A 57,671-nucleotide genomic window follows, 5' to 3' on the forward strand; every position below is an offset into this window, starting at 1 on the left:
GTACCTCCTCGCAATGACGAGGACGGTTTTCGCCCGTCATTGCGAGGCTTGGTGAGAACCGAAGATGGTTTATTACGTAATCTTCGGTTTCCATGTGTACATCGGAGAATGAGTCGATTTCAAGCCGTGGCAATCTCAAGATAGGTGTAGAGATTGCTTCGTCGCTCGCTCCTCGCAATGACGGGTTAATCTCGGCCATAGGCCTTATTTCGGCCGAAGGCCATATTTCAAAAGTATTTCAGCCACAGGCCCTATTTCCACTTTGTTTCAGCCGCAGGCTATATATCAACTATATCTCCCATCAACTACCCAAAACTAACCCCTATCTCCAACTCCATACCCGATTCTTTCGGCCCATGCTGGAAATATCAAAACTCCTGCAAGGCCACCATCTTCTGAAAAGCCCCCGAATGGGAGATCAGTTCGTCGAAGGAACCGCTGTGAATGATCTCTCCAGCCTGCATCACCAGGATGCGGTCGGCGTGTTTGACCGTGGAAAGACGGTGGGCGATCATGACGATCGTGTAGTTGCCCTTTAGGTTTTCGATATTATCCTGTATGGCCCGCTCGGTTTCGGAATCCAAGGCCGAAGTGGCCTCGTCCATTAGCAGAATATCCACTTCTTTGTACAGTTCCCGGGCGATGGAGATTCGCTGCTTCTGTCCTCCACTGACCAAGATGCCTCCGCTGCCCAAAGGAGAATCCATGCCCCGTTCCAGACTGGATACAAAGGTCCATACCGCCGCTTTTTCCAGTGCCTGCTGCACGCGGAGTCGGTTTTCGGGCGTATCGCGGTCCCAAAAGCTGACATTGTTAAAGACGGTGTCGCTGAATATGACCGGCTCCTGCGTGATATACCCGATACGGGATTGGTAACTGGCCCGATTCAGGTCGTGCATGGGTATGCCGTCTACGTAGATTTCTCCCTGATCCGGGAGGGCAAGACCGGCAATGAGGTTCATTAAGGTGGTTTTACCGGATCCACTTTCCCCTACCAGGGCCAGGGTTTGGTTGCGGGGCAGTTCAAGTTGGATGTCCCGAAGCACCGGTAGGTTTTGGTAGGCAAAGGATACCCCGTCAAAGCGGATGGATTGCTGGAATGCCGGCAGGGGTAGCTTGCCGTCCCGGTCCTGTCCCGCTTTGAGTTCTTCCAAAAACTCCATCAAATTAACCAAAGACCCCTGCATGGTCAAAAGGGCATTCCAATTGGACTGGAAGGAAATCAGGAAAGTGAGCGCCCTGTAGAAGAACAAGAGGCTGAGGATAATGGCAGAAAAGCTGCCTCCCAAGACCAATACCTCCAGCAGGATGACCCCCACCACGATGATCACTACTAGGGGTTCCTTCAGTGCTTCGATGGCAGAACCGATAAAGCCCATGGTGTGGTGGCTGTTTTCGATTTCCACGATTTTATCCTTCATCTTACGCCCATAGGCGCGTTGTTTGCCGGTAGCCTTGAGGTATTTGAAATAGGCTACCTGCTGAATAAGAAAGCCTTGAAAGAAATGGTTTAGGTTGGTGACCTGTCGCGAAAGGGACTTGGTCCGTTTGTAAAGCTTGGCATAGAGCGCATTGATAGCAAGGGCGCCCAATGCCACCAGGATGGAAAATTGCACATTGACCGAAAGTGCGAGGAGCATATAGACCAGCACCATGGCACCGGACTGAAGAACATTTCGGTAGGCGCCCCAGGCAGCCACTACCCGTTCCATTTCCCCGCTAACGGTATTTTGGATCCTGCCCGAATCGGAGAGCACAAAGGTTTTGTAGCTCAGGTCCGACAGGCGGTCGATGGTCTGAAAGCGCAGGCGCTGAATAAAGTAGCGGCGCATGCGTACCCGGTAGTAGGATTCCATAAAGCGAAACACACCTTTAGCTACAAAAAACAGGACCATTAGTAGTAGTACGGGTACCAAGGTAAAGGGAATCCCCAAGCCTTGCAGCCCCTCCACTAAAAAGGACAATCTGCCCAGTCCTTCGGTGGATCCTTCTCCGCCGTCGATCAGTTGGAGCAGGGGGATAAACATGGTCAGCCCCAATCCGTCCATCAACCCCACCCCCATGCTCAACGCAAAGGCCACAATCAGGCGGTGCTTTAAAAAGCCGTAGAAAAATCGGAAGTAAGTAAAGTATTTTTTGAAGAGGGAGGGGGGCATAAAGAGTATTAAATGTTTGAGGATCTAATGAAGCCACTTAATAAAGTACTTAATTTTTCAGCACCATCACTATTTAAATGATCGCTATCGTAAAAGTCTTTGGAAGTAAAGCTAGGGTTGGAAGACCAGTCTAAATACATTAGCCTATGAAAGTTCTTTTCCAGATTTATAGCGGTCTCGTGCAGCAAATCGATAGCTTGTTTTGGAATTTGCGCCCGGTATTCCTCAGAAAGCGGAAGCGTAATTACCAAAATATTAATGTTTGAGGCGTGAATCTCGGTTAACAGTTCATTGAAAGCCCGTAGGTTATCAGTATTTACATTCCCGAAGGCATGGCGCTTTGCCGCTATTATGCTTGTTTCCTTTAGATCTCTGCTATTTGCTGGCTCATATCCTTTTCCAAATCCTAAGGAATCGGTGGGGTGATCTTGAGTATGGAAGGCAAATCCCTCAAAAAGCCGCTTAAAATTAGATCTCATCGGCAACGATGTAAGTTCAAGTGTATGCTGCCAACTTAGACGATTTGTAAGGCCGTAATAGATTACATAGTTCTTATTTGTAAAACGTAGATCACCATGTAAATCGTAGGGCATCGAAAAAGGTAGAGGAACAATAACCCACTTGATATTGCGGAGGTCGTGTTTAAAGGTATTCCATAGTTCTAGATCATGCTGGGGCATTTGTGAAACATGTGAAAGATTAAAGGCTTTTAAGTCAAAAACAGCTGGCTGAATACCGAAATAGCTTTGTGAATTGCCCAAAATCAGCAGCTCTACTTTATTTCCGTAAGCTTGCATCCAACTCATTTTGTAAGAGTATGAATTGGGCAGGCTTCTTAATGAAACCTCCATTCCCACTAGGAATAAGAATATCGGAACGATAAACAAAGAAAAGTCAATAAGTCCTTTTTTCATCTAAAATTGAAAATAATAGAATTCTCTTTTGCTGCCCCCAATAAAAATTATTGAAAAGGTTAGCGCATAGTATACCATCCATCGTTGAGCACGACTTGTCCTTGAAAGGACTCCCTCTAAATTATTGAGATAATTCTTCCCTCTCCATTCAATGATTATCTGAATAATGGCAAAACCAGTCGCTAGCCAAACCTGAGCTGAGGTAAAAGGCAGAAAGCTGCTCCAATTTGTCACGGAGGCATAGAGGTACTGGAAGGAATGGCTTAGATTTTCCGCTCTGAAAAACACTTTAGAAAAACTGATTGCGAGAAAGACGGAAACCATTTTAGCAATTTCCTTCATTATAGCGGTTTTAGTGTAAGCCGGAGTTTGACCAGAAGCGTTTGACTGCGTTATTACAGGAAGCATGAAAATAAAATTGACCAGCCCCCACACAAAGAAATTCCAGCCAGCGCCATGCCATAGGGAGGATATCAAGAATACCAAGAATACGTTTCTAACTTGTTTCACCTTGCCTTGGCGGTTACCTCCCAGCGGAAAATAGACATAATCTCTGAACCAAGTATATAAGCTTATATGCCATCGTCGCCAGTATTCGATAACATTCGTTGAGAAAATTGGAGTTTCGAAATTACGTTTTAAGCTGAAGCCGAGTAGTGCAGCGGATCCGATGGCAATGTCACAATAGCCTGAAAAGTCAGCATATATCTGCATCTGTACCAAGACCAGACCATATAGCAGCTGCCAGGAATTGAGCTCCTGGTAATTCTTGAAGGTCCAGTCAACTATTGGAGCACAGTTATCGGCGACAACCATTTTTTTAAACAGTCCCCATAGAATTAACTTCAACCCAAAAGAAATACTTACATAGTCAAGTTTTCTGTTTCTTGCAAACTGCGGCAAGAGGTGAGAGGCTCTCTCAATTGGCCCAGCTACTAATTGGGGAAAGAACGCTACATAGGCAAAGAATGTAATGGGGTCTTTTGTGGCAGTTGATTTCCTTCGGTATATATCAATTGTGTAGCTCATCGATTGGAACGTATAAAAACTGATCCCAATCGGAAGGATGATTTGAAGGCTTCCCGGGTTGACCTGTAATCCAATATATGTTAATAACTCGGTAGCTGACTGAAGGAAGAAATTAAAATACTTGAAGAAGCCTAAGATACTAAGATTAGTGATGATGCTGGTCCATAGCAACCACTTTCGCTGTGTTCTTGATTTTACTTTCTCTAATCGTAACCCGCATAGGTAATCGATTAGAGAGCTTACTGCAATTAAGATTAAAAACCGCCAATCCCAGAATCCATAAAAAAAATAAGATGCAACAAGAAGTAATATATTTTGGGCATTTCGATATTTTCGAAAAATCAACCAATAGATTCCAAAAACGATTGGTAGAAAAATTAAGTATTCTAAGGAATTAAATAACATACATGCCTATTAAACAAATAAAGGATCTTTTTCCTTTTGTGCCTCCATAAGCTCACCCCTATGGTGTGTTCTGCATACCTTTCTGCATGAGCTATGGCTTGTTCCTTTAGAATATCCCGTTTATAAAGTATTCCCCATCCGGGTACCAAGAAGGGATTAGAAGAATACTCAACGTAGTGGTTCGGTTAGTTGGTCCAACTATCTAAACAATTAAATCGTACTTGATAGCTAAAGACATGTTTTGCTCCCAAACTCTCCTTCCATTGTGATAGGCCGGTATTGATCTTTCCGGTAGCCGGTATATGGGACACGCCAAAGTTGAAATAATCCCGGTGGCCATATACCTGCTCTACCAATACTCCCATCAGCAGATCCAAGCATCGAAGCGATTTTCCTACCTCAGTAGCTGTGGTATATTGCAGATGCGCACATCGTTTGGTGTCGAACACCACGGCCCCTCCCAGCATTTCTTCCCCCGCATACACGCCGTGCAGGCGTATCTGATTCGTAAATTTTGCCCGCAGGTGTGTTATCTCGGCCAAGGTGTGCGTAGGAGTGACCCCGTGCCTCCTTAGCAGGTTGGGGGTAAGGATTTGCTGCCAAAAATGGCTCCAATCTTCGCTTACTTTAACAGAAAGCCCTTTCGCCAGGGCCTTTTTCCGGCCCCAGACCTTGCCCCGATCCGTGATTGTATGGGGGAGGGGAGTAGCCTGATGAATGGGCCGGGCAGTGATTTTTCCCCCGGAATGCAGGCAGACTTCCACCAAATTCCGCTGTGGAAACGAGGCAAAGCAGTCAGGTACGGACCGAATTTCCAGCATTTGTACACCCAGGTGCTGATAGTGACGTAGGGTAGCGGCCACCACGTTTTTAAGTTCTTCGCTAGGCAGGTTTTCGGCTAGAATCCATCCCGCATAGGTTAGGCCACGGTGTGCATACACGGCATCTCCGTCCCGCTCGGCCGGAAATACCGCGACAGGCCTGTCGCCCAAATAGATCAGCAGTGACGCATCGACAAACCGTTGGCCGTGGTAGCCCATAAAATCCCTGTGGTGCAGAAAGGTTCCGTTGGTACTGCTTTCAACCAGCGTATTCCAAAGGGTATACATTCCAGCATGATAAGGAGCGGTGCGAACATTTTCTTTTGTTGTGGTTAGGGTCAATATCTAGTCATATTGTGCAAAAGAAGCTTGCCATTTCAGCGGTGTACCCTGCCACATACTGACGGCATGTGATGCCAAAAGTTCAGGGGATGCGTGCTCATCTACGTATCTGCCCAGGTACTGCTGCAGCTTATGCGGCACATGTACTAGGGCCGTTTCCTCGGCGATATGGACGATCTTATAGCGAGGTACAATATTGATAAAGGCGGCGGCCAAGCTGCTGGGCAGGATCATTCCCGAGCCATGTATGCCGATCACCAAATGGGAGTTTAGGAATGAAATTGTACCCCCCCCGTTTTGGCCGCGGGAATGTTCATGGTGCCCTCCCTCTTCCGCCAGAACCCGGAGATGTCTAGCGCTGCGCAACTAAGCGAATTGCCTGAATATCGAAGAGGTTTCATTTCGATGTTACCCTCGTTTTGCCATTGCGCTTCGCAGGTATGCCCCTTTTACCGTTAATGGGTTTTGGCGGTAATTGGTATGCCCTATTGGCTGCACCTTTGGCCAAAACAGAATTGGGGTGGGTTCCTATGCCCCGGGTTTGCACCCGGGGCTATACATATGCGACCGCCTTCGGGGTCGTTTTCCAGGAGATGTTAGACAATGAGAAGGGAGATATAAGACGTTAGACATAAGATTTAAGACTCGCAAAATTTACCATCCTACATCCTTTCCAAAACCCCGAATCCGAAGCAATCCTACTTTCCCGATCGTAACCTAATATTTCGCCGCAGGCATATATCTACGAATATCGCGAAGCTTATATCATTTTAGTATCGCCGAAGGCATATTTCAGAGACGTGAGACGTTAGACATAAGATTTAAGACTCGCAAAACTTACCATCCTACATCCTTTCCTAAACCACAAATCCGTAGCACTCCTAACCTCACAAACGTAACCCAATATATCGCCGAAGGCATATATCACGAAGTGTATATCGCGAAGCTTATATCCCTTAAAAATATCGCAAAGCTTATATCCTTTAAAAATATCGCGAAGCATATACCATTTCCATATCTCGCCGAAGGCATATTTCAGAGATGTTAGACGTTAGACATAAGATGTGAGATTTGCGGAATTTACGATCCTACATCCTTTCCTAAACCACAAATCCGAAGCAATCTCAACCTCACAAACGTAACCCAATATTTCGCCGAAGGCATATATCCACGTATATCGCGCAGCATATATCATTTTATATCCCTTTTTATGAATCCTAAACGACGCCAATTTCCTGAGAAAAAAGACCTAAGGTCTAATTTAAGCGACATTTGAATTAGGCAAGCCCATGGTTAGTCGGTTAAGCTTCTGTACTCTTTTGTTCTGCGAGAACAGCTTTAAATTGGGAAAGCGATAGTACGGATACCTTTGGGAACGGAGTATTTGCCAATACGCTAAAATCTTTGTCTTGCGTTACCAAATAGTTAGCACCTCCTGCTACCACACAATCACAAAACTTATTATCGTCCTTATCGCCTAGCAGATTCCACTTAAAATAAACTTCCGTCTTCTCCACATTTGACAATTCCAGCAAGGCCAGAAGCACTGCATCCGCAATATCCTTGTTCATGTGCTCCTCAATTATTTCTGCATATTCTGAGAGAATGTCGGTCGTCACACACAGGGTAAAGTGGCCGTCCACCAGACTCTTGAAAATCCAGTGATGAGCCGATTTTCTCGAAATTGAAACAAGTAAAATATTTGTGTCTAAAACAATTTTCACAAATTGGTGTCCTCGTAAGGTGTCCGGAGTTTAGTGTCCAGAATTTGGTCAGCCTTTTCGTCTGACCAACCTTTGGTACCCCAAAAGTCATCTGCCAGATCCATTGCCTTTTCGGCAAAATACTTTCCTAATAGCTCTTTGATGGCGATCAAGTCTTTTTCAGGGACTTCCTTCGCAAAAAGGCCTAGAAGCTCCCGTTGTAGGTTGCTTAATGGTGGCTGTGTTGTTTTAGGTGTCTCCATGGTGCAATTGGCTTTACAAAGTTTCTAACGATTTATATATTAGGAGGGTTTGATTGGACTGCAGGTGTCTGAGAGATGTTAGACGTTAGACATAAGATGTGAGATTTGCGGAATTTACGATCCTACATCCTTTCCTAAACCAAAAACTCGAAGCGACCTTACTTTCCGGAATGTAACCCAATATATCGCCGAAGGCATACCTAGAGATATAAGACGTTAGACATAAGATGTGAGATTCGCAAAATTTGCGACCCTACATCGTTACCAAAACCAAAAAATCGAACAGATACTAATCTCATTACCACAACCCAAATATTTCGCCGAAGGCATATATCCACCTATATCGCGAAGCTTATATCTTTTAAAAATATCGCGAAGCCTATATCGTTTTAGTATCGCCGAAGGCATATATCATTTCATACTCCATACACCAAAAACCCCTCTACCTCCTCCGGATCTTGTTCTGTCACGGTGACGGACACTTTGCGCTGTATCTTTTCGTAGGTTTTATTGGCCAGAAAGTCGAGATACTCCAGATCCAACGCACGTCCTACCAAGATCATTTCTATGGTGCCCGAATCAATGCCCCGGGCGTAGTCACCCACCACGTAGGCTTTCTCTACGGGGCCCATACGCAGTACAATCTGCTCTACCAGCTGATCCAGTCCCAGAAACTTACTCACCATGTTGCGCAGCTCCCGGTAAAAGGGGTGGGTTTCGTTGGCGCGGTAGAGCTTTGTTTTTCCGTTTTCGCCGGAGGTCAGCAGTCCGGCTTCACTTAGGCGGTTGAGTTCCACGCGCACCGAGTTGGTAGATTCCTGAAATTCCTCGGCCAGTCCGCGGAGGTACCCCACATTGCCTTCACTGGAGAAGAATTTCACCAGCAGCTTGATGCGGGTCTTGGAGGTAATCAGGGAATCTAACAAGGGAGGAAAGAGGAAAAGAACGATTCAAAATGCAAATGCCTGTATGGGAAGAGGTAAGCCGTTGCCGGCCTTGCACGGCTTCGCCCCGCGGGTCCCAGCCAAACCAAGTCGCATGAGTAACAAATTTACTCGTTGTATGCAGAATAGCAAGAAAGGGAGAAAAAATTTATGCTGTTGTCACTAAACCGTCCTGCGCAAACCGTCAGACGGTTTTATGAATACCGTTCAGATATGTACTTTCGTAGGTTAACCGTCAGACGGTTTTCAGCCCCAAGGCAGAAACAGCAATTATGCAGGAACCGTCAGACGGTTGATGACCATCTTTCAGGCATGTGCGTTCGAGTGTTCACCGTCAGACGGTTTGGCGTTTTATCACTCGACCACTGAAATGAAATTTCAGTGAGTTCGGCTAAATTTGAACCTTCATTGCTACGTACCAATGGTTTCTTTGAACATAAAAATCCTCTTGCCCATGCTAAAAAATCCTTGGTTTTACTTCACAACGTCGGGCCTTAGTTTCGCTAGTTTATTGATCTGCCTGATGCTGTTGGTCCGTGACCCGCAATGGCCCATGGTGCTCACCGCTATCAGTTTGGCGATCTCGACCGGATTGTTTTACCGACGGTTTAGGCAGTTACAGAACGAAGCGGACAAGGCCTAGCTTTTTGGTTTGGAAGCTTCTTCCTTACCGTGCAGGGGCAGGTCAAAGCTGAACACGGATCCCTGACCCACCACCGAGGCCACTGAAATCTTGGTTTTGTGGCCTTCTAAGATGTGTTTCACGATGGCCAGGCCCAGTCCGGTACCTCCCTGTTCCCGGGAGCGGCTTTTTTCTACCCGGTAAAAGCGTTCAAAGATGCGCTTCAGGTCGTCGGGAGGAATCCCTTTGCCTTCATCCTTTATTTTGATCCGGATGCGGTTTTTGAGAGTCTTGAGCTGCACGGTTACTTTTCCTTCGTCCCGGTTGTATTTGATGGCGTTGGAAACGAGGTTTTGGATCACCCGAAAAATTTTCTCTTTGTCAGCCATCGTGAGGTAGCGAGTGCCTGGTTCGACTTGAAGCTTGACCTGAATGTTCCGGCGGTTGGCCTTATCCTCCAGTTGCTCCAGCACTTCTTGTACGGTGTCTTTGAGGTCAAACTCGGTAAAGGTGAACTTAACCACGCCGCTTTCCATCTGATTGAGGGTAATTAGATCCAGTACCAGTAGTTCGAGGTTGTTCAGGCTTTTGGCAGCCCGGCGGAGGAACTTGTCCCGCACGTTCAAATCTTCGACGGCCCCGTCCAACAGCGTGTGTATATAGCCCTGCGCGGCAAAAATGGGCGTTTTAAGTTCGTGGGAGATGTCGGCGATAAATTCCCGACGGAAGGTTTCGTTTTGTTGCAGCACTTCGATTTCCCGGTTTTTGGCGGTCGCGAAGGCGTCGATGGTTCCCTGTAGGTTTTGTAGAGGGCTTAGGAATCTGCCCCCCCGCTTGGTGCGGATGAGCCCAGGGTTTTTTTTCTGAATTTTTTCCAATACCCGGTAGATATGGCTAATCTCTTCAAAAATAAAAAAATGCAAAATAATGTATATCAGTAGGTACGAGGCAACAAAGGTGACCGATGCTGCGACGGTAAGCAGGGTAGGGGTGGTTTCTTCCAGTAGGGAAAGGGAGGCCAGCACCAGGGTGGTGATGCCTAGTGCCAATAGCAGCGCGATGCCTTTGGAATGATTGAACATCCTGTTAGCTTACATCAAACTTGTATCCTACACCCTTGACGGTGGTAATGTAATCGTCTCCGATTTTTTCCCGTACCTTACGGATGTGCACATCCACCGTACGGGCGAGTACGAACACGTCCGAGCCCCATATGTTTTGGAGCAGCTCGTCCCGGCTAAAGACCGTGTTGGGGCTCTTGGCTAAAAAGTAGAGCAACTCAAACTCCTTTTTTGGAAGAATGATCGTTTTGCCAGCCTGAATCACCGTGTAGCTGCTCCGGTCAATCACCAAATCGCGCACCTGTATGCGGGAGACATCCTGCTCTTTTTTGATTTCGCGTCTAAACAGCGCAGAAATGCGGCTGAGCAAAGCCCTTGGTTTGATGGGTTTGTTGATGTAGTCATCTGCACCCACGTCAAAGGCAGCCACTTCGGAGTACTCTTCAGACCGTGCCGTAAGAAAAATGATAAAGGTGTTTTGCAACTCGGGGATTTCACGCAGTTGGCGGCAGGTTTCTACCCCGTCCTGTTGGGGCATCATGATGTCCAGCAGGATCACATCGGGGAGGAAACTCAGTGCTTTTTTTACTGCTAGAATGCCGTTATTAGCTGTTTCTACCTCGTACCCCTCTTTCTCCAAGTTGTAGGTGAGGATATCCGTGATGTCCTGTTCATCATCTACTACTAGGACTTTCTGTTTGCGTTTTTCGCTCATGGTTTGTCAGCTACCCGATGTGCCGGTTACGATTTTCCGCAAAGTTAATAAATCCGCAAAAAGAATCGCCCATCTTTTGGGTTTTACTGCCTTGGGGTGGTAACACCGTGCTTCTTGATATCCACCGTGTTAAGAAATTATTAAATCAGGGATTTCGTAGACCAACCGCTTCAGTGATCTCCATGTCTAGGGAACCGACTACCAGATTGGCCTTGATCCGGACGGGAATGCGGTTGGCATCATCGGTGATCCAGACTTTGATGGGCCGGTCCCCACTGAAGAGTTTGTTTTTGGGCATTTCTGGTGAGAAAATATGGGTGTTGTAGCTTCCGATTTTGGTACTGAGCCGCTGCATGCCCTCGTATGTTAAGTTTAGGTTATATATTTTCTTGTCAAAAAAACCGCGAATGGTAATGTTTTGCCCCTTCTTCAATCCGGTAAAATCCATGGTACGCATCAGGTAGTATCCACTGACGATGTCCTGAATCTGGGAGGGGATGCGGAAGGTGTTGGTTTCCACCACCTTTTCGTTTTCCCGATCGAAAAGTTTTACCTGGGCCTCGTTGCGTTCGTGGTGGAAGTCGATCACCTCGTGCTTTCGGTAGTTGCCTTCTTCGATGTGGCGGTAGGAACGGTAGGGGATGATCTTGGCTGTATCGAGGTAAGTGCCCCAGTTGTCCTGTACGTAAAAGAGGCGGAAAATGCTCAGGGTACGACCAAATACATCGATCTTATAGGTGGGCCGGTTTTGGATGTAGTGGATGTTGTCGTGGATGATCATCTTGGCTTCCGCAGCATTGAAGAGCAAAAATTTCACCTTGAAGGTGAGTTCCTCTCCCTGAGTAAAGGCCTGATTTTTCCGGACTGGCTGTGAGTCTGGAAATGCAAAGGAGAGAAAGATGAAAAATAGCGCTATTTTTGCCTTTAGCTGCATGTTACACGGTTTGATTCGGTAAGCTAACTTCAAATCCCATACCATCTTTGAAGCTTCCAAGGATCCGCAAGCGGCCAAAGATAGTAGAACGGATTCGGAAAACAATGGTTATGCTTTGTTGGTATTGAGCCGGTGAATGCGTACTTTCACATGATTATTTTAGACAAACTTTTACTCTTGAATGAACTATGAGTGGTAATCCTGAAAAACTGAAAGCCCTACAACTTACCCTGGACAAACTGGAAAAAACCTACGGCAAAGGCACCGTGATGAAGCTGAGCGACAACGTGGTTTTGGACATCCCGGCGATATCCACGGGTTCCCTAGGGTTGGACATGGCCTTGGGCATCGGAGGTATCCCCAGAGGCAGGGTCACAGAAATATACGGTCCCGAATCATCTGGTAAAACCACCCTTTCCATGCACTGCATTGCGGAGGCGCAAAAAGCCGGTGGAATGGCGGCTTTTATCGATGCAGAACACGCTTTTGACAAAGCGTATGCGGAGAAGCTAGGCATTGATACGGAAAATCTGCTGATATCCCAGCCGGACAACGGCGAGCAGGCGTTGGAAATTGCCGAGCACTTAATTCGGTCCGGAGCCATTGATATCATCGTGATCGATTCCGTAGCGGCCCTGGTGCCCAAAGGGGAACTGGAAGGGGAGATGGGAGATAGCAAAATGGGACTTCAAGCCCGGCTGATGTCCCAGGCCCTGCGTAAACTCACCGGTGCCATCAATAAGACGGGCTGTGCTTGTATCTTTATCAATCAGCTCCGGGATAAAATCGGTGTGATGTTTGGCAATCCGGAAACTACTACGGGTGGCAATGCCCTGAAATTTTACGCTTCGGTACGCCTGGACATTCGGCGCATCGGGCAGATCAAAGAGGGCCCAGATAATATTCTGGGCAACCGGACAAAGGTAAAGGTGGTGAAAAATAAGGTGTCGCCTCCGTTTAAGGTGGTAGAGTTTGACATCATGTATGGAGAGGGCATATCCAAGGTGGGTGAAATCATCGACTTGGGAGTGGAATTTGAGATCATCAAGAAAGCGGGGTCTTGGTTTTCCTACGAAGGCAACAAGCTGGGTCAGGGCCGCGATGCGGTAAAAACACTGATACTGGATAATCCAGAGCTGATGGAGGAGTTGGAAGCCAAGATCAAGGAAAAGGCTGGGTTGAAGTTGGCGGAAGGCAAGAAGGGCGCTAAATCCCAAGAGTAACTCGTGCTTCAAATTAGCCATTGTTCCAGCAAAAAAAAGACTGTCTCGAAAGGGCAGTTTTTTTTTGTCATCTCATTTGACACATCTGAAAATTTTGGTGTAAAACACCTAATTTCACTTAAAAAATAAAGTGGTATGGTTATCCAGCTAGTACTCGTTGTGCTTGGGTTTTTGTCGCTCATCTATGGAGCAAATTGGATGGTGGATGGTGCCTCTGCTATTGCCAAAAAGTACCGGGTTTCGGACCTGGCCATTGGACTGACGATTGTGGCATTCGGCACGTCTGCACCGGAATTGGTAGTGAATATAATCGCTTCTTTCAACGGCTACTCGGATATTGTGCTTGGTAATATCATTGGCAGCAATAATTTCAATTTATTTATTATCCTTGGGTTGGCAGCATTGATTTATCCGGTGAAAGTGCAGTCCTCAACCGCCTGGAAAGAAATCCCTATTTCACTTTTCGTAGCGATACTGCTAATTTTCTTACTCAATGATTTTAAGTTTGGTGGGTCCAGCTATGCGAGCCGGTTGGATGGGGCGCTTATGTTGGTTTTATTCGTATTTTTTCTCTATTACGTGTTTAATCAGATGAAAAATGACCCCCAGGTTTTGAAGGGGGCACCGCCCGTAACGGGTAGAAAAACATGGGGGTTGGTGATCGTAGGCTTAGCTGGTTTGATTTTGGGCGGACATCTGGTGGTTACGAACAGTGTCGCAATCGCCCATGAACTGGGGGTCAGTGAAAAGATTATCGGACTTACGATCGTGGCAGCTGGTACTTCCCTGCCGGAGTTGGTGACTTCGTTGGTGGCTGCGGCAAAGAAGAACAGCGATATTGCTATCGGTAACGTCATCGGTTCCAATATTTTTAATATTCTCTTAATCCTTTCACTTAGCAGCCTGATAAGTCCCATAGCATATAACCCAAAATTCAACTTGGATCTTTACATTTTAATCGGGGGAACAGTCTTTTTACTCTTCGCTATGCGAGCTGGAAAAAGGAGGGTTTTGGACCGATGGGAGGGTGGAGTTTTATTATTCTTTTATGTGGCTTACACAGTTTACCTGATTAGGCAGGATCTGGTAGTTTCCATGTGATGCATGCACCCGTATTCATTATTATTTCACAGATATAGAATAGATCTATGCTGCGCGAAACAGTGTAAAGATGTGTCCTGGCTGGGGGTAGTTGCAAACTACGCCCAGAGCGATTTTTAGTGATGATGCGGAATAGCGAGCTTTGCGAGTTTTCTATAGTTAATCTTTATATAAATGGATCGTGATGTGGATTTTTGTTTCCCATCTACTAGTTAATAACCTCGAGCATCTTTGGCCGATTTGGACTGCAGTGTCGATGCCCGAAAAGAACTTTCCTTTCGGGAAGTAGGTTTTAAAAAATCCCATCAGACTTATGCATAAAGAAAAACTGTTGCTTTGGACGCTTGCGGCGATCAATTTCACCCATATTTTGGATTTCATGATCATCATGCCGCTGGGGCCCCAACTGATGCGGATTTTTGAGGTATCGCCCAAAGAATTTGGCCTCTTGGTGTCCTCTTACACTTTTAGCGCTGGCTTGAGCAGTTTTTTGGGGGCTTTTTTTCTGGATAAATACGACCGCAAGACCATGCTTCTAGGGGTTTTTTCTGGGTTTTTACTTGGTACGATTGCGTGTGCCCTTGCGCCCAACTATGGGATCTTGTTGGGCAGCCGCATCGTGTCGGGTCTGTTTGGAGGGCTAACCTCCGCATTGGTGTTGGCGGTGGTAGGTGACGCGATTCCCGATTACCGGAGAGGTAGTGCCATGGGGCTGATCATGGCGGCTTTTTCGGTCGCTTCGGTATTTGGGGTGCCTTTTGGGTTGTTTATTGCCAGCCTTTCGAGCTGGCATGCGCCATTTGTTTTTCTTGCATTGCTATCCCTGATTATTCTTTGGATGATTTTTCGGTTTGTACCGTCGATGAGCGGACACCTCCAGCAGGGAACCGACAAACCCACACCTGTACAGGTGATCCGCCGGGTTACCGGTAATTCAAATCAAATGAAAGCCATCGGACTAACGGTATTGATGATGTTGGGACAGTTTGCGATTATTCCATTTCTCAGTCCCTTTATGGTAGCCAATGTTGGTTTTACGGAGCTGCAGCTTACTTATATCTACATGGCTGGAGGAGCCTTTACGGTGTTTACCTCTCCTTGGGTAGGTCGGCTCACCGATAAATATGGGAAAATTCAGGTTTTTACCGTTTTTATGGCTTTAAACGTGATTCCCATAGCAGTGATTACCCAGTTGGGGAATACACCTATAGTGTATGTATTGATGATTTCAACGCTGTTTTTCGTAACCTCAAACGGACGGATGGTGCCGGCGGCGGCATTGATCACGGGTACGGCAAAGCCTGAAAATAGAGGGAGCTTTCTGAGTTTTAACTCGGCGGTACAGCAACTGAGTGCGGGGGTCGCATCCTTTTTGGGCGGGTTGATTTTAGCCGAGGGAGTAGACGGTGAGCTTGTTAATTTTGAGCTAATCGGCTATGGGGCCGTGGTTATTAGTTTGCTGTGTATTCCACTTATCCGACAGATCAAAGTGGTGGATACGGATGTTCCATCTACGTTACCTAAAGGTTCGCATTAGCTTAAAACGCCTCCCCGATATATACATAAAACCCGCCTCCTTCCCGGGTGATGGCGTAATCTGCCCGTAGAAAGATGTCTTTTTTCGGAAACAGTAAAAACCGCAGGCCGGCGCCGGCTGCTCCCTTGAGGTGCCTAAACTCCACAGCGGAAATATCACTGTAAACGGTCCCCGCCGAGGCGAAGGCCACGGCTCCTAGGCGGTCGGTAAATCCTATTGGGAGCGGAAGAAATCGGTACTCCAGCTGTGTTGCCAGTAGGTGCCGGTCTCTAAATCGCCCTTGGTAGTAGCCGCGCATTAGAAACGGCCCTCCGATTTGGGGCAGTTGGTTGAAGGGGACCTCTCCCCAGCTAAACTGACCTACCAGCTGCATGGCCAATACTTGATTTTTTCTGACCGTTTCGAAATACCGCGTATCTACGTTGATGTATTGGAAGTCGTAGTCGCTGAGCAGCGCAGCGGTGGAGTTGATGAGTGCAAGCTCTATAAAGTAGCCGTCCCGTACATTTAACACATTGTGACGGGTGTCCAGTACCAACCCCAATCCAATGCCCAGGTTTTGAAATCCATCCTGTCCATATAGGCGGGTTGGTTCGGGTTGAGGCTGAGGATTGGAAAATCCCACATCTGTGGTCAAGTTATAGTCCAGGTTGATACCTGCGTAGAAGTTGCCCTTAACCTTTCGGAGTATGCGCTCTCTGATCAATAATTGTTGGGCACTGACGGTCTGCTCGTCGGAGAGGCTGGTGGATATCCCGACCCCATAAAATGAAACTGGAAAGCTTTGGTACCGGATGTTGCCCAAGAGAAACCAGTGGTTGTGATTGCTGTACAGCGCATGATCCAAGAAGGCACCGTATTGGTTTTCCAAGGTGTAAAAGGTTCTGGCCGTAATTTCGCTGAGGCGGTTGGTGGTATCCCTACCGTGATAGTACAAAAGCAGTCCGCTAAGGCCAATTTCTGTGTTGGTTTCCGGACTATAGCCCAACGTGGGATATACCAGCACCTGTGGTCTGGAAATATCGGCAGTGTCTCGGATAAAGGAGTTCAGGTAGGACTTCAGTCTGTTGACTTGCTGTGCCTGAGCGGGTATTGTGTAGGTAAGCAGCAACAGGGTTGCCGCCAGAAATGGCCTCATGTGTGTCAGAGCAGTTGAATAAATGGTTTAAGCAATGGGTGTTTTCCAGATTATGAAACCTAGGGTGGAAAAATATTGGGGGCTAAAGGGATCTCACTATGAACAACCAAATTAACTCAAAAATCTCCCTTTGCCCCCAATTTCATCAAGCAGCTTCCACCAGCTTTCGGATCACCTGTGCAGGTGCCTCCAAGGTAAATACTTCGTCTTCGTTCAGCTCCTTGAGGGTAGCCAATTCCAGATCGAAAACCAGCCCGTTCACAAACACCCGGTCCATTTTAAGATCCCGGTAGAAATGGTCAAATTTTCTTTTGCCGGCTAAGTTGATGCCGTAGAGTCTAAACACCTCAATGATTTTTCGATAGGTTGTTACGCGTTTCATATATCTACAATTATTTTTTCAATAGTTAGAACATGTTCCCCGCCGAAGGTCGGATGCCTGTCAGTCGGTAGATAGGGAATGCCCAAAATTATCAACACGCTTTAAGCGTAGTTTTTTCACGGTCATTCCATACATCACAAATGGTATATTCTAGACGTTTTCAGTTAGCTTAAACGCCGATTTCAACGCTCTCTTTCAGCGTCAACGGGCCTTGGCCCATCTGCTGGGCAGAAAGGAACATGGACAGCGTCATAAGGTACGCCAACGCAGTCATACAAATTCGTGACATAAAGTTAAATTAGTTTAGAATAGTTTGTTAAATATGTTCTGTATTAAAAGAACTAAAAATGGAAAATTTTTTTAGCTCTTTTGCTTTCGAAACCCTTCGAAAAGACTGGGAATTTTGGTTTTTATGTACTCCAAAAAAGCACAGACTTCTTGGAGGTGACAGGTGAATGATGGGTTTGCTTGTTTTCTAACGTCAATCACTTCCTGCAAAAAGTGGGTTGCCTGCGTGATGTCTCCAATTTGATGTTGCATGTCGCTTTCCCAATCCTCTACTTTTAGGTAAAAATACCGCTTCCGCTCGCCGGGCTTGGTCTTGTATTTTACCTTGTTTTGGATCTGCATGAAATTTAATGCATTGCTAACGGCACTTTTGCTGACATTCAGGTAGTCTACAATTTCTTCAAAGGTAGCCTCCGCCTCATCCAACACCATCAATAAGCCCAATATCCGACCCATCAATGGTTGCATGCCCCGCTGTTCGTGGAAGACCCCGATTTTCTCAATCAGTTCTTTCTTTTTTTCGGATAGGATTTCTGACATGGATAGCTTTGATTATACCGTTATAACGCCGCAAAGATAGAAAGGTTTTGTTTGTTCACAAAAAAGTGAACCAATTTTCTTTGTTTTTTTACCACCCTATGTACACCATAGCGAGGGAAAATAAAGAGAGGAAGGCGATGCCTGCGATTGCCAGCCACTTCATGGGGCCTCCGGGTTTTTGGGATTCCTCCAAATGAGCGCTAAAAATCAGGCGATAATTTAAGATGGCGATAAAAGGTGCTACCAAAAAGGAAATGGTGGTGGCAATTCCTATCAATTGATTGAACGATTGAAAAAAAACGCCAATCACCAGAAATCCTCCCATGGCAATGAGGCTAAGCCAGAATAGATAGGCCCTTTTGCTTTCGGGTCGGCTTCGGATTACGGAAACGACCCTCGCAGTGGATCGTGCATAGCCGTCCATGACGCCAATGCAGGTGCCCAGCATGATGGTAAATCCAGCGCCCGCGATGATCGGAAAGGTCCATTTCCCCAAGTTGGTAGCATACAGGTTTACGATACCAGTAGCGAAGCCCACGTTGTTGTCAGGCAACGAATTTCCAGTTCCGAACAGGAGGAATGCACCCAGTACCACGAAGCAGAGTGAGAGCGTTGCGGAAGTCCAAAATCCAAGGTTGAACTCACCTACAGCCTCCCGTATACTAGGTTGGTAGCCCGTTTGCCGAGTACGCTCTATTGTCCATAGGCTGTTCCATGTAGAGGAATCAATGGCTGAAGGCATCCATCCCATCAACGCGATGATGAAGGGAATGGATTTGGAGGTAACAAGCTGCCCGAATGGCTGGTACACCAACGGTGCCTCAGGACCTTTGAACAGTGCAATGGCAAAAGCAGCCAAGGTGGTGACTAGCATAAAGGTTCCTATCACCTTGATGCCGCTATCCAGTAAGGAATAGCGACCCAATGCAAGAAATACAAATGAGAACAAGAACAGCACCAGCGTAGGCAGGTAGAAATAGGTCGGTGCTATGGATATTCCCAAAAGATTTTGCAAAAAACCCGCAGCAACAAATGTAACTGCAGCATTTACAAAAAACATGGAGAGCAGGTTGATCAGCAGGTATAGGAATGAATAGACGGGGTTCAGTTTTTGATAGCCGTCTATCAAGGAGCGTCCCGTGGCTGCCGCATACCGGGTTCCAAACTCGAAGCTTGGCCATTTGAAGAGATTGGCCGCCAAGATAAAGCCAACCAAGGCAAATCCATATTCTGCCCCTGCACGAGTACTCTGCACCAAGTGGGATACGCCAATAGCTGTGCTCGCAAAGAGTATACCCGGCCCCAGGGTTTTAAAGAAATTTTTTGTAAACAATGGTTCGCTACTTGGTTGGTGGAAAATACGGCAGAGCGAAAATATCTAAAAATCCCGGATTGTCCTACAGGGTCTAACCAAGACTTTTTGGCGTGTTTTGAAGAAATCGAATGCAATCGTAGGAAGGTTGGTTTTTTTAGGTAGTTAGCCGTGTATAAAAAATACTCAGGGTGCAGGATACCTTTGCACCCTGACTTACTAACACGGAGATACTCAAAATTGCTACCGAAAAGCACTAAAATTTCTGTATTTGGTAGCTAAATGTGATTTATCCGTTATTAGCTTCATGGAAAAACAACGCTATACTTGCCGAAGCCAAGCCAACCGTGAGCGAACCAAAGGCAAATAGAAGTACTTTGTCCCGATCTGCGTCCCATCCGGAGTTGGCTACATGGGCAACCAATATGCCAACTGCACATCCGAAAAGCACAAAAAAAATTACGAAAATTTTTCTTCTGTTCATCAGAGTTTTCGTTACATTGATATGATTAGGTTTACTCAGTGAATCTAAAAGCTACTTACACATTCATAAATGCCAGCGCCTAGACTTGAACCACTTGCAAAACCTCCAAACATGTATCCTGCAACAGCCCAAATAGATCCACCTGTAGCGGGCGTCATGGCAATCATAACGCCAACAGCAACGGCAGACACAATCGCGAATCCACATGCAGGTACGTTCACAGAACCTCCAGTGATGTTTTCCATACGTTCTAAACTTAACTCTTTCATGATAAATGAATTTAGGGTTGGAACTTAAATTAAATTTGGAGTAAATTTTAGGCCAGCCACTGAAATTTTTTTTCAGTGGGTTAATTTTTTTATGGGTATTATGGCGCAAAAAGTATGAGGACTGTTCTCAAGGCATCTTCTGCTAGAAACGTCCTATTTAGATCACCCTTCCAGGTAAGGTTCCGTTGAAGTGGCCAGTTATCCCGAAAAACAGCGCAAGCAAAGAGAGTAGCTGCTAGCCGGGCACGCCAATAAGTTGGGGTTTATGCATAACAGACATTAACAGGATATCAAAAAAAGGGGAGCCCCTCCCATTAATTTTAAAAAGGTTCCGTCTCGGTTTGTCTTACTAAGGGATTTTGGAAGTTATTTCCATCATCATGGCATTCAACTGACTCGCCGCTTTGGCAATCCGCTCGCTGAGACCGGCACTGGCAGAGACCAGCGGAAGGCGTACGACATCACTACAGATGCCGAGTCGGTGCATAAGTGCTTTTACACCTACCGGATTGCTTTCCTCGTACATCAATGGGTTGATGTCCAACAAGCTGAATGTAGCGTTTTTGGAGGTTTCCATGCTGCCAGCAGCAATGGTTGCGATGATTTCGGGATAGGCGTTGCCCAATACCGATATCAGTCCTTCTGCGCCTATGCTTCGTAGGGCCGTAGTCATGAGATCGTCACCGGAAATTAGCAGAAAGTCAGGGTCCTTGTGGGCGGCAATTTTCATGCATTGCTCCAGGTTACCGCTGGCCTCTTTGATGCCGATGATATTTGGGTGCCTGGAAAGTTCCAATGTGGTCTCGGCACTTAGGTTGGACATGGTCCTGCCGGGCACATTGTACAAAATGATGGGTATTGGGCTGGCATCGGCAACTGCCTGGTAATGCTGAAGGATTCCCGTCTGAGAAGGTTTGTTGTAGTAAGGGCTGACGGAAAGGATCGCATCCACCCCCGTCAGATCGGTACGGTTTATTTCATCGATGACCTGCTGGGTTGAGTTGCCGCCAATGCCGAATACCAAAGGGAGTCTGCCGTTGTTGGTTTTTTTGCAAAATGCAAATACCTCTTGTTTCTCCTCCCTTGTCAGCGTAGCGGATTCGCCCGTGGTGCCTAATACGACCAAATAGTCTATGCCTCCCTGCGTCACGTGAAATATCGTTCTTTCCAATGAGGAAAAATCAATGGATTGATCCGCATGGAAAGGGGTAATGAGCGCTACTCCGGAGCCTTTCAGATTTTTCATTTACTCAATTAATCTGCTTCAAATATTTTATAAGTTGTTCAGTGGCTGATCGGATGTCTTTCCCTTCTTTATCCAACATCAAATCTAGGTAAGGCCTTAAGCGTTCGCTGTAGAAGCCTATCGCGTAGGGTTGCGGCTGCAGGTGCAACAGGTAGATGGAAAAGAAATTCTCTTTTTCGGGGGTAAAAATAATCAAATCTGGGCGAAGTGTCAGAAATTCCCTTAATTTTTGTTCGGGTTTGCCAAATAGGCTAAAATCCTTGTATGAAAAGCTGCGGGGATCTTCTGATTTCTCGTCGTAAAAGTAGGGGTGAATGATTAGGTGGTTTCCCAAAGCCTCTTTTAACAACCCATTGACTTCTTCGAGTTCTCCGGGATGCTGGCCTATAAGGCACACCGTCTGTATGTCTTGGTAATTGGGAATATTTTTTTTGATTGACGATTTTCTAGGTTTTCCCAACGCCTTCTTAATAAAGTGCTCCCTAATCCATTTCATAAAAACTGTTTTGACATTTTGTAACGGTCACGTACTGCTTGGTTATATTAACGTTATGGGAGCATGTCGAATGCTTGATGGGTACGGGTTTTAGGTAAATCCTTGCTCATGGTCAGTCGGTTTCCGTTACCATGGTCATAAATTCTTCCTCAGATACCAATTTGATACCCAGCTTGACCGCCTTCTCTTTTTTGCTGGGTCCCATATCTTCGCCTTCAATGATAAAGTCCAGAGCTTTGGAAACCGACTTCACATAGATTCCTCCATGGGATTGCACGAAGTCAATGATTTCATCCCGTTTGAAGTGGTTTAGTTTTCCAGACGCCAATATTTTTTTACCGGCTAACTTTGCGCTTACTAATATAGGCTGTTCTCTTACGGATTCAAATTTCAATCCGTGACTTTTTAATCGGTCTATGATTTCGCGGTTTCCCTTGTCTTGAAAGTAGTCCTTGAGGCTCCTCACCAACGTTTCTCCGACCCCGTTGATTTCCAGTAGTTCTTCTTCCGAGGCTGCTTCCAGTTTTTCGATTGTAGGAAAATGTTCCGCAAGGAGAATGGCGGTGTTTTCACCGATATTTCTGATACCTAGGGCAAACAGGACCTTCTCGTAGGGCTGTTCTTTGCTGTTTTTGATTCCGTCTAGTATATTGGATATCACACCGTCTTGGAAGGTATTGCCTTTGAGTTTTTTGATCCGCTCCAAGTAGTCGGGATGGAGGATTTCCTGGTAGGGCTGTAGGATATCGTGAACGGAGTTTTTCTGTCTACAGCGCTGTTCCAGCGCATCGTCTACCTCGGCAGGAAGATTGCCCAAAGCACGAAGCACGGCATAGACGGGGAGAAAATCCTCGATCCAGTCAAATGCCTTTGCTTCCAGTTCCTTGGTAAGCCGGCTTAGCACGTGGATGTTTTCTGTGACTTTTTTTCCATTTTTTCGTAGGTGCTGTTCGTAAAGAGCCAGTTTGCCGGCCGTATCGGTCTCTTCGGTGGCTTGCAGAAAGCTTTCTATGTTAGAGAGGGACAATCCTTCCGTAATGGCGTATAACGCTTTGTTCAATGCGATATACAAAAAGCCTTCGCTATCCTTGGTGTATTGATCTTCGGAGACCTCTAGCCCTAGTAATTGCTGTTTTTTTTCAGGTAGGTCATAGAGGTCAGCCGGATTAGCTACGTACCCCTGATTGATCAGCGCACGTAACCGCTCGGTACCTAGTGAATCCAAGTCCATGGCCCGCTTGGATACAAAATGCTCGATTCTGCCCAATACTTGGGGAGGGCAGGTCGCTGCATTGGGGCAAAAATGCTTAGCTTCTCCTTCTTTCCGGATCAATTCGCTGCCACATTCCGGGCAATGGGTAAGGTACCGAACTGGCTTGGCCGATTCTTTTCTGGATTCCACAGCTACCCGGGTGATTTTTGGGATGATCTCGCCGCCTTTTTCGACCCAGACCTGATCCCCTTCATGCAGATCCAAGCGGAGGATTTCATTGGCATTGTGCAGGGATGCTCGTTTCACGGTAGTACCGGCTAGGGGTACCGGCGCTAGGTTGGCTACCGGAGTGATCGCACCGGTACGGCCCACTTGATAAGTTATGGAGAGTAGGGTAGACTGGGCTGCTTCTGCTTGGTACTTGAAAGCAATTGCCCAGCGGGGGATTTTGGCTGTAAAGCCCAATTCTTCCCGCTGACCGTAGTCGTTTACTTTTAGCACCACACCATCGGTGTCTACCGGGAGGGAGTGGCGTTTTTCCTTCCATTGTTCGATGTAGGCAAAAACGGCATCGATATCGGTACAGTTTTGAAAGGTGGGTGATACATTGAACCCCCACTCTATGAGCAGTTCCATGGCCCGATCGTGGGCGTCAACTTCTAGGTTGTCGCCGAGTAGCTGGTACAGGTAGCAGTTGAGCCTTCGTTTGGCCACGATCGAAGAATCCTGCATTTTGAGAGTCCCAGAGGCGGCATTTCGGGGGTTAGCCAGCAGTGCTTCGCCGTTGGCCTCCCTTTCAGCGTTTATTTTTTCAAATTCCTTTCTGGGCAGGAAGATTTCTCCACGTACCTCAAACCGATCGGGCAGATTTACCCCTTTGACGGTAAGCGGGATGTTTCGGATGGTCTTGACGTTTTCAGTCACCACGTCCCCGCGGTATCCATCGCCTCGGGTCACGGCACGGATGAGTTTGCCCCCTTCGTATACCAAACTGATCGCCACACCGTCAAATTTCAACTCGCAAAAATACTGGTAATCCCGGTGACCAAGCCCCTTTGCCACACGTTCATCAAAGGCACGGAGTTCCTCTTCCGAATAGGTATTGCCAAGGGATAGCATCCTCACGGTGTGTTCAGCTGTTTCAAACTGCTTGGTGATGGTACCGCCTACCCGTTGGCTGGGACTGTCCTCCTGCAAAAATTCGGGATAGGCTTGCTCCAAGCGGATGAGTTCCTCCATCAACTGATCAAACTCAAAATCCGAAACCTCGCTGGTATCCTGTTGGTAATACAGGTGGTTGTAGTAATTTAGTTTTTCGGACAGCTCATCGATCCGGTGTTTGGCCTCCTGGTTGGAATGCTTCTCTGTCATGGCACGTGTTTTTGATGGGTACCCCGCGTTTTCAATTCGCCTGCAATGGCCTACTCTTCCTCAAAGGCTTTTGAAATGGTTTCCTCGGTATCTTTCAGCTTTTGTTTGCAGTTCTTTACAAGTGTGCTTGCTTCTTTGACCATGGCGGCAAGCTCATCTATCCCGCGGTCGTCCTGCTCTAACTGGAAGATGATTTCCTCTATCCGCTTCATCGCTTGGTCGTAGCTAAAGGGCTCCTGATTTTCCATGGGTTTCTATTTCGTTGATGATGGATTTGATACGTTTGGTCAGGGAGATGGTCGTGATTTCTTCGCCGACCTGTAGGTTTTGCGATTGAATCGGTTTTCCGTTCTTTTCCGTACGGGTGTATCCTTTGGCCAACAGGGTGTTGGGGTCCAGACGGAGCAGGTGCTTCTCGGAGTGATTCAGTAGCAGCCTCGCTTTTTCCAAGCGGCGTTCCGTTAGTTTCCGTACTTCCTTACCGAAGATCTGAACAGATACATGCTGAAGTTTCAGACGGTGCTTGGCATGGTTGCTAATCCGGCTGCTGATCCGGTTTTGGATTTCCCTCTGAAGTTGGATGCGATTGGCTGCTGTAAGGCGCAAACGGTGATCGAAATCCCTTAGCGCTCGTTCTTCTTGCTGGACGGAGTTTAGGCAACCCCGTTCCAATCGGGTCAGGCAAAGGTTTAGGTTTTCCTCAAATGCTTTGAATCCGGCTAGAATAAAGGAGGCAACCGCGGTGGGTGTTTTTAGTTTGGTATGGGCTACCAGGTCTGCCACGCACTCATCCCGCTCGTGACCGATACCGGTTACCACGGGTAGCGCAGATTCAGCGATGGCCTTTGCCAGGAGATAGTCGTCAAAGCTATCCATGTCGGTTTGGGCACCGCCTCCTCGGATGATAACCACCAAGTCAAACGGGTGCATGGATATACGCTCTTCAATTTGCCGGAGGGCAGCCATGATAGAGGAAGGTGTGTCTTTTCCCTGCATGGTAGCTTGGAAAAGGGTATAGTGGACTCGGTACCTTTCGGGGTTGCTTTCCAGTTGATTGACAAAATCACCGTAACCGGCAGCCGTTTGCGAGCTGATCACAGCTACCCGCTGGGGGACGGTCGGCAGCTCAAACTGTTTGTTGAGGTTTATCAGCCCCTCTTTTGTCAGCCTATCGATTACTTCTTGCCTGCGCTTGGCACGCTCGCCGATCGTATAGGTGGGATCTACATCCTTAACGGTCAGGCTCAAGCCGTACAGTTTGTGAAACTGTACATTGACCAATGCCAGGATTTTCATGCCACTGCGGAGTTTTTCGCCGGTCTGATCTTCAAATCGTTTGCGTATACCTTGATAGGTATAAGACCAGATATTCGCCCTTAATTTGGCAACTAGCTGATCCTGTTCTTTTTCTACCAAATCCAGGTAGACATGTCCTCGAACTGAATCCCGAAATTCTCCGATTTCAGCCGTAACCCAATAGGATGGATCCAAATGTACATCCAGAGTAGACTTAATGATGGCGTTAAGTTTCTGTAGGGAGATGGCCGGTTGCATACGGCAAAGTAATAAAAAATGGAGGAGAGAAGAGGCAACTTTTCGATAAAAATACGGCCATTGGGCCTAAACGGAAAAAACCGGGTGTACACACCGGTTTTAGGATTTTAGTTTTGACGTCCGCCCCGACGTTGTTGCATTTGGTACAGCTGCCGAGTAAAGTCCCGGTTGGCAATGCTGAGCTTAAAGGCCTGGGATGGGCTGATCGCCGAGGTGACTTCCTCCATAAAGGACTTTTCCAGCTTCAGCATATCTTCCTGAACCTTAAATCGCTCTGCCATCAGTTCGCTCGCTTTCGCATCGGAGAGGCTTCCTTCTTCTGCGGATTTGTTGATTTCGTGATTTTTCTTCATCATGGCCATACGTTTGTCGTTGTACTGATTGTACAAGGGCCAGAACTTTTCAGCTTGGTCCGGCGTCAAGCTCAGCCGGTTGGTGATAAAAGCCACTCTCGCAGCCTCTAACTTTTCTCGGTCAGCTCCCCGTTCGTTGCGTTGTGCCATGACGGGAACAGTCATCAAGGCAATGAAGCTCAATAGGATGATTTTTTTAACTAGCATGCATCAGTAAATTTCGTTGTCAAATAATTCTTCTTCCTCACTTAGGTCCATCAGTCCCCATTCTTCTGCGAGTAGGAGATCCAGCAATTCGTTTGGATTGTCGCTCAGAGACAGGATATCGTCTTCATTCCAGTAACCTGCCTGAATATACAGCTCCATGGTCTCATCTAAACTACTTTGGAAGTTCGGGTCTTCACCGGTCGTGGGGTTGAAAACAGCCAAAATCAAGCCAACCAGTAAGATGGCAGCAGCAGATAAGCCAGTGAGCCAGATTTGCTTGGTCTTCTCCGTCTTGTACCTACTCAGCGTTGCTTGGGGCAGGTTTTCGAAATACCCCTCCGGCGTGCGGAAGATGTCTTTTTTTGGGATGTTTTGCATCATACGTTTGTTAGACCGATAAATTGACTAAAGGTTTATTCGACCTTCAAATGTTGTTCAATTTTTTTTGCGGCATGGTGGTAACTGGCTTTCAGCGCACCCACCGATGTGTCGGTGATTTTGCTGATTTCTTCGTAGCTTACGTCTTCGTAGTACCGAAGGTTAAATATCAACCGTTGTTTTTCCGGTAAGGCAAGGATGGCTTTTTGCAGGATACGCTGAATTTCATCTCCATCTATGAGTGGGGAGGATTCCAAGTAGTTTTCCATCACTTCGTGATGATCTTCAATGGGAAAAAAGAAGCGCTTTTTCTTTTTCTCCAGAAAGTTTAGGCTTTCATTTACCGCTATGCGGTAAATCCAGGTGAACAGCGTCGACTTGCCGCTAAACTTATCAATATTTTTAAATGCCTTGATGAACGTGTTTTGTGCCACATCGTCAGCATCCTCATGGATCACCAGCATTTTTCGCGTCAATCCATATACCCGCTTTTGAAAGGCTTCCATCAAATGCTGAAAACCCTTGTCCCTGGTTTTGGGATTTTTGATCAACGCCAAAATTTCATCATCACTTTTAGGCACCATGTGGAGGTTAGACTGGTTATAGGGGCAAAGGTTTAATCGGTTGAGACAGCTAACTGATCGGCTGAAACGAAACTGGCTTCACATACCCAATCAAACGGTGTTCCCACGGAGAAATTCTTCCACCGACATCCTGCGCTTTCCTTCTGCCTGTAGGGAAAGGATGGCCAATGCACCCTGGCCGGTTTGAAAATGCAGGTAGCTTTTATTGTCAGAAACGTAGGATCCGGGTTCCAGTCCTTCCAAAGGTTCATCGAGGGGTTTTGAAGCAAAGATTTTACAGGACTTACCATTTAATAGGGTCCAGGCGGCAGGGTATGGGGAAAGTCCTCGAATCAGGTTGTGGATGTCTATAGAAGATTTGCTCCAGTCTATTTGGCAGGTTTCTTTGAATAACTTGGGCGCATGATTAACCGGTGAGGAATCGTCCTGAGGTTGGGGAGTTACCGTTCCTTCCGCAATATCCCGGACGGTCTGTACTACCAGTTTGGCTCCTCGGTGCATAAGGCGCTCGTAGAGTGTTCCGGCGTTGTCTTCTTCGTATATGGGCTCCCGCTCCTGACGGATGATGTTGCCGGTATCGATTTCGTGTTGGAGAAAGAACGTGGTGATGCCCGTTTCTTTTTCTCCGTTGATGATGGCCCAGTTGATGGGAGCAGCACCCCGGTAGTTGGGTAGTAGGGATGCATGTAGGTTAAAGGTTCCCATCGGCGGCATGCTCCATACGGACTCCGGGAGCATGCGAAAGGCCACGACCACCTGCAAGTCAGCCCGAAATTCCCGGAGTGTTTCCTGAAACTCCGGGGATTTTAGGTTGGTGGGCTGTAGGATGGGGATTCCGTGTTTTTGGGCACAATCTTTTACAGGAGATGAACCCAGTTTTTTTCCACGTCCCTGGGGTTTATCCGGCGCGGTGATTACGGCAACCACATTCCATCCTTCTTGGATAAGTAGTTCCAGTGCGGGAACGGCAAACTCTGGCGTTCCCATGTACACAATGCGGAGGTCTTTCGGCATGGTTTAGGGGTAAATCAAGTACTTTTGGCGGGTGGCCTGGTAGCTAGCAAGCCCTGCTTGCCATGATTTTTTGATTTCTGCTTCGGTCTTTCCAGCTAAAATATCCTTTCTAAGCTGGTCTGTTCCGGCCAGTTTATCGAAAAAGCTAGTGAAAAACTTTTCTTTTTTCCCCGATTTGCCATAGGCGTCCAAGAGGTGTTTTAGGGTAAATCGATGGGTAAGGGGTTCGTTTCGTAGGTCCTTGCCATAGCATAGCTTGTCCTGTTGGGGTGGGTTTTTGGACATACCAGGGATGCTTACCGGGGTAAAGGTGAACTCCCCAAACGAGGGGTCCGGGTAGCCGTACACCTGAAAGGGGTAGTGGGTTCCTCTTCCCAAGCTGACATCGGTGCCTTCGAAAAAGCACAAGGAGGGATACAATCGGATGGCTACGTCGTTGGGAAGGTTGGGAGAGGGTTTTACCGGCAAAGCGTAGGGCATGTGATGGTGCCAATTGGCTACTTCGACCACGGTAAGGTTTGCTTTTACACCTTTTTCCAGCCAGCCTTCTCCGTTGATCATTTTTGCCAGCTCCCCCACGGTGAGACCATGCACAATGGGAATGGGGTGCATCCCTACAAAGCTCGTGTAACCCGGTTGTAGAATAGGTCCATCTATGTAGTCCCCGTTTGGATTGGGTCGGTCCATCACCAAGAGGGGCTTTCCCTGCTCGGCACAGGCTTCCATCAGATAGTGCAGTGTACTGATGTAGGTATAAAATCGGATTCCCACATCCTGAATGTCAAATATCACGACATCCACATCGGACAGGGCTTCTTTCGAGGGCTTTTTCGATGCACCGTACAGAGATACCAAGGATAAACCGGTTTTTTTGTCGATTTCATTTTGTACAATTTCACCGGCATCCGCATCTCCCCGAAAGCCGTGTTCCGGAACAAATACTTTTTTTACGTTCACACCCTCCTGTAGCAGGAAGTCCACCAGGTGTTGGTTGTCCCGCGAGGTCAGCACGCTGGTCTGATTAACCGCCAAGGCCACCCTTTTTCCTGCTATCAGTGGAAGGTATGCCTCTGGTCGGTCGGCGGCAGGAAGAATCGTGGCATCAGCTTGGACTGCTTCGGTTTTTTGTGATTCTGAGTCAGAAACACCCTTGCTTTGACAATGGGTGAGGTTACCGAACAAAATTGCCGCGAGAAGTATTATCTTTAGGTGCTTCATTGTAATTTGCGTTTCTTCTAACAAAATAAACGATCTCATTGAACCTTTCCTACTTCATTGCTAAAAGAATTAGTTTTAAACGAACCGGCGGATTTACCGGCACGATTCATCGAATAGCTGTCGCGAGTATAGCGATTGGCTTAGCGATTATGATCATTTCGTTTATGATCTTGGGAGGGTTTCAATCGGTGATTTCTGAGAAGGTCTTTTCGTTTACCGGACACTACCAGATACACCGCTTTGTGATGTCCAAATCATTGGAGGAATCGCCTACTAGCAAGGATAGCTATTTTTTTACCGAGTACCCTAATCACGATTACATACGCCACGTGCAGAGTTACGCGACCAAGCCAGGTCTGCTAAAGGGTGACGAAGAGGTGGAGGGGGTTATTCTTAAAGGCGTTGGTCCAGATTTTGACACCCTGACCTTTTCGACTTCTTTGGTGAAAGGTCGGTTCATCCAGTTCCCGGAGGAGGGTGTGGCCTCCAACGAAATTATCCTGAGCACCAAGATAGCTAGGAAGCTTCTGTTGGATGTGGGGGAGCGGATCACGATGTATTTCGTACAGGATCCCCCGAGGTTCCGAAGGTTTGAGGTGGTGGGGTTGTACGAAACGTTTTTGGAGGATTTTGACGATAAGGTTATTTTAGGTGACATTCAAACGATACGTGTGCTGAATGACTGGGAATCGGACGAGGTAGGAGGATTTGAGGTGTTTGTGGACAACAAAGCCCATATAGATCGGTATGCGATGCAGCTTTACGACCTAATGGATTATGACCTAAAACTGGTGAAGGCTACCGACAAGTACCTGCAGATCTTTGACTGGTTGGAGCTACTCAATAATAATGTCTATGTTTTTCTGGGGCTGATCCTGTTCGTCGCCGCTTTCAATATGGTATCCATCCTCTTTATTTTGATCATGGAGCGAACCCAAATGATTGGCATTCTCAAAGCGTTGGGGGCCAAGAATCATCAGATCCGAAGGATATTCGTTTGGAATGGCTTACGAATCATCGGACGGGGGATGTTGATCGGAAACCTGATCGGCTTCGGGTTTGGATATATTCAGGATAAGACCCGTTTAATCACCCTGGATCCGGAAAGTTATTACATGTCTTTTGTGCCGGTATTTTGGGATTGGCCGATGTTTTTGGGACTTAACCTGCTGATTTTGGTCATTACCACCTCGGTACTCTTTATTCCTGCCATGATCATCGCCAATGTGAATCCCATAAAGTCCATACGGTTTGATTAAGAGGAAGCCAACCATCGAGCGTCTCTAGGTAACTACGCCTGAAAGCTAAAGCCAAAAAACTAGTTAGTTTATCGTATTGGTTACTTGGATAAAGGCTTTGGGAGGCCGGATGCTACGCATTGGCAGGTTGATAGCCTCTGAAAAAACTCTTTATTTTCATGTAAATTACGCCAAAGATAGCCTCGCGAAAGATATGCTTGGACATTTTGGAGGTTCCTTTGGTTCTATCGGTAAAGATGATAGGTATTTCCTTTACCCGGAAGCCAAGCTTCCAGGCGGTAAACTTCATTTCTATCTGAAACGCGTAGCCGATAAATTTGATTTTTTCCAAATCTATCGCTCTAAGGACTTCTTGCCGGTAGCAGACAAACCCAGCCGTGGTGTCGCGGATGGGAATTCCCGTGATGAATTGCACGTATTTGCTCGCAAAAAAAGACATGAGGACCCTACCCATGGGCCAATTGACCACATTGACTCCTGTGATGTACCTAGACCCAATAGCCATGTCGCAACCGCCGTTGGCACAGGCTTCATAGAGTCTGGGAATATCCGCAGGGTTGTGCGAAAAGTCCGCATCCATTTCAAAAATATAGTCGTAATTTCGGGCGAGTGCATACTGAAACCCCTCGATATAGGCAGTTCCTAAGCCAAGCTTCCCTTCCCGTTGCAACAGAAACAGACGTTCTGAGAAGGTTTTCTGTTCTTTCTTTACTTGTTGGGCGGTTCCGTCGGGGGACTGATCGTCGATGACTAGCAGGTGATAGTTTCCCTCTAGGCCCATGACTGCATGGATCATTTCCGAGATGTTTTCGATCTCGTTATAGGTAGGAATTATGACCAGTTTGTCGCTTTTCATAGGGAAATAAACGACAAAAATAGTGTTTAACCCGGGGGATTCAAGACGAAAGGCAGTTAAAATATGCAAACTTCGTCCAAAACAACACGGAAGGAAAGTCGTAGTTGGAACACACTGCCTCTATTCTTGGGGAAATTAAACACCTTACAGTTGCTTAAATGGATTGATCAGGGGTTTACCGAGTGACGGGATTTCGATTTCAAATCGCTGACCATCCCGAAGGCTGATGCCGTCTGCAAAGCTCAACACAGAGGTCCCGAAGTAATGCACATGAACGTCTCCCGGCTGACGGAAAAGTTCATACTTAAAATGATGGTGTTCCAGGTTTTGGATATTATGACTCATATTGGCTTCTCCGGTCAGAAACTCCTTTTCCCAGATCGTCCGGGTACCCTCTTTTACGCTACAGGTCCCTACGAGATGCTTGGGTAGTTCACCTATCAAAATCTCCGGGCCGTAAGAACATGGGCGCAGTTTGGAATGGGCGAGGTAGAGGTAGTTGATCTTTTCCATTTTGTGGTCTGAAAACTCATTACCTACTGCAAATCCAACCCGAAAGGGAGTTCCATCCGGTCTATTGACATAAATCCCGACGATCTCCGGTTCCTCGCCGCCGTCCAGCGCAAATGCCGGAGCTTGCAGCGGTTGACCCGGCGCTACAACCATCAGGCCATTGCCCTTGTAAAACCATTCCGGTTGTACTCCAGGTATTTCACCCTGCATTTTTCCTCCTTCCAGACCCATTCGAACCATCTTCATGGAGTCCGTCAGTTCATCGGGATCCGTCAGCTGAAGTTTTTGATGCATGCTGTCCCGGGAGGTGGCGCTACCCAAGTGGGTAAGCCCGGTACCGGTGACCCATGTATGGTACGGATCCGGGTGGGAGAGTGGCACTTCCAGGCGATTGTTGGCTAGCAGGGTTTCGTAGTCTTCCGAAGCATCTGCGATCATTTCCTCTACAAGGTGTTCCAATGACTTACCGGTATCAAAATGCGTTTGAACCAGCGCGTATAGGGATGCTATACCCTCCAGTAATTGTATCCGCTCTCCGGATACGCGCCCTACGCGGGTGAGGTTGGATTCGTCTCTGAATTGGATCAGTCTCATAGGTTTAGGGTTTCGTAGGTTTTTGGAGTCAGTTTCCGTCTACAAAGTGCTGATGAATCTCAAACAGGTTTGGGTTAGCCGGGTTTACCCGAATGCGTACCGCATGCATATCCCGATCACCGAAGGTCTGAACCTGGGTGAAGTTGGTAATCACTTTTCGCTGGGCATCCACCAAGGGTTTGTCCACCATGAATTTGTGAAAATCTCCATAAAGTAATAGCACGGGTTTTTCAAATGTGGATACCCGCTCCCGTAGGAGGTTTACAAAGGATAAATGGCCGTTGGTATCCTCCTGGCTTGGGTAGTTAAGGCCTGCGTGGATGGCTAGGACGATTCCACTGTGGTTTTGTTCGATGGCCGAGTCAAACACCCTGTTCAGCCAGAATAGAGAAGCCATTTCCCGTTCGTAGAACTCGTCGTTTAGCGCCAAGCTATCCAGTTTTAGGTTATTATTGGAACCCACCACGTGGATCGTTGCAAAGGAAATACGGTCCTTGTCCCACATGGCATTTTCGACAAACTTCTCAAAGCCCTCGTAGGTGTTTTGGGTATGCAGTGGTTGGGGATTCTTTCCTTGGCTTTTGCCATCGGAAAAGAACAGTTGGCGAAGTTTGTCCAGGCGTTCCTCCGGATCGTATTCGCCACATGCCGGTCGGTGGCAATCGGTCCATTCGTTGTCGCCGGGCGTATACATCAGTGGCTGTTCGAAATCGCTAAAGTACCCCCTGATCTGCTCAAAATACTCGTCGGTACATGGGGTGCTACCGGATTTGATATCTCCCACGTGGATCGTAAATGCAGGGCCGTAGTCGTTGATGGCCTGAACCATTTGTTCGAATCTGGAAAAATCCTCCGGAAGGTGGTAAGGGACATCTCCTATCACCATAAACTCAAACGAACCCTGCTCGGAGGGCATACAGGAGCTTAAATAGAGGGCAATACCGACTAGCAAGGAAAGTAGGCTCGATTTCATGTGTCTATTGAATGGAATTTAAAATTACGGGTTTTTTTGAAAAATGAGGGGATGTAGGGGGTAAAAGGGTTGAGATACGAGGAAAAGAGAAAGGTGAAAAATTATTTTACGCCAAAGTTTTTATTACCCTATAAAAACTGTTAGGTTTGTGGGGTTTAAAAAAATATGCGGGGTTATCCTCAATCTCGTAGCATTTATGTCATTTATCCAATAATTTGGTGGCTTCGTTTCTGGCTATGTATTTTTCTGAAATCATTACCATTTTGTTGGTGATTGCCTTGGTGGTTGTCCTGTATAAGGACTACCTCCGTGCTGCTTTTGCCTTCTTGATCACCGCTTTTGTGTTTCTGATTCTACAGATCATTCGGCCGGAGGAGTTTTTGGCTGGTTTGGCCAATAAACAGATCATGGTAATTTTTTTGCTTATCGGGTTGACAGCCGGGATACAGCGCAATATTGGAACTGGTTTTTTCTTCCGGCTATTCAGTCAAAAGTTAGGCCCAGGAGCGTTTAGGATTCGGATGATGGTGTTAGTAAGCAGTCTATCTGCGGTGTTGAACAATACGCCAGTGGTAGCTTTTATGATACCTTATGTGAAGGAATGGGCGGCGGTTAATAAGTACCCTGCATCTAAGTTTTTGATTCCGTTATCTTACTCCACCATTTTGGGTGGCATGATTACCGTAATCGGAACGTCGACCAATCTGGTGCTTAATGGGCTTATCAGCCAATACAACCTACCGATACTCGGTTTTGCGGACTTTTTGTTTTTAGGGCTATTGGTGACTGTAGTTGGCGTAATTTATCTGGGATTCTTTTCCCATTACCTGCTGCCTGACCGAGAGGAAAACAAAAGCGAAGTCATTCAGCATTTGAACGAATACGTGGTGGAGACCTATGTTCCGGATGGATCGAAGATGGCCGGTAAGACCGTCAAAGAGGCTGGTTTACGGAACCTAAAGGAGATTTTTTTGGCGGAGATATCGAGGGATGGACAGGAAATTTCCCCTGTTTCACCCAAAGAGGTATTGCGGGCCGGGGATAAGCTATTTTTCACTGGGAATACCAAGGCAATCTTAACGCTAATCCAAGAGGAAAATGGGCTGACATTGCCGGAAGAGAGCCATGTAACTCAGAATGCATTTTTTCAACTCACGGAGGCGGTAGTTCCGGCATCCTCTTCGTTGATCGGGGAAAAGGTGAAGAACAGTGATTTCCGTAAGCGGTATCAGGCATCCATCATTTCCATCCATCGAAACGGAGAAATCATCAAGGGAAACATTGGTGAGACCCGTTTACAGGCAGGGGATCTGCTGTTGATGTTGACTGGAAAAAACAGCCTACAAAGTGATCAGCCCAAAGATTTGATCATCATCACGCTTCAGGGCGAAATACAGCCCGAACGAAAGAAGGGCAAGAAATTACCTAGCCTATTGGCCATTGTAATTTTGATATTGGGCATTGTAGGTGTAATGGATTTGTTCATGGCGGCTTTTACGGGCATTATTATTTTATATGTTTTTAAAGTATTAAATTTGGCGACCCTACGGAAATCCGTAGACCTTGACTTGCTTTTGATTTTGGTAAGCTCTTTGGCGATCGGTACGGCGTTGAAAAATTCAGGGGCAGCTAATTTACTAGCTGAGGGAATTTTGTGGCTTACCAACGGATCAGGGGGGATGCTATCATTGGTGGTTTTGTTTGTTCTCACGCTGTTGCTTACCAGCTTGATCACAAATGCGGCGGCGGTTTCCATTATGTTTCCGTTGGCGTTGGAGATGGGTACCCAATTGGGGTTACCCCTGACACCTTTCTTTGTCACCATTGCCTTTGCCGCTTCCGGAGATTTCATGACACCCATTGGCTATCAAACGAATCTAATGGTCATGGGGCCGGGAAATTACAAGTTCAAAGATTATTTCAAGGTGGGTCTGCCTTTGACGATATTGTATTCGGCTACGGTGCTGCTTTTTGTCCGTTGGTACTACGGGATAGGTTGAGAATAAGGAAGAAATTATAAATAACGAATCGGAATATGCAGGAAGACATCCATCCTACTGAATTTAAAGTATCCCAGGCCGCTCGGATTCAGGCACTCGGCCAGCATCCCCGTTTGCTTTGGTTTACGGGGTTGTCCGGTTCGGGCAAATCCACACTAGCCAACGGCGTGGAGTTTGCACTGCATCAACAGGGTTTTCATACCTATCTACTAGATGGAGACAACATACGTACTGGCCTAAACAAGGACCTTACCTTTTCGGACAGCGACCGGGTTGAAAATATCCGCAGAATTGGCGAGGTAAGCAGGCTGATGTTGGACGCCGGATTGATTGTGCTTTCCGCGTTTATTTCGCCGTTTATTTCCGATAGAGGAATTATCAAAAACCTAGTAGGCCCAGAAAATTTCCTCGAGGTTTTTGTGGATTGTCCGTTGGAGGTATGTGAACAGCGGGATGTGAAGGGGCTGTATCAAAAAGCACGCAAGGGGTTGATCAAAGACTTTACGGGGATAGGATCTCCTTATGAGGCACCCCTGAACCCGTTTATGGTCATTAAAACAGCGGAAGACCGGCTAGAGGATTCAATTAAAAATATCGTACAGGCTATACAGCCAAAAATCAATCGTTAATATGGGACAATATTATTTATCGCATTTAAAGGAACTGGAAGCAGAGGCCATTTTCGTCATTCGGGAGGTTGTTTCCCAGTTTGAAAAGCAGGCATTGCTATTTTCCGGGGGAAAGGACAGTATCGTTTTGGCCCATTTATCCAAAAAGGCATTTTATCCTTCGCGTATCCCTTTTCCGTTGATCCACATAGATACGGGTCACAATTTCCCGGAAACCATCGAGTTTCGGGATTCGCTCGTAGCGAGCTTGGGTGTGCAGTTGATTGTCGGCTCGGTGCAGGAGAGTATAGACAAAGGCAGGGTACGGGAAGAGACAGGCGTAAACGCCAGCAGAAATGCTTTGCAAACCGTCACCTTATTAGATACCCTGGAAGCGCATAAAATCGACGCAGCTATGGGCGGTGCCCGGCGGGATGAGGAGAAAGCCAGGGCAAAGGAACGTTTCTTTTCCCATAGGGACGAATTTGGGCAGTGGGATCCCAAAAATCAGCGTCCAGAGTTATGGAATCTTTTTAATGGCCGCAAGCACATGGGGGAACATTTCCGTGTGTTTCCTATTTCCAACTGGACGGAGATGGATGTTTGGCAGTATATCCAATATGAGAATATTCCCCTTCCTTCGCTATATTTTTCCCATCAGCGTGAATGCGTTGTCCGGGATGGGGTGATTTTGGCCAATTCGGAATTTATCAAAGTGCAACCACACGAAGAGGTGAGGACGATGACCGTGCGCTACCGAACCTGCGGGGATATGCCGATTACCGGTGCAGTGGAGTCGGAGGCAGATGACCTACATAAGATCATTGAGGAAGTAGCCACCACCCGTACTACCGAAAGGGGAACACGGGCAGACGACAAGCGCGGGGAAACGGCAATGGAGGATCGCAAAAAGAGCGGGTATTTCTAGCCCGTGCTAAGGATAAGAAAATCGGGTGGTTTGGCCTACAAGGGCCGCTCCTTTCCAAAAGGTAATAGGCTTATTCTTTTGACAGTTCTTTAAATAATGATAGACTAATGGCAATTCAAGAAAACAATCAGATATTAAGATTCACCACAGCCGGATCAGTGGATGACGGAAAGAGCACATTGATCGGGCGCTTATTATACGACTCCAAATCGATTTTTGAAGATCAGATAGAGGCAGTCAAATCATCCAGCCAGAAGAAAGGTTTTGATTACGTTGATTTGTCTCTTCTCACAGACGGACTAAAGTCAGAGCGGGAACAGGGGATCACCATCGATGTCGCTTACAGGTACTTTGCCACTCCCAAGCGAAAATTTATCATCGCTGATACGCCGGGCCACATCCAGTACACCCGTAATATGGTAACCGGTGCATCTACGGCAAACCTAGCCATCATTTTGGTAGACGCGCGAAAGGGTTTGCTCGAGCAAACCTTCAGGCACTCGTTTATCGCCTCTTTGCTTAAAATCCCTCATGTCATTGTATGCATCAATAAGATGGATTTGGTGGATTACAGCGAAGAGGTGTACGAAAAGATCGTCAAGGATTACAAGGCATTTTCCAGTAAGATGGACATCAAAGATGTTCAGTTTGTGCCTATATCCGCGCTGAACGGTGACAATGTGGTGGATCGGTCCAAAAATATGCTTTGGTATGAGGGCTCCACGCTACTTTACCTATTGGAGCATGTGCACATTGCCTCAGACCTCAACCACATTGACTGCAGGTTTCCGGTTCAAATGGTAATCCGTCCCCATACCTTAGAGCATCAGGATTTCCGAGGCTATGCAGGCAGAATTGAGGGAGGTATCTTTAAGCCCGGTGATGAGGTGAAGGTGCTCCCGTCCGGTTTTACGTCGAAGATAAAGACTATAGAGCTGAACGGCGAACAAATACAGGAGGCCTTTGCACCGATGTCTGTCACCATCACCCTAGCGGATGAAATCGACATCAGCCGAGGAGACATGCTCGTCCGGCCGAATAACGTCCCGCAAGTAGGTCAGGACTTGGAAGTGATGCTTTGCTGGATGAACCAACGTCCTTTGCAAGGAAGGACGAAGTTTATTTTGAGGCATACCACGCAGGAGTGTCAGGCTATGGTTAAAGATATACAGTATCGTGTGAACGTAAATACCCTCCACCGTGAAGAGGAGATTTCTGAATTGGGCCTGAATGAAATCGGCAGGGTAAGTATTCGAGCCGCTCAGCCATTATTTTTTGATTCCTACAGAAGAAACAGACAGACGGGTAGCCTTATTCTGGTAGATCCAAATACCAATGAGACCATGGCCGCAGGTATGATAATTTAAAGTCTATATGGAAATCGACCTACAAGCACTTACGGAGGTAGCCAAGCGCGCAGCACATGCAGCCGGAGAAAAAATACTGGAGATATACGAAACGGCAGACGTTGAAATAGCCTACAAGAAGGATGATTCGCCGTTGACGAAGGCTGACCAAGCTGCACACCACGTCATCATGGAGTTTCTTCATGAAACCGGTATCCCGGTATTATCTGAAGAAGGCAAGGACATACCCTACACGGAACGTTCCCAGTGGGACTTTTTTTGGATGGTAGATCCCTTGGATGGAACAAAGGAATTTATCCGAAAAAATGGGGAGTTTACCGTAAATATCGCGCTGATTCATACCGGTCAGCCCATTTTGGGGGTGGTATATGCACCTGTCTTAGATTGGCTGTACTGGGGCAATGGAGCGGATGGAGCTTGGAAGCAAGTGGGAGAGGCCTTACCGGTGAAATTGAACCTACCGGATCGTACCCACGTACAGACGATCGTAGCGAGCCGTTCCCATCTGAACGAGGAGACACAGGCTTTTCTGGATAAGTTTCCTAGTGTAGATGTGATTAGTATGGGGTCATCGCTGAAATTTCTATTGGTTGCTGAGGATAAAGCGCAGGTTTATCCCCGTTTTGCCCCCACGATGGAATGGGATACAGCGGCTGCCCATGGCGTTTTGAAGGCCTTAGGGGCAGAGGTGGTACTAGCCAATGGGACTGAACCCTTGCAGTACAACAAAGAACAGCTTTTGAACCCGTATTTTATTTGCTTTAATACGGGCACCCTGCCTGGATAAATTGGAGTTGGGCTTGGGGCGGTGTAGTTGGAGTTGCGTTATTAGTTAACAAGCATTGTCATTTTTTAATAAAATGAGTTTTGCTGTCCAAAAGATAATAATCAAATCCATCCATACCGTCCCTTTTTTGATGTAAAAAAAGTCAAGTTTTAACCTGGAAGACATCTGTCGGCTTTCACGAATTGCGCCTCGATATCCCTTGGCCTGCGCCAATCCGGTGATTCCCGGCTTTACCACGTGACGTTTCATTAGGTGACGGTGCTCTTTGGAGTATATGTCGTTTAGCAAAAGCGGATGAGGCCGTGGACCGACGATGGACATTTCTCCTTTCAATACATTAAAGATTTGGGGAAGCTCATCGATGCTACTCCTACGCAGTATACGGCCGATGGGGGTGATGCGAGGATCGTTGATGGAGGTTTGACGATAATCTGCTTCTGGATTCAGCCTGAGGGTCCGAAACTTATAACAGTAGAAAGGGATATTGTCCTTTCCGTGTCGTAGCTGTTTGAAAATAACGGGGCCCTTGGAAGTGCTTTTGATGAGCAACCACACGATTGGATAAAGCCATGAAAGCACAAATACCAACAAACCTAGGGAAATGGACACATCCATTATTCGCTTCGAGAGGCTTTCACTGACTCTTGGGGATAACAATAAAGCCGTATTGTCGCTGAAAAATTGGTCCTCTAGGTCTCTACAATATTCTTCCTCTTCTACCCTGGCAAAGACTTTTTGCATAAAACGTTAAAATTTCCTATTAAAACCCCGTAAGATTCAGAATTGTTAAATTATGCTGTATTTTTTGACTTTTCTAAAATGGAATTTAAAGATACGTGGATTTTTGGGATTATTGAAAATTTTGCCTTTAAATTACCTACTAGTACGTAAAAGCTGTAAATGGGTTGGTGAAATTTGCTAATGTGTGGAAAGTTTTTTTCAGAATAAAAGTGGGACAAAAGTTCAATCTGGAAGCAATATGCCATACGTAGGTCAGTAAAAAAAATCTCTGATCAACGTACTTTTCAGATACTTTAATTTTTATTGAAAATTGCGTAAGGAAAAGGTAATGCGTTTTTTAAACTGAGCAAAATGGTTTATTTTTGCGTGCTAGTGGAAACAGCCATTTAGCCGTTTTTTGTAAATTGAAATTTTAAGCATTATTTCGGATACATTTTATTCAATCATAAGGCATTGGGAATGAAAATCAAATCTATTTGTTGTATTGGGGCAGGATACGTCGGAGGTCCTACGATGGCGGTTATTGCGAAGAAGTGCCCCCAGATTAAAGTCACAGTCGTTGATATCAATGAGGCAAGGATCGCTGCTTGGAATGATGAAAACGTAGATAATATACCGGTTTATGAACCGGGGCTTAGCGATGTAGTAGCAGAGGCTAGGGGTAGGAACCTGTTTTTTTCTACGGATGTAGACAAAGCCATCCACGAGGCAGATATGATTTTTATCTCAGTGAATACACCCACAAAAACATACGGGGAGGGCAAGGGATTGGCCGCAGATTTAAAGTGGATAGAACTATGTGCCCGACAGATTGCGAGGGTGTCCACTACAGATAAGATCGTGGTCGAAAAGTCGACGTTGCCCGTTAGGACTGCAAGTACTATCAAGTCAATCTTGGATCATACCGGTAGTGGAGTGAACTTTCAGATTCTATCCAACCCGGAGTTTTTGGCGGAGGGCACTGCTGTGGAAGATTTGATGAAGCCAGATAGGGTATTGATCGGCGGAGACCAGACACCTGAGGGATTGGAAGCTATACAGTCGCTGGTGGATGTGTATGCAGAATGGGTTCCAAAAGACCATATATTAACCACCAATGTATGGTCATCGGAGCTTTCGAAGCTTACAGCCAATGCCTTCTTGGCTCAGCGGGTTTCCTCCATCAACGCACTCTCCGAGCTTTGCGAGCATACGGAGGCAGACATCAATGAGGTAGCCCGTGCGATCGGTTCGGACAGTCGCATTGGACCGAAATTTTTAAAAGCTTCTGTTGGCTTCGGGGGATCTTGTTTCCAAAAGGACATCCTGAATTTGGTGTATATCTCTAGATCATACGGGTTGGATGAAGTTGCAGATTACTGGGAGCAGGTGATTAAGATGAATGATCACCAAAAAAAGAGGTTTGCCAAAAAGATCATCCGTAGTCTTTACAATACTGTTAACGGAAAGAAGATCGCATTGCTAGGTTGGGCCTTCAAGAAGGACACCAACGATACACGGGAGTCTGCTGCCATCTATGTCACAGATCATTTATTATTTGAGCATGCGAATGTCGCTGTGTTCGATCCAAAAGTAAGAGAAGAGCAGGTCTTTGTAGATATGGACTATCTCAACACCCGGTCCTCAGAAGAGAACCGGAAATATATTGACGTAGTGGAGGACCCCTACGAAGCTTGCAAAGGAGCCCATGCGATTGCCATCATGACAGAATGGGACGAGTTCAAGACGTATGACTGGCAACGTATTTATGACAACATGTTGAAGCCCGCCCATGTCTTTGACGGCCGTAATATTTTGGACCGTAAAAAACTTAAGCAAATTGGTTTTCAGGTCTATTCGATTGGTACAGCGGATTAGGTATACTCGTTAGTTTTGGGTACAAAGGAAAGGTCACTTTAGCAAGTGACCTTTTTTTTGCCAATACCATTTTTTACTTCTTTGAACCCGACGTTTTTTTGCGGGAGCACTTTGATTTTTTTCTGTCTACATGATGTCTTATTGTCAAATCAAAAATCCGCGATTTCTCTCTTTATTCAAAATATAGATTTGAAATAACTTATTATTCAGAAATAAATTTTTTAAAACAAATAATTTAAGAATTTTATATGTTACATTTTAATAGTTTCTTTTATCATTAAATGGAGGCTTCATGAAATTGATCATTTATTTCTTTTTAAATAAAGAAAAAGTTTAGTAGACTTGGCATGATAAAAGATGAAAGATTCAAACATTTATCTTTTTTCACTGTTTTTAATTAGAACTAAACCCAAAATTATATGGATAGCATATTTAACCGACTATTAAGTATTTTTTTAAAATATTTTAATTATTTATATAATATTTTTTCTCCCTAGGTAATCTTCTACCCAAAAAAAAGCTATTTAAATCTTCTGAAACTATGCGCGTGTTCACCAAACTTAGGAGTTGTTCAGTGAGGTGATAACCACATGTTTATCAATAATTTACTAATAAACCAAAACCAAATTAGCTTATGTTAACACTTTACAGGAGTTTCCATGCGTCTTTGGTATTGTTGCTGTTTTCGGCAACAGTGCTATTTGCGCAGCAACGCGAAATCAGCGGAGTCGTATCCGATGATTTTGGCGATCCCTTGCCGGGAGCAGCCGTGCTGCTTAAGGGCACGAGTACCGGTACGGTCACGGACATTGACGGTGAATACCGAATCAATGTACCCAACAACGAGGCAGTTCTCGTTTTCTCTTTTTTGGGATATACCAACAAGGAAGAAGTGGTAGGGACTCGGTCCACCCTGAACGTTTCGCTTGCACAGGCGGTCAGTGGATTGGACGAGGTGGTCATTACCGGTTACGGCGCTCAGTCAAGAAGGGATATCACTGGTGCTGTAACATCCGTGGATACCGATGACCTGTTAGCTATTCCCGCTACGACCTTTGCGCAGCAATTGCAAGGTAGGGCTGCGGGTGTCACCATTATCAACGATGCGACCCCCGGTGGAGGTGCCACCGTACGTATTCGTGGATTCGGTACGATCAATAACAACGATCCGCTGTATGTGATCGATGGGGTGCCTACACAGAATCAAGGCAACTTAAATCCCAACGACATTGAGTCAATCCAAATTTTGAAGGATGCTTCAGCAGCCTCGATCTACGGTTCCCGCGCAGCAAATGGTGTGGTAATTATTACAACGAAGCGAGGAAAAGTGGGTAAGCCCGTCATCGCCTTCGATGCGTTTTACGGTACCCAGCGTGCAGATAGAGGGCCAGAGCCATTGAATGCGGAGGAGCTTGGCAGGTACCTGTATCTGGCCAATACGTATCATGGCCGGACGCCAACGCACGGACAGTACTCTTGGGGACCGAATGGCGAAGTTAGCATTCCAGATTACGTATTCCCCAGTGGTGCCATGACGGGAGACCCAGGGACTAATCCAGCTTTGTATGCCTTGGAGCCTGGAAACATTTACCCGATTACCAGATCAGCGGATACCAATTGGTGGGATGAAGTGACCCGATCTGCGCCTATTCAGAGCTATCAAATCACCGCGTCCGGTGGTACAGAAAATGGCCGATATGCACTCTCTGTCAACTACTTTAACCAAGAAGGTATTGTAAGAGACATCGGTTATGATAGATATTCCGTACGAGCAAATACGGAATTCAAAGCATTAAACGGAAAACTCACCTTAGGTGAAAACCTCTCTGTTACGGTAGGTCAGCGCAAAGGAGGATTTGGAAATGGGGTAGCAGGTAATAATGCCGAGCAGAATGCGGTGTTTAGTGCTTCTCTTCAGCACCCATTGCTACCGGTATACGACATTATGGGTAATTTTGCCGGAAGTAGAGGAGCTAACTTAGGTAACAACTTCAACCCGGTAGCGGTTCTTTCCCGTGCGCAGGACAACCGAAACCTTTCTTTGAGGGCATTTGGTAATATCTACGGATCCTATCAGATCACCGACGATATCGAGGTGAAAACTAGTTTGGGTATGGATGCCAACACGAGAAGAGGTCGATTCATCGGGAGACCTCAGCCCGAATATGTGGAAGGTAACTTTATCAACAGTTCTACCTCAGAGCACGAATACACCTACCAGTGGGTATGGAGTAATACGGTGAGCTATTCCAAAACCTTTAACGACGTACATAACTTCGACGCCTACGTAGGGTTGGAGGCAATCAAGGAATTTGGGGAGATATTTGGCGGTCAGCGTCAGCGTTATGCTTTTGAGACAGTACCTGTAATAGGTTATCTGGACTTGGGTGACCCCAATACAGCTACCAACTTTGGCCGGGTGGTCAATGATTATCGATTGTACTCTCAGTTTGGGCAGGTAAACTATAACTACGACGGTAAATACCTGGTTCAGTTTATCTTGCGTAACGATGCATCATCCCGTTTCCTTCAGGCATCCCGAAATGCGACCTTCCCTGCGTTCAGCTTGGGATGGAGGCTTTCCGACGAAGATTTTATCGCCAATGCGCTTCCGTTTGTCTCCGACATGAAACTTCGCTACGGTTGGGGCAAAACAGGTAACCAGTTGATTGGAGACTACAACGCCTACACTACCTATCGAACAAACATCTTCAATTCGGGGTACCCGATCGACGGATCTTCTTCAACCCCAGCCCTTGGATTTGACGCTGCCCGTTTTGGAAACCCCAATGCACGTTGGGAGTCAACTACTTCGAATAACCTTGGGTTAGATGCTGAGTTTTTGGATGGGAAGTTCTTTTTCGAATTGGATGTATGGAACAGGGTAACCACCGACATGCTTTTCCAGGTGCCTATCAGTTACGGTCACGGAGATGCAATTGCGCCGTTTGTTAACATCGGCCAAATGACGAACAAAGGGCTTGACCTGAACTTGGGATACAGTGAGACCTTTATGGGAGGCGATCTTCGCCTAAATGTATCTGCGAACTATTCGATTTATAGAAATAATGTGGATCTATTAGACCAAAACGAAGATAACGTGTTGTTTGGAGCTTCTACCCGAGTGCCTTCGGTGACGGTTACGCAGCAAGGTTTCCCAATTTCCTCTTTCTTCGGATACCGAAACTTGGGTATTTTCCAAAACCAAGAGGAAGTCAATGCGCACCCTCCCTATGGAAATTACAACGCAGTGGGTAAATTCAAAGTGGAGGATATCAATGGAGATGGAATTATCACTGATGCGGATCGTACCATCATTGGTAACCCGCACCCCGACTTCGTCTACGGTATCAACGTAAACGTGGGGTATAAAAACTGGGATCTGACTTTGTTCGGTAACGGTTCAGTCGGAAACGATATTTTTAACTACATGAGATATTGGACTGACTTCAACACCTTCCAAGGAAATAAATCCAGAAGGGCTCTTTACGATGCATGGACTCCTGAAAACCCAGGTGGTACTGTGCCAATCATGGATTCCAATGACCAGATCAGCAGTAGGCCATCTACCTATTTCATCGAAGATGGCACTTATTTCAGGCTGAGAAATCTACAGCTTACCTATAATCTGACGCAAAATATGCTCAGTAAGTTGGGAATGAGCAGGGCGTCCGTTTATTTCCAAGGCCAAAACTTGTTCACACTTACCAACTACTCCGGTACCAACCCGGAAATCCAAACTGGAAGCAATAACACCATTGGCTTTGACGGCGGTTATATGCCGGTATCCAGAAATCTGATTCTTGGTGTAAATGTGACATTCTAACGTATTAGTAAGATGAAGAAAATGAAAAATAACTATATAAACCTGGCTGCTGTAGGACTTTTGGTCGGTGCGACTACCTTTTCATGCAGTGAGGGATTCCTAGAGACAGAACCTCAGGGACAATTCAGTACAGTGGGACTTGCAAACCCCCAAGGAGTTGAGGGGATATTGTTGGGAGCATACGCCATGGTAGATGGATTTGGGTTGGACGGACAGTCCAGCTGGAACGGAACCATCGAAAACTGGGTATATGGAGGTGTGGTGTCCGATGATGCCTACAAAGGTACCGATGCCGGCGACCAGCCAGAGCAGTCCTTTTTGGAAACGTACGATTTCCAAGCGACCAACCTCCACTTGAGAAACAAGTGGCGGGCTGTGTACAAAGGCGTAGCCCGTGCAAACGATGCGATCAATACATTGAAGCAAGTCGATGAAGTTTCCGACCAGCGAAGAGCACAGATTGTGGCTGAAGCGAGGTTTTTGCGGGCGTTTTTCCATTTCGAAGCAAGAAAAATGTGGAGAAGAGCTCCCTACATTGACGACAACATCTTTGTACTAGATGACTTGGAGAGTAGTAAGGTGCCGAATGACCGTGAAATATGGCCGGATATAGAGGCAGACTTCGAGGCAGCCATGGCTGTGCTACCTGAGTCACAGAACGATCCCGGCAGACCAACCAAGTGGGCTGCGATGGCGTTTTTGGCGAAAGCAAAAATGTTCCAAGGATGGAATCAGGACACCGGAGTAGCCAATACAGCAAAGCTTCAAGAGGCAAAGCCTCTTCTAGAAGATATCCTGAATAATGGCGGTTTCTCGCTAGTGCCTACCTTTGAAGAGAACTTCCTCGTGGGACGCAGAAACAACGAAGAGTCTATTTTCGAAGTACAATACTCCATTTCTTCTGCTACTACACAGGCAGCCAATGAGGGTACCACCCTTAATTACCCGTACACCGATCCTTGGGGATGCTGCGGATTTTATCAACCTACCCAAAACTTGGTGAATGCCTATCGGACCAGTGCGGACGGCCTGCCGTTGTTAACTACCTTCAATAACGAGAATGTAACCAGTGACGAGGGTGTTGCCTTAAATGCACCCTTCACCCCGTATCAGGGGCCCTTGGATCCCCGTCTAGATCACACCGTAGGTAGAAGGGGCATCCTCTACAAAGGATATAAGATACACAATAGAGACTTTATCCGTGACCAAGCGTATGCGGGACCTTATTCTCCTAAGAAGCACGTGGCGGAGCCGGCGTTTTTCGGAATAGGTCCAAACCCTCGTTTGTCGGCCAATAACTACCGCATCATGCGATTGGGCATGGTTATCCTGTGGTTAGCCGAGGTAGAGGTAGAATTGGGTAATTTGGAACGAGCAAGGGAATTGGTCAACTTGATCCGTACCCGTGCAGCCAATCCGGAAGGGTTTGTGCCCCGCGCCACCCAAGGAGCTGATAGGAACGATTTCACCATTGTGGAAGGAGAGCCTGCTGCCAACTATGTGATCAGTACCTACAACCAACCTTGGACAGATCAAGGGGTAGCTAGACAAGCTGTACGTATGGAGACTCGCTTGGAGTTTGCCATGGAGGGACATCGTTTCTTTGATCTTCAGCGATGGGGAGTTGCGGCGGAGGTCCTTTCGCAATATTTGACCGTAGAGCGAACCAGAAGGTCCTACCTGAGCCAGGCTCAGTTCCAGAAAGGGGTACACGAGTATTTTCCTGTTCCGTTGGAAGCCATCGAGAGATCTTTCAGCGAGGGATCGCCAACACTCACACAGGATCCTGCATTCCCTTAATCGCAGCTAAACTATTGAAAAGGCGGGTAATACCCGCCTTTTCTGTTTTTAAGGAGGTTTCCATAAGTCGGGTAATTCCGTTATATTTGATGTCGTTGTTAGCCGTCACATCTAGGTATGCTATGTCCAATTATCCGGTGTAGGTTGGCCTACAATTTCTTTTTTCCCGTTATCTTTGTGTTTTTACGTATTAACAGCTTGCATGCCAAAACTAATCCGGATTACAACCGTTCCCTTATTTTTAAAATTGCTCCTCAAGGGGCAAATGAAGTTTATGAAGTCTGCCGGTTGGGAGGTGTTGATGGTGAGTGCAGAAGGAAAGGAATGGGATCAGGTGAAGAAACAGGAGGGATGCCCCTATGAAGTAGTTCCATTTACCCGTCAGATAACTCCCTTTCAAGACCTACGGTGTCTATGGCAGCTATACAAGCTCTTTAAGAGGGAAAACCCCGATATTGTGCACAGCCATACCCCCAAAGCGGGTTTGTTGGCGATGGTGGCCGGCCGGCTTGCTGCGGTACCCATACGTGTTCATACGCTCGCGGGATTGCCCTATCAGGTAGCGGAGGGATCCCGGCGAAAGCTCATGGTGTGGATGGAGAAATTCACCTATAGGGCTGCAACGGAGGTTTGGGCAAATGCCGGATCTCTAAGAGATCAGATTGTTTCCGAGGGACTTGTCGAACGGGAAAAAGTGAAGGTAGTCGGCCATGGTTCTTCCAACGGGGTAGATTTGGAGGCTTTTAATCGGTATAACCTGAAGGAAAATAACTTGGTGGCAGCTACCATGCGCATCGTTCCCGGAGAGAATGAGTTTGTGATGTTGGTAGTTGGTAGACTGGTAAAGGATAAAGGCATTGAGGACTTGATCGAGGCGTTTTTGGCGTCAAAGATTGTGAACAAGTCTAAGTTGGTGCTCTTGGGGTCCTTTGAGCAAGACCTGAATCCACTTTCCCGCCAAACCATCAACCGGATAAACGATCACCCCAGAATCGTACAACTAGAGTGGACGGATCATGTTGCCTGTTATATGGCAATTGCTGATTTGTTGATACACCCCTCCCATCGGGAGGGATTTCCCAATGTGCTGTTGGAGGCTGGTGCCATGTGTTGCCCCATAATTTGCTCCGATATTCCCGGTAACAGAGAGATTGTCACACATAAAAAAACCGGCTTGGTCTATCCGGTAAACGACCACAGAGCATTAACAGAAGCCATCGAATTTGCGTATGTGAAGCGGGTGGAGATGCTATCCTATGCGGAAAACCTCAATCGGGAAGTTTCTGAGAAATACGACCGAAAGCTTTTCCAGCAGCAGCTATTGCAGGAATATTATCGGGTTTGGGATAAAGAATTATCGCGTAATGTTTAAATTCTCCTGATTTTTCATTAATCTCACAGATGTTTACCTTTGGAATGAGCAGGTTGGAATTTATATGGATAAGGAGGTGTGTTTTGGTGATTGTCATATCACTACTTGGTGGTTCTTGCGTGAGTAACAAGCGGATTAATTACCTACAAAACCTAAGCGGTAACCCAGTGATTGAGTTGGATGAGTTCATCCCCTACGCCAATGTGGACTACGAGTACGTGTTACAGCCCTATGATATCATAGACATTGATTTTGCTTCGCCCAACGAGGAACTGCTTAGGGCGTTTGAATACCAGGGGGCGAGCAATGCCCGGGTAGGAGGGCGCGGGGGCGCGGGTGCCATGGGTGGCGGAATGGATGTGTTTTATTTTTCGGGATATTCTTTGGATAAGGATGGCTTTGTACGCATTCCGAAGCTGGGTAATATTCCGCTTGCAGGCTTAACAGAGGAGCAGGCCCGTCAGAAAGTGGAGGAAGAGATAAACCGGTTTTTTAAGGAAGAGGTGGACGTGAGGCTACGTATTGGCGGCATTCGGTTTACCGCACTGGGGGAGTTTACCAGTGCCGGTACCAAAGTAATCCTGAAAAATCGGGCCACCATATTTGATGCCCTGGCGATGGCTGGAGAGTCAAATATTCTTGCAAAAAAAAATGAACTGTTTATTATCCGTCAGTACGATGGAGGAACCAAAATTCACCAAATCAATCTAAACGACCGCCAACTTCTAGCGTCGCCGTTTTATTTTGTGCAAAACAACGATATTCTTTACCTGCAACCTATGCAGATCCGGCAGGTAGGATCAGGGGACAATGTTTCGACATCCCTTCAATTGGGGATTTCTATTATCACCGCCCTATTGTTTATCTATGGTGTCACCTCAGGAATTTTTTAGGTATGGAGAATCTGGATCTATCAAAATTTGACGAGCAAGAGAAGCCAATTGATATTAAGTATTATATAATCAAGTACTCTCGGTATTGGCCTTTATATGTCTTATTTGTGTCGGTGGGCTTGGTGTGTGTTTTTTTGTTTCACCGCTATACAGTGGAGCGATTTGAAGTAAAGGGGAGTGTAATGATTAAACGAAATGCATCCCCAGAAGTACGGGTGTTGGACAGATCAAATATTTTTTCTGCGCCGGATAACCTGACCAACGATATCTTGCTTTTTGCATCTAAAAACCTTGCCGAGGAAGCGCTCAAAAAGGTCCATTTCGATGTAAGCTACTATGCGGCTACGAATATCAAGGAAATTGAGATGTACCGGCAGTCCCCCATACGTATCGACGTGGATTGGGAATACCCTCAGCTGGAAGGAAGGAGGATGGTCATTAAAATACTGTCTGCAGAGGAGTTTACGATAGACCGAGAGGAAAATCAGTTTTTGGAATGGTGGAATATTCGGCGATCGCCAGAGCGTTCTGATGTAGATATATATGGAAAGATCTTCCGGTTTGGTGAAGAAATTACTGGCTCCAAAGCTAAGTTCCGGGTCACTCTTCTTAATGCGTCCCGAATTGGTGAGGAGGTAGGTTTTCAGATGCATCATCCCAACTCGTTGGTAGACCGCTATGCAGGAAGTGTACAGGTGCGACCACTGATCAATTACGGGTCGGTTTTGGAGGTCAGTATGGTCACGAAGGTAGTAGAAAAAGGGAGTGACTACGTCAATGCATTGATGGACGCATTTTTAGAGTACGACCTGAAGGAAAAAAATCTTATTTCAGAAAATGCGCTGCGTTTTATCGAGGAGCAGCTTTTTATCGTAGAAGATTCCCTGAATTCCGTTGAGCGGCGCATGCAACAATTTAAGGTAACCAACAAGCTGTTGGATGTGAATGCGGAATTTGGCGGAGTGCTGAACAATATTCGCAGTTTGGAGGAAAATATCCAAACCATTGATTTCGAATTGTCCTACTACAAGACCCTACGGGACTACCTGCTTCGGAAAGGGGAGAACTACGAAGAAGTGGTCGCTCCCTCGGTGGTGGGGATCGCCGATGCGCTGCTGAATGAACTGATATCGCAGTTGGTGGATTATTCGCTTCAGCGTAGGAAGCTAATCAGCATCGTTAATACCAATCACCCGGACGTTATCGTTTTGGATCAGCAAATCCAACGGGTGCGGGATAATGTGTTTGAAAATATCCAAAATCTGATCGAAAATACAGAAGCTAAAAAGAGTGAAAATTTCGAAAAATTACGATCCTTTGACCAGCAGTTTTCCACGCTGCCAATGGCGGAATCTAACTACACGAATATTTTCAGAGAGTACAAACTGCGGGAAAACCTCTACACCTACCTCCTAGAAAAGCGTGCTGAGGCGGGAATAGCCAGGGCCTCTAACGTGTCTGATAATTCCATCGTAGATTATGCCAAGAAAGGCAGCTTGATCTATCCCAAGAAGATGCAAAACTACTCCTATGCGGTAGGTATTGGTTTTTTCATTCCCTTGGCGTTTTTGCTCCTGTATCATTATTTAAACAACCGGATCATGGATCAGATTCAGTTGAAGAGCATCCTGAAGATTCCACTTCTAGGTACAGTTGGGTATAGCGATAAAGAAACCAATTTGTTGGTAGCGGAATATCCCAGGGCACTGGCTTCGGAGTCCTTCCGATCCCTCCGATCGGCCCTGTTTTATATTCGCAGTGAAAAGAAGTGCAAAAAGGTATTGGTTACATCGAGTATTTCGGGAGAAGGGAAGACCTTTATTAGTATTAATATTGCCTCAGCAATGGCATTGAGCGGTAAAAAAACCTGCCTGATGGGTATGGACCTTCGGAAGCCAAAACTGGCGGCCAACATGGGTGTTTCCAACAAAAAGGGTCTATCTACTTTTCTAGTGGGAAAACATGGGTATGAGGAGACAATCTTGGAAACCAATTACGAAAACCTCTACGTCGTTCCTTCCGGTCCCGTTCCTCCTAACCCTTCGGAGCTTCTGCTAAAAAACCAATTAACGGATTTTTTTGATTATCTAGAGCAAGCGTTTGATGTGATCATCATGGACTGTCCTCCTGTGGGCTTGGTGTCGGAGACCATGGATTTATTGCGCTTTTCGGACATAAACCTGTATATCGTCCGGTACGATTATACACATAAAAACCACTTATTGATGATTAATGACCTGTACGGCAGTGACCAAGTAAGGGATTTTTACGCTATATTTAATGGTCTGAAAAGTGGCGGGGACACGTATGATTTCGGTGGTTACAATTATGGGTACGGATACAATTATTCCTATCTCCGGAAAAATAAATACAGTGGTAATTATTACGAAGACGAGCCTAGGGTTCAAAAAAGATGGCTTGCAAAATGGCTTTCAAGATTTAGGACTTAATTATTTATGATTTCAATGGAAAAATCAATTCTTATCACCGGTGGTGCGGGATTCATCGGGTCGCATGTAGTTAGACTTTTTGTAAAGAAATATCCACATTATCGAATTATCAATTTAGACAGCCTTACCTACGCAGGCAACTTGGCCAATCTGTCTGATATCGAAAACGAGCCAAATTATCACTTTGCCAAAGTGGATATCCAGGATGCGGAGGCATTGGAAAAGGTTTTTTCTGATTACTTAATTACCGATGTCATTCATTTGGCGGCCGAGTCACACGTGGATCGGTCCATTACCGACCCACTTTCCTTTGTGAAAACCAATGTGTTTGGTACAGTAAACCTACTGAATGCGGCCAAAAGCTTTTGGAAGGATCTGGAGGGGCATCTGTTTTACCACATTTCCACGGATGAGGTGTACGGGTCTCTTCACGATGGGGGCTACTTCCTAGAGACTACCCCATATGACCCTCAATCGCCCTATTCGGCTTCCAAAGCCAGTTCCGACCATTTTGTCAGGGCATATGCCAATACTTACGGCCTTAGGACGGTAATTTCCAACTGTTCCAACAATTATGGACCCAATCAGTTTCCCGAAAAGCTGATCCCTCTTTGTATACATAACATCAAAAACAACAAACCGCTGCCGGTATACGGGAAGGGGGAAAATGTGCGGGATTGGTTGTATGTCGTGGACCATGCTCGGGCTATAGACGTTATTTTTCATTCTGGAATAATCAACGACACCTTCAATATAGGCGGGTTTAACGAGTGGAAAAATATAGATATCGTTCGGCTGTTATGTCAGATTATGGACCGTAAGCTGGGTAGAGGTGCAGGTGAATCGGAAAAGCTGATTACTTTCGTGAAAGACCGCGCAGGTCACGATCTCCGATATGCCATCGATGCTACCAAAATCCAGCGTGAGTTAGGCTGGGAGCCTAGCTTGACCTTTGAGGTGGGCATTGAAGAGACGGTGGACTGGTATCTGAACAACGACAAATGGCTCAAGGGAGTTACCTCCGGGGAGTATCAAAAATACTACCACGAACACTACGGGTAGGAGTTTGGCATCTTTTGGGTTAGCAAAGGGGGTACCTGAACAGGTTTGGAGGATTTTCCACCAAGGTGACCACGGCGAAAAGATAGCCAATGGCAGCAAGCTTGATAAGTAGGCGTGAAACGGTGATCTAGTCCTATTACCTAGGCAGGCGGTGACCTATGAACAAGAAAAATTAGAAAATGAAACAGTACCACGATTTATTGCGGCATATTTTAGAAAATGGGGTGAACAAAGGCGACCGAACAGGTACGGGGACCCGAAGTGTATTCGGCTATCAGATGCGCTTCGACCTTAATCAAGGGTTTCCCCTGCTCACTACCAAAAAACTTCATATCCGATCGATCCTTCATGAGCTACTTTGGTTTTTACAGGGAGATACCAATATCGCGTATCTAAAGGAGCACAATGTTTCCATTTGGGATGAGTGGGCCGATGCGAACGGCGATTTGGGACCAGTATATGGGTATCAGTGGAGGCACTGGCCGGACGGAAAAGGGGGAGAAATTGATCAAATCAAAAACCTCATTCACCAAATCAAAAACAATCCCAATTCCCGTAGATTGATCGTGAGTGCCTGGAATGTGGCCGATGTGGACCAAATGGCCCTGCCACCTTGTCATTTACTGTTTCAGTTTTACGTGGCGGAGGGCAAGCTCTCTTGTCAGTTGTATCAACGTAGTGCAGACGTGTTCTTGGGAGTGCCGTTTAATATTGCTTCGTATGCACTATTTGTCCATATGGTCGCGCAGGTATGTGATCTGGAAGTGGGTGAGTTTGTTCACACTTTTGGAGATGCACACTTATATACTAACCACCTTGATCAAGCCAATTTACAACTATCGAGGGAGTGCAGGCCACTGCCCAAGCTGAGGTTGAACCCCGAGGTGAAGGATATTTTCGGGTTTAAGTTTGAGGATTTTGAGGTGACCGACTATAATCCCCATCCCCATATCAAAGCAGCTGTGTCGGTGTAGTACATTGATCTCAGTTATCGTTGCCGTAAAAGTGGCGGTTGGAGTCGTTTCTTGATTTTTTTAGCTATGGTTATACGTTTTTTTAGGGATCCTTATGGGCTATGTGATGAAGCTACTTACGCTGTTGTTTTTGTCAAACATTTGTTTTTTTGAGTTTTTTAAGAATGAACAACCTTCTTAATTTTGCAGAAATAATTTTTAGTTATAATAAAATAGAGAATTAATTTGTTTATTTATTTTGACGTGAAATTTTTTTTTGTAAATTTAAGGTATTGGCACATAGATAGTAAAGTCATTTTTTTGCTGCCTAGAACAGTATTCCTGTAATAGCTAGAATCCAATATCCAAATCGAATCTTTGGCATGCCTGGGATACGACATGCAGGCGGTTACCGAAAAGCCTTGATAGAGTAGGTTACATACAACCAACCAAACCAATCATGGCAGACAAGACTGTACAATTGAATTCGTCCGCGAAGAACCCAAATAACGTAGAGGCAAAGAAATATTATATTTTTAACGAGACAGGGAATATCATGATGGCTAGTACAGTGGATTCTGGAAACCCTATCACCAAAGAAGTACAAGATGTGTTTGCGGAGGTGTCGGTTTTTTTTGCCGGTATGTCCCGGGCAATCACCACGACGATTAATCCGGATACCGGAAAGCCCTATTCGCTTTACAATTATACTGCTTTGGAACGCATTATCAGTGGATCAGGACTTTTTGTTCACGTCACGGAAACCGATTTAAGCTATGAAAGCCATCAGTGGGGTGCAAATTTTAGCAAGGAACTTCTGGAAGCGTTGCTCGGATTGGCAACCGGCGCCGGTGCGTTGAGTTTTGCAACTGCCATGATTTCATCTATCGGCCAAGAAGGGCTGAACATATCCGGGTCTAGTTCTAGGTCAGATAGTAAGGTAGGTAACATTGTCTTTGTGTGCGAATACTTGTTGGGTATGCCCTCCATAAGCGCCATTGTAGTCTATGCAGACGCCAATACGCATAAGCAACAGTTGGATATAGGACCTTGTTTTAAAGAGAGCTCTGTGACGACCAATTGGGAGATGCATAAGGACACCTATCTTTTTGTAACGCCAACCTTCATTCGTCAATATGCGGGAGATTTGGATTCGATCAATATGAATCCTGAATATATGGAATTGATCAGTTGGTTTAGTGGATTGCTCTTACAGACACCTTCTGTTAAAAGTGTGGTCGATTCAACTAAACCAAACGAGAACCTGCCGTCTGGTTCGGCTTTAGCAAAAGGAACCACTTACTCGTTGCTTGGTCAATTTCTTGGTTCTGAAAAGGGATCGCTTAAGTTTTCTGAAAGTGGTTCCAAAGGTAAGATTAATGTTGGTTCCTGGGGAACGAATGAAGTTCAGTTCACGGTCGAGGGAACACAGGCGACAGCTTCTTCTATCCAAGTGTTGGATAAGTCGGGCAAGGTGCTGACTAACACATCACAGACATTTACCATTGCCTAATCTCAAGGGTTTTCTGCTGTTCCACTTGCTTTATCGAATGGAGGAATATACGTTACCCGAAGGAGGGTAATCTGTGAAAGCAACCAAATAAGGGCGAAAAAAGCACGTGAATACACCCAACTCTACGCCTCATGGGGCAAGCTAACGAGTATCATCTGGTCAATGCTTCGGGAAGTATTTTGATTCGGACGACTAGTCCGCCCAGTCAAAATCTACCCGAGGAGTTACGACAGGAATTTTCAATCGCCTCTTCCATCTTAGCTGCCATGACCGTTGCGTTGTCAAGAACGATCAATCCAATTTCCGGACATTTCTTTTCGTTGTACAACTATCATGGGATCGAACGGATATTGTCCGGATCAGGTAGGTTTACAAAAGTAGTAGAGGATTCGGTTACTTATAATGCCTATCACAGTTCGCATCAATTTGGCCGTCGTCTTTTTCAGAAGCTGTTGGGGGTTTCTCTAGATCAGGAAGGAACGTCGGTGGTTTTAGCGATCCTGAACTCTCTTGGTAAGGAAGCTATGCGAATGTCTACACAGGCTCATCCTGGTGAGTCCAAAGTAGGTCATATGATGTTGATACTGGAGAATTTGGCGGGAGTGGCAAGTGTTACCATCAAATTATTCTACTTTGACGTCCACTTGCACTCGAAGTACATACAGCTGGCACCCTGTAAAAAAAACCGGTGGCACCGGTCAAGGTGGGACGTGCATGTTGACACCTATGCCTTTAACGTCAATCGTTAATCCATAGTGACCACTCGGCCCAACGCATTGGGAAACGCGGGTACGCAATTAGGAGTTTTTATTCTGGAAAAGAAATGAAAGTACCTATAGCCTAGGTGAACGAGTTTAGGGGAGTAAACCGCTAGCACTGTCGGGTACCACGTTTTACAGACTGGTCAATGGATGGAAAATATCGGTTCGATGGAAGGGATGGGAGAGGTGTCAAAAACACTGTCATCAAACCGTTCGATATAGGAAATCCCGGTAACGTTTGTGGTAAATGCTGTTTCAGCTTCCTTTAATGCCTGTGGGAAGAAGGATCCTTCGTAAATGGGAATGCTTTTTTTATCCAAGTGTTCAATTAGCGCCCGCCTCGCCACCCCGGCAATACAGTTATGCGATAGCGAAGGGGTGTAAAAGGAGCCCTCTTTCACCCAAAAGAGGTTTGCAGCCCCTGCCTCAGAAAGGTACCCTTCTGCATCGGTTAGTAGGATCTCGTCCAAACCCATAGATACCCGTTCCAAATTAGCCATCACGTAGGGAAGGGCATTTAGTGTTTTGCAGTTAGCCCAGGGTGTGGGGAAGAGCTTTACCGATTGGGAAATGGCCGCCGAACGTTTGACCGTGGGCGCAGGATGAAACGGTTGAATGTAGACCGACTCCCTGATGTGGGATTCAGCAGGTGTGTATTTTCCGAGTCCATCTCGGTAGAGATTCCATCGCACACGCCACAAACCCTCGCTTCCTACCGTGTTTCGGAGGGACTGCTCTAGG

General features: G+C 46.3%; 53 protein-coding genes (1 of these 53 running past the window's edge). 20 read left to right on the forward strand and 33 right to left on the reverse strand.

The features are described 5' to 3' along the window. The 9 genes from JJU34_RS00730 to JJU34_RS00770 form a co-directional block, all read right to left on the reverse strand. Window positions 1-199: hypothetical protein (locus JJU34_RS00730; RefSeq protein ID WP_228690391.1), on the reverse strand; the 199-nt coding region annotated here is incomplete at its 3' end. A 169-nt stretch (window positions 200-368) separates the two neighbouring features. After that, a complete protein-coding gene (locus tag JJU34_RS00735; protein ID WP_228690393.1) occupies window positions 369-2,156 on the reverse strand; it encodes an ABC transporter ATP-binding protein in 1,788 nt (595 codons plus the stop codon). A gap of 8 nt (window positions 2,157-2,164) precedes the next feature. Beyond that, window positions 2,165-3,070 carry a hypothetical protein gene (locus JJU34_RS00740; protein ID WP_228690394.1) on the reverse strand — a complete coding sequence of 302 codons (906 nt, stop codon included), beginning with the start codon at window positions 3,068-3,070 and terminating at the stop codon, window positions 2,165-2,167. Further along, a complete protein-coding gene (locus JJU34_RS00745; RefSeq protein ID WP_228690395.1) occupies window positions 3,071-4,504 on the reverse strand; it encodes an MBOAT family O-acyltransferase in 1,434 nt (477 codons plus the stop codon). A 185-nt stretch (window positions 4,505-4,689) separates the two neighbouring features. Further along, on the reverse strand, window positions 4,690-5,613 hold the full coding sequence (locus JJU34_RS00750) for a GNAT family N-acetyltransferase (RefSeq protein ID WP_228690396.1): 924 nt from the start codon (window positions 5,611-5,613) through the stop codon (window positions 4,690-4,692). A 57-nt stretch (window positions 5,614-5,670) separates the two neighbouring features. Next, on the reverse strand, window positions 5,671-6,033 hold the full coding sequence (locus JJU34_RS00755) for a hypothetical protein (RefSeq protein ID WP_228690397.1): 363 nt from the start codon (window positions 6,031-6,033) through the stop codon (window positions 5,671-5,673). Between the two features lie 935 nt (window positions 6,034-6,968). Continuing rightward, window positions 6,969-7,391: a putative toxin-antitoxin system toxin component, PIN family gene (locus tag JJU34_RS00760; protein WP_228690399.1), complete on the reverse strand. Its 423-nt coding sequence runs from the start codon at window positions 7,389-7,391 to the stop codon at window positions 6,969-6,971. Beyond that, window positions 7,388-7,633 (reverse strand): hypothetical protein, encoded by a 246-nt coding sequence (locus JJU34_RS00765; protein WP_228690400.1) that lies wholly within the window; start codon window positions 7,631-7,633, stop codon window positions 7,388-7,390. Before JJU34_RS00765 ends, JJU34_RS00760 begins: the two co-directional genes overlap by 4 nt. A gap of 416 nt (window positions 7,634-8,049) precedes the next feature. Next, window positions 8,050-8,559 carry an ArsR family transcriptional regulator gene (locus JJU34_RS00770; protein WP_228690401.1) on the reverse strand — a complete coding sequence of 170 codons (510 nt, stop codon included), beginning with the start codon at window positions 8,557-8,559 and terminating at the stop codon, window positions 8,050-8,052. 472 nt (window positions 8,560-9,031) lie between these two features. Here JJU34_RS00770 and JJU34_RS00775 point away from each other — a divergent pair, with 472 nt between their 5' ends. Further along, a complete protein-coding gene (locus JJU34_RS00775) occupies window positions 9,032-9,220 on the forward strand; it encodes a hypothetical protein (protein WP_228690403.1) in 189 nt (62 codons plus the stop codon). Here JJU34_RS00775 and JJU34_RS00780 read toward each other — a convergent pair. The 3 genes from JJU34_RS00780 to JJU34_RS00790 form a co-directional block, all read right to left on the reverse strand. Further along, window positions 9,217-10,281: an ATP-binding protein gene (locus JJU34_RS00780; RefSeq protein ID WP_228690404.1), complete on the reverse strand. Its 1,065-nt coding sequence runs from the start codon at window positions 10,279-10,281 to the stop codon at window positions 9,217-9,219. The two genes, JJU34_RS00775 and JJU34_RS00780, sit on opposite strands and share 4 nt — an antisense overlap. A gap of 4 nt (window positions 10,282-10,285) precedes the next feature. Beyond that, window positions 10,286-10,975 (reverse strand): response regulator transcription factor, encoded by a 690-nt coding sequence (locus JJU34_RS00785; RefSeq protein ID WP_228690405.1) that lies wholly within the window; start codon window positions 10,973-10,975, stop codon window positions 10,286-10,288. Window positions 10,976-11,120: 145 nt separating this feature from the next. Continuing rightward, a complete protein-coding gene (locus JJU34_RS00790; RefSeq protein WP_228690406.1) occupies window positions 11,121-11,909 on the reverse strand; it encodes a DUF3108 domain-containing protein in 789 nt (262 codons plus the stop codon). 188 nt (window positions 11,910-12,097) lie between these two features. On the opposite strand from JJU34_RS00790, the gene recA reads away from it, so the two are divergent. From recA to JJU34_RS00805, 3 genes are all read left to right on the forward strand, one after another. Continuing rightward, on the forward strand, window positions 12,098-13,132 hold the full coding sequence (gene recA / locus JJU34_RS00795; RefSeq protein ID WP_228690407.1) for a recombinase RecA: 1,035 nt from the start codon (window positions 12,098-12,100) through the stop codon (window positions 13,130-13,132). A gap of 135 nt (window positions 13,133-13,267) precedes the next feature. Further along, window positions 13,268-14,233 carry a calcium/sodium antiporter gene (locus JJU34_RS00800; RefSeq protein ID WP_228690408.1) on the forward strand — a complete coding sequence of 322 codons (966 nt, stop codon included), beginning with the start codon at window positions 13,268-13,270 and terminating at the stop codon, window positions 14,231-14,233. A gap of 313 nt (window positions 14,234-14,546) precedes the next feature. After that, window positions 14,547-15,770, forward strand: coding sequence for an MFS transporter (locus JJU34_RS00805; RefSeq protein ID WP_228690409.1), 1,224 nt, complete (start codon window positions 14,547-14,549; stop codon window positions 15,768-15,770). A 1-nt stretch (window position 15,771) separates the two neighbouring features. Here JJU34_RS00805 and JJU34_RS00810 read toward each other — a convergent pair whose 3' ends face one another. From JJU34_RS00810 to JJU34_RS00885, 16 genes are all read right to left on the reverse strand, one after another. Then, the gene (locus JJU34_RS00810; RefSeq protein ID WP_228690410.1) at window positions 15,772-16,908 is read right to left on the reverse strand and encodes a BamA/TamA family outer membrane protein; all 1,137 of its coding nucleotides are present in this window, start codon (window positions 16,906-16,908) and stop codon (window positions 15,772-15,774) included. A gap of 145 nt (window positions 16,909-17,053) precedes the next feature. Further along, on the reverse strand, window positions 17,054-17,290 hold the full coding sequence (locus JJU34_RS00815) for an acyl carrier protein (protein WP_228690411.1): 237 nt from the start codon (window positions 17,288-17,290) through the stop codon (window positions 17,054-17,056). A 360-nt stretch (window positions 17,291-17,650) separates the two neighbouring features. After that, window positions 17,651-18,118 carry an ArsR family transcriptional regulator gene (locus JJU34_RS00820; protein ID WP_228690412.1) on the reverse strand — a complete coding sequence of 156 codons (468 nt, stop codon included), beginning with the start codon at window positions 18,116-18,118 and terminating at the stop codon, window positions 17,651-17,653. An 88-nt stretch (window positions 18,119-18,206) separates the two neighbouring features. After that, window positions 18,207-19,451 (reverse strand): divalent metal cation transporter, encoded by a 1,245-nt coding sequence (locus JJU34_RS00825; RefSeq protein ID WP_228690413.1) that lies wholly within the window; start codon window positions 19,449-19,451, stop codon window positions 18,207-18,209. A gap of 268 nt (window positions 19,452-19,719) precedes the next feature. Continuing rightward, window positions 19,720-19,914: a hypothetical protein gene (locus JJU34_RS00830; RefSeq protein WP_228690414.1), complete on the reverse strand. Its 195-nt coding sequence runs from the start codon at window positions 19,912-19,914 to the stop codon at window positions 19,720-19,722. Between the two features lie 44 nt (window positions 19,915-19,958). Beyond that, complete coding sequence (locus tag JJU34_RS00835; protein WP_228690415.1) at window positions 19,959-20,183, reverse strand: Blp family class II bacteriocin; 225 nt, start codon at window positions 20,181-20,183, stop codon at window positions 19,959-19,961. A gap of 349 nt (window positions 20,184-20,532) precedes the next feature. After that, window positions 20,533-21,429: a 4-hydroxy-tetrahydrodipicolinate synthase gene (gene dapA, locus JJU34_RS00840; RefSeq protein ID WP_228690416.1), complete on the reverse strand. Its 897-nt coding sequence runs from the start codon at window positions 21,427-21,429 to the stop codon at window positions 20,533-20,535. A gap of 4 nt (window positions 21,430-21,433) precedes the next feature. Then, complete coding sequence (locus JJU34_RS00845; protein WP_228690417.1) at window positions 21,434-21,925, reverse strand: hypothetical protein; 492 nt, start codon at window positions 21,923-21,925, stop codon at window positions 21,434-21,436. A 112-nt stretch (window positions 21,926-22,037) separates the two neighbouring features. After that, entirely contained in the window at window positions 22,038-24,509 is a 2,472-nt protein-coding gene (ligA, locus tag JJU34_RS00850) for an NAD-dependent DNA ligase LigA (protein WP_228690418.1), read from the reverse strand. A 50-nt stretch (window positions 24,510-24,559) separates the two neighbouring features. Continuing rightward, complete coding sequence (gene xseB / locus JJU34_RS00855; protein ID WP_228690419.1) at window positions 24,560-24,757, reverse strand: exodeoxyribonuclease VII small subunit; 198 nt, start codon at window positions 24,755-24,757, stop codon at window positions 24,560-24,562. Then, the gene (gene xseA / locus JJU34_RS00860; protein ID WP_228690420.1) at window positions 24,735-26,063 is read right to left on the reverse strand and encodes an exodeoxyribonuclease VII large subunit; all 1,329 of its coding nucleotides are present in this window, start codon (window positions 26,061-26,063) and stop codon (window positions 24,735-24,737) included. Before xseA ends, xseB begins: the two co-directional genes overlap by 23 nt. A gap of 107 nt (window positions 26,064-26,170) precedes the next feature. After that, window positions 26,171-26,623 (reverse strand): Spy/CpxP family protein refolding chaperone, encoded by a 453-nt coding sequence (locus JJU34_RS00865; protein WP_228690421.1) that lies wholly within the window; start codon window positions 26,621-26,623, stop codon window positions 26,171-26,173. Between the two features lie 3 nt (window positions 26,624-26,626). Next, the gene (locus tag JJU34_RS00870) at window positions 26,627-27,004 is read right to left on the reverse strand and encodes a hypothetical protein (RefSeq protein WP_228690422.1); all 378 of its coding nucleotides are present in this window, start codon (window positions 27,002-27,004) and stop codon (window positions 26,627-26,629) included. A 32-nt stretch (window positions 27,005-27,036) separates the two neighbouring features. Continuing rightward, the gene (locus tag JJU34_RS00875; RefSeq protein WP_228690423.1) at window positions 27,037-27,585 is read right to left on the reverse strand and encodes an RNA polymerase sigma factor; all 549 of its coding nucleotides are present in this window, start codon (window positions 27,583-27,585) and stop codon (window positions 27,037-27,039) included. A 90-nt stretch (window positions 27,586-27,675) separates the two neighbouring features. Further along, the gene (gene fmt, locus JJU34_RS00880; RefSeq protein ID WP_228690424.1) at window positions 27,676-28,599 is read right to left on the reverse strand and encodes a methionyl-tRNA formyltransferase; all 924 of its coding nucleotides are present in this window, start codon (window positions 28,597-28,599) and stop codon (window positions 27,676-27,678) included. A gap of 3 nt (window positions 28,600-28,602) precedes the next feature. Continuing rightward, a complete protein-coding gene (locus tag JJU34_RS00885; protein WP_228690425.1) occupies window positions 28,603-29,817 on the reverse strand; it encodes an exo-beta-N-acetylmuramidase NamZ domain-containing protein in 1,215 nt (404 codons plus the stop codon). A gap of 38 nt (window positions 29,818-29,855) precedes the next feature. Here JJU34_RS00885 and JJU34_RS00890 point away from each other — a divergent pair, with 38 nt between their 5' ends. Then, window positions 29,856-31,076 (forward strand): FtsX-like permease family protein, encoded by a 1,221-nt coding sequence (locus JJU34_RS00890; RefSeq protein ID WP_228690426.1) that lies wholly within the window; start codon window positions 29,856-29,858, stop codon window positions 31,074-31,076. Window positions 31,077-31,188: 112 nt separating this feature from the next. Here JJU34_RS00890 and JJU34_RS00895 read toward each other — a convergent pair whose 3' ends face one another. From JJU34_RS00895 to JJU34_RS00905, 3 genes are all read right to left on the reverse strand, one after another. Then, window positions 31,189-31,932, reverse strand: a complete 744-nt coding sequence (locus JJU34_RS00895) for a polyprenol monophosphomannose synthase (protein ID WP_228690427.1) — start codon at window positions 31,930-31,932, stop codon at window positions 31,189-31,191. Window positions 31,933-32,076: 144 nt separating this feature from the next. After that, window positions 32,077-33,039: an AraD1 family protein gene (gene araD1, locus JJU34_RS00900; RefSeq protein ID WP_228690428.1), complete on the reverse strand. Its 963-nt coding sequence runs from the start codon at window positions 33,037-33,039 to the stop codon at window positions 32,077-32,079. Window positions 33,040-33,067: 28 nt separating this feature from the next. After that, window positions 33,068-34,012: a metallophosphoesterase gene (locus JJU34_RS00905; protein ID WP_228690429.1), complete on the reverse strand. Its 945-nt coding sequence runs from the start codon at window positions 34,010-34,012 to the stop codon at window positions 33,068-33,070. Between the two features lie 218 nt (window positions 34,013-34,230). Between JJU34_RS00905 and JJU34_RS00910 the strand changes: the two genes are divergently transcribed. The 5 genes from JJU34_RS00910 to cysQ all read left to right on the forward strand — a co-directional run bounded on the left by JJU34_RS00910 (window position 34,231) and on the right by cysQ (window position 39,702). Further along, a complete protein-coding gene (locus JJU34_RS00910) occupies window positions 34,231-36,012 on the forward strand; it encodes an SLC13 family permease (protein ID WP_228690430.1) in 1,782 nt (593 codons plus the stop codon). 35 nt (window positions 36,013-36,047) lie between these two features. Further along, window positions 36,048-36,641, forward strand: a complete 594-nt coding sequence (cysC, locus tag JJU34_RS00915; RefSeq protein WP_228690431.1) for an adenylyl-sulfate kinase — start codon at window positions 36,048-36,050, stop codon at window positions 36,639-36,641. A gap of 1 nt (window position 36,642) precedes the next feature. After that, a complete protein-coding gene (cysD, locus tag JJU34_RS00920) occupies window positions 36,643-37,548 on the forward strand; it encodes a sulfate adenylyltransferase subunit CysD (RefSeq protein ID WP_228690432.1) in 906 nt (301 codons plus the stop codon). Between the two features lie 107 nt (window positions 37,549-37,655). Continuing rightward, complete coding sequence (gene cysN / locus JJU34_RS00925; protein WP_228690433.1) at window positions 37,656-38,915, forward strand: sulfate adenylyltransferase subunit CysN; 1,260 nt, start codon at window positions 37,656-37,658, stop codon at window positions 38,913-38,915. A 7-nt stretch (window positions 38,916-38,922) separates the two neighbouring features. Beyond that, window positions 38,923-39,702 (forward strand): 3'(2'),5'-bisphosphate nucleotidase CysQ, encoded by a 780-nt coding sequence (cysQ, locus tag JJU34_RS00930; RefSeq protein WP_228690434.1) that lies wholly within the window; start codon window positions 38,923-38,925, stop codon window positions 39,700-39,702. Between the two features lie 45 nt (window positions 39,703-39,747). Here the strand turns inward: cysQ and JJU34_RS00935 are convergent, their stop codons facing one another. Further along, entirely contained in the window at window positions 39,748-40,443 is a 696-nt protein-coding gene (locus JJU34_RS00935; protein ID WP_228690435.1) for a sugar transferase, read from the reverse strand. Between the two features lie 459 nt (window positions 40,444-40,902). Here JJU34_RS00935 and JJU34_RS00940 point away from each other — a divergent pair, with 459 nt between their 5' ends. From JJU34_RS00940 to JJU34_RS00985, 10 genes are all read left to right on the forward strand, one after another. Further along, window positions 40,903-42,300: a UDP-glucose 6-dehydrogenase gene (locus JJU34_RS00940; RefSeq protein WP_228690436.1), complete on the forward strand. Its 1,398-nt coding sequence runs from the start codon at window positions 40,903-40,905 to the stop codon at window positions 42,298-42,300. Between the two features lie 634 nt (window positions 42,301-42,934). Continuing rightward, on the forward strand, window positions 42,935-46,126 hold the full coding sequence (locus JJU34_RS00945) for a TonB-dependent receptor (protein ID WP_228690437.1): 3,192 nt from the start codon (window positions 42,935-42,937) through the stop codon (window positions 46,124-46,126). 21 nt (window positions 46,127-46,147) lie between these two features. After that, the gene (locus JJU34_RS00950; RefSeq protein WP_228690455.1) at window positions 46,148-47,926 is read left to right on the forward strand and encodes a RagB/SusD family nutrient uptake outer membrane protein; all 1,779 of its coding nucleotides are present in this window, start codon (window positions 46,148-46,150) and stop codon (window positions 47,924-47,926) included. A 202-nt stretch (window positions 47,927-48,128) separates the two neighbouring features. Continuing rightward, window positions 48,129-49,298, forward strand: coding sequence for a glycosyltransferase family 4 protein (locus tag JJU34_RS00955; protein ID WP_228690438.1), 1,170 nt, complete (start codon window positions 48,129-48,131; stop codon window positions 49,296-49,298). Between the two features lie 44 nt (window positions 49,299-49,342). Then, window positions 49,343-50,191 carry a polysaccharide biosynthesis/export family protein gene (locus tag JJU34_RS00960; RefSeq protein ID WP_228690439.1) on the forward strand — a complete coding sequence of 283 codons (849 nt, stop codon included), beginning with the start codon at window positions 49,343-49,345 and terminating at the stop codon, window positions 50,189-50,191. A gap of 2 nt (window positions 50,192-50,193) precedes the next feature. Next, window positions 50,194-52,641, forward strand: coding sequence for a tyrosine-protein kinase (locus JJU34_RS00965; RefSeq protein ID WP_228690440.1), 2,448 nt, complete (start codon window positions 50,194-50,196; stop codon window positions 52,639-52,641). A gap of 15 nt (window positions 52,642-52,656) precedes the next feature. Continuing rightward, window positions 52,657-53,703, forward strand: coding sequence for a dTDP-glucose 4,6-dehydratase (gene rfbB, locus JJU34_RS00970; RefSeq protein ID WP_228690441.1), 1,047 nt, complete (start codon window positions 52,657-52,659; stop codon window positions 53,701-53,703). A 179-nt stretch (window positions 53,704-53,882) separates the two neighbouring features. Beyond that, window positions 53,883-54,677 (forward strand): thymidylate synthase, encoded by a 795-nt coding sequence (locus JJU34_RS00975; RefSeq protein ID WP_228690442.1) that lies wholly within the window; start codon window positions 53,883-53,885, stop codon window positions 54,675-54,677. 439 nt (window positions 54,678-55,116) lie between these two features. Then, window positions 55,117-56,169 (forward strand): hypothetical protein, encoded by a 1,053-nt coding sequence (locus JJU34_RS00980; protein ID WP_228690443.1) that lies wholly within the window; start codon window positions 55,117-55,119, stop codon window positions 56,167-56,169. A gap of 131 nt (window positions 56,170-56,300) precedes the next feature. Beyond that, the gene (locus JJU34_RS00985; protein WP_228690444.1) at window positions 56,301-56,918 is read left to right on the forward strand and encodes a hypothetical protein; all 618 of its coding nucleotides are present in this window, start codon (window positions 56,301-56,303) and stop codon (window positions 56,916-56,918) included. Window positions 56,919-57,073: 155 nt separating this feature from the next. Here the strand turns inward: JJU34_RS00985 and JJU34_RS00990 are convergent, their stop codons facing one another. Further along, window positions 57,074-57,671: the 3' portion of an aminotransferase class IV gene (locus JJU34_RS00990; protein WP_228690445.1), read on the reverse strand. 218 nt of this gene lie beyond the right edge of the window; 598 of the gene's 816 nt are visible here — the last part of the coding sequence; the start codon falls outside the window, past its right edge; its stop codon occupies window positions 57,074-57,076.

This window comes from Lunatimonas sp. (genome assembly GCF_020832325.1).
Classification (GTDB): Bacteria; Bacteroidota; Bacteroidia; order Cytophagales; family Cyclobacteriaceae; genus Lunatimonas.

Coding starts and splice junctions, on each gene's coding strand:
- JJU34_RS00950 (WP_228690455.1), top strand. CDS start 46,148: ATGAAAAATAACTATATAAACCTGGCTGCTGTAGGACTTTTGGTCGGT.
- JJU34_RS00805 (WP_228690409.1), top strand. CDS start 14,547: ATGCATAAAGAAAAACTGTTGCTTTGGACGCTTGCGGCGATCAATTTC.
- JJU34_RS00845 (WP_228690417.1), bottom strand. CDS start 21,925: ATGAAATGGATTAGGGAGCACTTTATTAAGAAGGCGTTGGGAAAACCT.
- cysN (WP_228690433.1), top strand. CDS start 37,656: ATGGCAATTCAAGAAAACAATCAGATATTAAGATTCACCACAGCCGGA.
- JJU34_RS00945 (WP_228690437.1), top strand. CDS start 42,935: ATGTTAACACTTTACAGGAGTTTCCATGCGTCTTTGGTATTGTTGCTG.
- JJU34_RS00775 (WP_228690403.1), top strand. CDS start 9,032: ATGCTAAAAAATCCTTGGTTTTACTTCACAACGTCGGGCCTTAGTTTC.
- cysQ (WP_228690434.1), top strand. CDS start 38,923: ATGGAAATCGACCTACAAGCACTTACGGAGGTAGCCAAGCGCGCAGCA.
- JJU34_RS00820 (WP_228690412.1), bottom strand. CDS start 18,118: ATGTCAGAAATCCTATCCGAAAAAAAGAAAGAACTGATTGAGAAAATC.
- JJU34_RS00975 (WP_228690442.1), top strand. CDS start 53,883: ATGAAACAGTACCACGATTTATTGCGGCATATTTTAGAAAATGGGGTG.
- JJU34_RS00780 (WP_228690404.1), bottom strand. CDS start 10,281: ATGTTCAATCATTCCAAAGGCATCGCGCTGCTATTGGCACTAGGCATC.
- JJU34_RS00885 (WP_228690425.1), bottom strand. CDS start 29,817: ATGAAGCACCTAAAGATAATACTTCTCGCGGCAATTTTGTTCGGTAAC.
- JJU34_RS00785 (WP_228690405.1), bottom strand. CDS start 10,975: ATGAGCGAAAAACGCAAACAGAAAGTCCTAGTAGTAGATGATGAACAG.
- rfbB (WP_228690441.1), top strand. CDS start 52,657: ATGGAAAAATCAATTCTTATCACCGGTGGTGCGGGATTCATCGGGTCG.
- JJU34_RS00895 (WP_228690427.1), bottom strand. CDS start 31,932: ATGAAAAGCGACAAACTGGTCATAATTCCTACCTATAACGAGATCGAA.
- xseB (WP_228690419.1), bottom strand. CDS start 24,757: ATGGAAAATCAGGAGCCCTTTAGCTACGACCAAGCGATGAAGCGGATA.
- xseA (WP_228690420.1), bottom strand. CDS start 26,063: ATGCAACCGGCCATCTCCCTACAGAAACTTAACGCCATCATTAAGTCT.
- JJU34_RS00935 (WP_228690435.1), bottom strand. CDS start 40,443: ATGCAAAAAGTCTTTGCCAGGGTAGAAGAGGAAGAATATTGTAGAGAC.
- JJU34_RS00815 (WP_228690411.1), bottom strand. CDS start 17,290: ATGAAACGCGTAACAACCTATCGAAAAATCATTGAGGTGTTTAGACTC.
- dapA (WP_228690416.1), bottom strand. CDS start 21,429: ATGAAAAATCTGAAAGGCTCCGGAGTAGCGCTCATTACCCCTTTCCAT.
- JJU34_RS00875 (WP_228690423.1), bottom strand. CDS start 27,585: ATGGTGCCTAAAAGTGATGATGAAATTTTGGCGTTGATCAAAAATCCC.
- ligA (WP_228690418.1), bottom strand. CDS start 24,509: ATGACAGAGAAGCATTCCAACCAGGAGGCCAAACACCGGATCGATGAG.
- cysD (WP_228690432.1), top strand. CDS start 36,643: ATGGGACAATATTATTTATCGCATTTAAAGGAACTGGAAGCAGAGGCC.
- JJU34_RS00985 (WP_228690444.1), top strand. CDS start 56,301: ATGGGGCAAGCTAACGAGTATCATCTGGTCAATGCTTCGGGAAGTATT.
- JJU34_RS00835 (WP_228690415.1), bottom strand. CDS start 20,183: ATGAAAGAGTTAAGTTTAGAACGTATGGAAAACATCACTGGAGGTTCT.
- JJU34_RS00750 (WP_228690396.1), bottom strand. CDS start 5,613: ATGTATACCCTTTGGAATACGCTGGTTGAAAGCAGTACCAACGGAACC.
- JJU34_RS00740 (WP_228690394.1), bottom strand. CDS start 3,070: ATGAAAAAAGGACTTATTGACTTTTCTTTGTTTATCGTTCCGATATTC.
- JJU34_RS00870 (WP_228690422.1), bottom strand. CDS start 27,004: ATGATGCAAAACATCCCAAAAAAAGACATCTTCCGCACGCCGGAGGGG.
- cysC (WP_228690431.1), top strand. CDS start 36,048: ATGCAGGAAGACATCCATCCTACTGAATTTAAAGTATCCCAGGCCGCT.
- recA (WP_228690407.1), top strand. CDS start 12,098: ATGAGTGGTAATCCTGAAAAACTGAAAGCCCTACAACTTACCCTGGAC.
- JJU34_RS00965 (WP_228690440.1), top strand. CDS start 50,194: ATGGAGAATCTGGATCTATCAAAATTTGACGAGCAAGAGAAGCCAATT.
- JJU34_RS00745 (WP_228690395.1), bottom strand. CDS start 4,504: ATGTTATTTAATTCCTTAGAATACTTAATTTTTCTACCAATCGTTTTT.
- JJU34_RS00810 (WP_228690410.1), bottom strand. CDS start 16,908: ATGAGGCCATTTCTGGCGGCAACCCTGTTGCTGCTTACCTACACAATA.
- JJU34_RS00800 (WP_228690408.1), top strand. CDS start 13,268: ATGGTTATCCAGCTAGTACTCGTTGTGCTTGGGTTTTTGTCGCTCATC.
- araD1 (WP_228690428.1), bottom strand. CDS start 33,039: ATGAGACTGATCCAATTCAGAGACGAATCCAACCTCACCCGCGTAGGG.
- JJU34_RS00790 (WP_228690406.1), bottom strand. CDS start 11,909: ATGCAGCTAAAGGCAAAAATAGCGCTATTTTTCATCTTTCTCTCCTTT.
- JJU34_RS00955 (WP_228690438.1), top strand. CDS start 48,129: ATGCCAAAACTAATCCGGATTACAACCGTTCCCTTATTTTTAAAATTG.
- JJU34_RS00865 (WP_228690421.1), bottom strand. CDS start 26,623: ATGCTAGTTAAAAAAATCATCCTATTGAGCTTCATTGCCTTGATGACT.
- JJU34_RS00735 (WP_228690393.1), bottom strand. CDS start 2,156: ATGCCCCCCTCCCTCTTCAAAAAATACTTTACTTACTTCCGATTTTTC.
- JJU34_RS00765 (WP_228690400.1), bottom strand. CDS start 7,633: ATGGAGACACCTAAAACAACACAGCCACCATTAAGCAACCTACAACGG.
- JJU34_RS00905 (WP_228690429.1), bottom strand. CDS start 34,012: ATGAAATCGAGCCTACTTTCCTTGCTAGTCGGTATTGCCCTCTATTTA.
- JJU34_RS00960 (WP_228690439.1), top strand. CDS start 49,343: ATGAGCAGGTTGGAATTTATATGGATAAGGAGGTGTGTTTTGGTGATT.
- JJU34_RS00940 (WP_228690436.1), top strand. CDS start 40,903: ATGAAAATCAAATCTATTTGTTGTATTGGGGCAGGATACGTCGGAGGT.
- JJU34_RS00830 (WP_228690414.1), bottom strand. CDS start 19,914: ATGAACAGAAGAAAAATTTTCGTAATTTTTTTTGTGCTTTTCGGATGT.
- JJU34_RS00980 (WP_228690443.1), top strand. CDS start 55,117: ATGGCAGACAAGACTGTACAATTGAATTCGTCCGCGAAGAACCCAAAT.
- fmt (WP_228690424.1), bottom strand. CDS start 28,599: ATGCCGAAAGACCTCCGCATTGTGTACATGGGAACGCCAGAGTTTGCC.